The sequence below is a fragment of the Flavobacterium difficile genome (assembly GCF_011392115.1).
GTDB lineage: Bacteria > Bacteroidota > Bacteroidia > Flavobacteriales > Flavobacteriaceae > Flavobacterium > Flavobacterium difficile.
This window is the reverse complement of the sequence record NZ_JAAJBT010000002.1, coordinates 1-57,671: the sequence shown is the minus strand read 5'-3', so window position 1 is coordinate 57,671 and position 57,671 is coordinate 1. Positions and strand designations below refer to the sequence as shown.

Annotated in this window: 53 protein-coding genes (1 of these 53 running past the window's edge); 12 read left to right on the top strand and 41 right to left on the bottom strand. The window is 31.9% G+C overall.

The window, feature by feature from the left end:
- The 21 genes from G4D72_RS03130 to G4D72_RS03030 all read right to left on the bottom strand — a co-directional run.
- Positions 1 to 500, bottom strand: partial view of a polysaccharide biosynthesis protein gene (locus G4D72_RS03130; protein WP_166076155.1) — the beginning only. 544 nt of this gene lie to the left of the window's left edge; the window shows 500 of its 1,044 coding nt (coding positions 1–500); it begins with the start codon at positions 498 to 500; its stop codon lies beyond the left edge, outside the window.
- Positions 490 to 1,614, bottom strand: a complete 1,125-nt coding sequence (locus tag G4D72_RS03125; protein ID WP_166076154.1) for a glycosyltransferase — start codon at positions 1,612 to 1,614, stop codon at positions 490 to 492. The genes G4D72_RS03130 and G4D72_RS03125 overlap by 11 nt, the downstream gene beginning before the upstream one ends.
- On the bottom strand, positions 1,611 to 2,873 hold the full coding sequence (locus tag G4D72_RS03120) for a hypothetical protein (protein WP_166076152.1): 1,263 nt from the start codon (positions 2,871 to 2,873) through the stop codon (positions 1,611 to 1,613). Before G4D72_RS03120 ends, G4D72_RS03125 begins: the two co-directional genes overlap by 4 nt.
- Positions 2,870 to 3,931 (bottom strand): glycosyltransferase, encoded by a 1,062-nt coding sequence (locus G4D72_RS03115; protein WP_166076151.1) that lies wholly within the window; start codon positions 3,929 to 3,931, stop codon positions 2,870 to 2,872. Before G4D72_RS03115 ends, G4D72_RS03120 begins: the two co-directional genes overlap by 4 nt.
- A complete protein-coding gene (locus G4D72_RS03110; RefSeq protein ID WP_166076150.1) occupies positions 3,924 to 5,099 on the bottom strand; it encodes a glycosyltransferase family 4 protein in 1,176 nt (391 codons plus the stop codon). The genes G4D72_RS03115 and G4D72_RS03110 overlap by 8 nt, the downstream gene beginning before the upstream one ends.
- On the bottom strand, positions 5,096 to 5,599 hold the full coding sequence (locus G4D72_RS03105; RefSeq protein WP_166076149.1) for an LbetaH domain-containing protein: 504 nt from the start codon (positions 5,597 to 5,599) through the stop codon (positions 5,096 to 5,098). The genes G4D72_RS03110 and G4D72_RS03105 overlap by 4 nt, the downstream gene beginning before the upstream one ends.
- Before the next feature lie 18 nt (positions 5,600 to 5,617).
- Positions 5,618 to 6,310 (bottom strand): class I SAM-dependent methyltransferase, encoded by a 693-nt coding sequence (locus G4D72_RS03100; RefSeq protein WP_166076148.1) that lies wholly within the window; start codon positions 6,308 to 6,310, stop codon positions 5,618 to 5,620.
- 9 nt (positions 6,311 to 6,319) lie between these two features.
- Complete coding sequence (locus tag G4D72_RS03095) at positions 6,320 to 7,348, bottom strand: glycosyltransferase family 2 protein (RefSeq protein ID WP_166076147.1); 1,029 nt, start codon at positions 7,346 to 7,348, stop codon at positions 6,320 to 6,322.
- Positions 7,345 to 8,571: an oligosaccharide flippase family protein gene (locus G4D72_RS03090; RefSeq protein WP_166076146.1), complete on the bottom strand. Its 1,227-nt coding sequence runs from the start codon at positions 8,569 to 8,571 to the stop codon at positions 7,345 to 7,347. The genes G4D72_RS03095 and G4D72_RS03090 overlap by 4 nt, the downstream gene beginning before the upstream one ends.
- 2 nt (positions 8,572 to 8,573) lie before the next feature.
- Positions 8,574 to 8,972 carry a polysaccharide biosynthesis C-terminal domain-containing protein gene (locus G4D72_RS03085; RefSeq protein WP_166076145.1) on the bottom strand — a complete coding sequence of 133 codons (399 nt, stop codon included), beginning with the start codon at positions 8,970 to 8,972 and terminating at the stop codon, positions 8,574 to 8,576.
- On the bottom strand, positions 8,959 to 9,867 hold the full coding sequence (locus tag G4D72_RS03080; protein WP_166076144.1) for an NAD-dependent epimerase/dehydratase family protein: 909 nt from the start codon (positions 9,865 to 9,867) through the stop codon (positions 8,959 to 8,961). The genes G4D72_RS03085 and G4D72_RS03080 overlap by 14 nt, the downstream gene beginning before the upstream one ends.
- Before the next feature lie 19 nt (positions 9,868 to 9,886).
- Positions 9,887 to 10,981 (bottom strand): CDP-glucose 4,6-dehydratase, encoded by a 1,095-nt coding sequence (rfbG, locus tag G4D72_RS03075; RefSeq protein ID WP_166076143.1) that lies wholly within the window; start codon positions 10,979 to 10,981, stop codon positions 9,887 to 9,889.
- Complete coding sequence (gene rfbF / locus G4D72_RS03070) at positions 10,966 to 11,736, bottom strand: glucose-1-phosphate cytidylyltransferase (RefSeq protein WP_166076142.1); 771 nt, start codon at positions 11,734 to 11,736, stop codon at positions 10,966 to 10,968. Before rfbF ends, rfbG begins: the two co-directional genes overlap by 16 nt.
- Before the next feature lie 10 nt (positions 11,737 to 11,746).
- A complete protein-coding gene (locus tag G4D72_RS03065; RefSeq protein ID WP_166076141.1) occupies positions 11,747 to 13,057 on the bottom strand; it encodes a nucleotide sugar dehydrogenase in 1,311 nt (436 codons plus the stop codon).
- Positions 13,057 to 13,431: a four helix bundle protein gene (locus G4D72_RS03060; protein ID WP_207784848.1), complete on the bottom strand. Its 375-nt coding sequence runs from the start codon at positions 13,429 to 13,431 to the stop codon at positions 13,057 to 13,059. Before G4D72_RS03060 ends, G4D72_RS03065 begins: the two co-directional genes overlap by 1 nt.
- Positions 13,432 to 13,760: 329 nt before the next feature.
- Positions 13,761 to 15,149 carry a UDP-glucose 6-dehydrogenase gene (locus G4D72_RS03055; protein WP_166076140.1) on the bottom strand — a complete coding sequence of 463 codons (1,389 nt, stop codon included), beginning with the start codon at positions 15,147 to 15,149 and terminating at the stop codon, positions 13,761 to 13,763.
- Positions 15,142 to 16,143 (bottom strand): SDR family oxidoreductase, encoded by a 1,002-nt coding sequence (locus tag G4D72_RS03050; RefSeq protein WP_166076139.1) that lies wholly within the window; start codon positions 16,141 to 16,143, stop codon positions 15,142 to 15,144. The genes G4D72_RS03055 and G4D72_RS03050 overlap by 8 nt, the downstream gene beginning before the upstream one ends.
- Positions 16,144 to 16,146: 3 nt before the next feature.
- The gene (locus tag G4D72_RS03045) at positions 16,147 to 18,624 is read right to left on the bottom strand and encodes an exopolysaccharide transport family protein (RefSeq protein WP_166076138.1); all 2,478 of its coding nucleotides are present in this window, start codon (positions 18,622 to 18,624) and stop codon (positions 16,147 to 16,149) included.
- Positions 18,625 to 18,633: 9 nt separating this feature from the next.
- Positions 18,634 to 19,431, bottom strand: a complete 798-nt coding sequence (locus G4D72_RS03040) for a polysaccharide biosynthesis/export family protein (protein WP_166076137.1) — start codon at positions 19,429 to 19,431, stop codon at positions 18,634 to 18,636.
- A gap of 52 nt (positions 19,432 to 19,483) precedes the next feature.
- Positions 19,484 to 20,104 (bottom strand): recombination mediator RecR, encoded by a 621-nt coding sequence (recR, locus tag G4D72_RS03035; protein ID WP_166076136.1) that lies wholly within the window; start codon positions 20,102 to 20,104, stop codon positions 19,484 to 19,486.
- 71 nt (positions 20,105 to 20,175) lie between these two features.
- Complete coding sequence (locus tag G4D72_RS03030) at positions 20,176 to 20,667, bottom strand: hypothetical protein (RefSeq protein WP_166076135.1); 492 nt, start codon at positions 20,665 to 20,667, stop codon at positions 20,176 to 20,178.
- An 80-nt stretch (positions 20,668 to 20,747) separates the two neighbouring features.
- On the opposite strand from G4D72_RS03030, the gene G4D72_RS03025 reads away from it, so the two are divergent.
- Complete coding sequence (locus G4D72_RS03025; RefSeq protein ID WP_166076134.1) at positions 20,748 to 22,247, top strand: sodium:solute symporter; 1,500 nt, start codon at positions 20,748 to 20,750, stop codon at positions 22,245 to 22,247.
- Positions 22,248 to 22,303: 56 nt separating this feature from the next.
- On the opposite strand, the gene G4D72_RS03020 is transcribed toward G4D72_RS03025, so the two are convergent.
- Positions 22,304 to 22,660, bottom strand: coding sequence for a CoA-binding protein (locus tag G4D72_RS03020; protein ID WP_166076133.1), 357 nt, complete (start codon positions 22,658 to 22,660; stop codon positions 22,304 to 22,306).
- 198 nt (positions 22,661 to 22,858) lie between these two features.
- Between G4D72_RS03020 and G4D72_RS03015 the strand changes: the two genes are divergently transcribed.
- Positions 22,859 to 23,500, top strand: a complete 642-nt coding sequence (locus G4D72_RS03015; RefSeq protein WP_166076132.1) for a MarC family NAAT transporter — start codon at positions 22,859 to 22,861, stop codon at positions 23,498 to 23,500.
- A gap of 90 nt (positions 23,501 to 23,590) precedes the next feature.
- Positions 23,591 to 25,030 (top strand): SDR family oxidoreductase, encoded by a 1,440-nt coding sequence (locus G4D72_RS03010; protein ID WP_166076131.1) that lies wholly within the window; start codon positions 23,591 to 23,593, stop codon positions 25,028 to 25,030.
- Between the two features lie 52 nt (positions 25,031 to 25,082).
- On the opposite strand, the gene ctlX is transcribed toward G4D72_RS03010, so the two are convergent.
- Complete coding sequence (ctlX, locus tag G4D72_RS03005) at positions 25,083 to 26,021, bottom strand: citrulline utilization hydrolase CtlX (protein WP_166076130.1); 939 nt, start codon at positions 26,019 to 26,021, stop codon at positions 25,083 to 25,085.
- Positions 26,022 to 26,057: 36 nt separating this feature from the next.
- Entirely contained in the window at positions 26,058 to 27,011 is a 954-nt protein-coding gene (locus G4D72_RS03000) for an arginase (protein ID WP_166076129.1), read from the bottom strand.
- Positions 27,012 to 27,192: 181 nt separating this feature from the next.
- Between G4D72_RS03000 and G4D72_RS02995 the strand changes: the two genes are divergently transcribed.
- Positions 27,193 to 27,564: a hypothetical protein gene (locus G4D72_RS02995; RefSeq protein ID WP_166076128.1), complete on the top strand. Its 372-nt coding sequence runs from the start codon at positions 27,193 to 27,195 to the stop codon at positions 27,562 to 27,564.
- Positions 27,565 to 27,665: 101 nt separating this feature from the next.
- Here the strand turns inward: G4D72_RS02995 and G4D72_RS02990 are convergent, their stop codons facing one another.
- From G4D72_RS02990 to porU, 10 genes are all read right to left on the bottom strand, one after another.
- Positions 27,666 to 28,724 carry a mannose-1-phosphate guanylyltransferase gene (locus G4D72_RS02990; protein WP_166076127.1) on the bottom strand — a complete coding sequence of 353 codons (1,059 nt, stop codon included), beginning with the start codon at positions 28,722 to 28,724 and terminating at the stop codon, positions 27,666 to 27,668.
- A 16-nt stretch (positions 28,725 to 28,740) separates the two neighbouring features.
- The gene (locus G4D72_RS02985; RefSeq protein ID WP_166076126.1) at positions 28,741 to 29,343 is read right to left on the bottom strand and encodes a SprT-like domain-containing protein; all 603 of its coding nucleotides are present in this window, start codon (positions 29,341 to 29,343) and stop codon (positions 28,741 to 28,743) included.
- A 43-nt stretch (positions 29,344 to 29,386) separates the two neighbouring features.
- Entirely contained in the window at positions 29,387 to 30,070 is a 684-nt protein-coding gene (locus G4D72_RS02980; protein ID WP_166076125.1) for an SDR family NAD(P)-dependent oxidoreductase, read from the bottom strand.
- Positions 30,060 to 31,052 carry a M20/M25/M40 family metallo-hydrolase gene (locus G4D72_RS02975; protein ID WP_166076124.1) on the bottom strand — a complete coding sequence of 331 codons (993 nt, stop codon included), beginning with the start codon at positions 31,050 to 31,052 and terminating at the stop codon, positions 30,060 to 30,062. Before G4D72_RS02975 ends, G4D72_RS02980 begins: the two co-directional genes overlap by 11 nt.
- Positions 31,053 to 31,055: 3 nt before the next feature.
- Positions 31,056 to 32,309: an NAD(P)/FAD-dependent oxidoreductase gene (locus G4D72_RS02970; protein WP_166076123.1), complete on the bottom strand. Its 1,254-nt coding sequence runs from the start codon at positions 32,307 to 32,309 to the stop codon at positions 31,056 to 31,058.
- A 104-nt stretch (positions 32,310 to 32,413) separates the two neighbouring features.
- The gene (locus G4D72_RS02965) at positions 32,414 to 34,033 is read right to left on the bottom strand and encodes a pyruvate dehydrogenase complex dihydrolipoamide acetyltransferase (RefSeq protein ID WP_166076122.1); all 1,620 of its coding nucleotides are present in this window, start codon (positions 34,031 to 34,033) and stop codon (positions 32,414 to 32,416) included.
- A 3-nt stretch (positions 34,034 to 34,036) separates the two neighbouring features.
- A complete protein-coding gene (pdhA, locus tag G4D72_RS02960; protein ID WP_166076120.1) occupies positions 34,037 to 35,038 on the bottom strand; it encodes a pyruvate dehydrogenase (acetyl-transferring) E1 component subunit alpha in 1,002 nt (333 codons plus the stop codon).
- A 133-nt stretch (positions 35,039 to 35,171) separates the two neighbouring features.
- On the bottom strand, positions 35,172 to 35,654 hold the full coding sequence (gene cdd / locus G4D72_RS02955) for a cytidine deaminase (RefSeq protein ID WP_166076119.1): 483 nt from the start codon (positions 35,652 to 35,654) through the stop codon (positions 35,172 to 35,174).
- 88 nt (positions 35,655 to 35,742) lie between these two features.
- Entirely contained in the window at positions 35,743 to 36,939 is a 1,197-nt protein-coding gene (gene porV / locus G4D72_RS02950) for a type IX secretion system outer membrane channel protein PorV (protein ID WP_166076118.1), read from the bottom strand.
- A gap of 92 nt (positions 36,940 to 37,031) precedes the next feature.
- A complete protein-coding gene (porU, locus tag G4D72_RS02945; RefSeq protein WP_166076117.1) occupies positions 37,032 to 40,901 on the bottom strand; it encodes a type IX secretion system sortase PorU in 3,870 nt (1,289 codons plus the stop codon).
- 192 nt (positions 40,902 to 41,093) lie between these two features.
- Here porU and gldJ point away from each other — a divergent pair, with 192 nt between their 5' ends.
- Positions 41,094 to 42,824, top strand: a complete 1,731-nt coding sequence (gene gldJ, locus G4D72_RS02940) for a gliding motility lipoprotein GldJ (protein ID WP_166076116.1) — start codon at positions 41,094 to 41,096, stop codon at positions 42,822 to 42,824.
- A 62-nt stretch (positions 42,825 to 42,886) separates the two neighbouring features.
- The gene (locus G4D72_RS02935) at positions 42,887 to 44,170 is read left to right on the top strand and encodes a UDP-N-acetylmuramoyl-tripeptide--D-alanyl-D-alanine ligase (protein ID WP_166076115.1); all 1,284 of its coding nucleotides are present in this window, start codon (positions 42,887 to 42,889) and stop codon (positions 44,168 to 44,170) included.
- Positions 44,171 to 44,218: 48 nt separating this feature from the next.
- Here the strand turns inward: G4D72_RS02935 and G4D72_RS02930 are convergent, their stop codons facing one another.
- Positions 44,219 to 45,358: an acyl-CoA dehydrogenase gene (locus G4D72_RS02930; RefSeq protein WP_166076114.1), complete on the bottom strand. Its 1,140-nt coding sequence runs from the start codon at positions 45,356 to 45,358 to the stop codon at positions 44,219 to 44,221.
- Positions 45,359 to 45,454: 96 nt separating this feature from the next.
- On the opposite strand from G4D72_RS02930, the gene G4D72_RS02925 reads away from it, so the two are divergent.
- Entirely contained in the window at positions 45,455 to 46,519 is a 1,065-nt protein-coding gene (locus G4D72_RS02925; RefSeq protein WP_166076113.1) for an anhydro-N-acetylmuramic acid kinase, read from the top strand.
- Positions 46,520 to 46,690: 171 nt separating this feature from the next.
- Here G4D72_RS02925 and G4D72_RS02920 read toward each other — a convergent pair whose 3' ends face one another.
- Both G4D72_RS02920 and G4D72_RS02915 read right to left on the bottom strand, forming a co-directional pair.
- Positions 46,691 to 47,527: an alpha/beta hydrolase gene (locus tag G4D72_RS02920; protein WP_166076112.1), complete on the bottom strand. Its 837-nt coding sequence runs from the start codon at positions 47,525 to 47,527 to the stop codon at positions 46,691 to 46,693.
- A 50-nt stretch (positions 47,528 to 47,577) separates the two neighbouring features.
- Positions 47,578 to 48,171 (bottom strand): TetR/AcrR family transcriptional regulator, encoded by a 594-nt coding sequence (locus G4D72_RS02915; RefSeq protein WP_166076111.1) that lies wholly within the window; start codon positions 48,169 to 48,171, stop codon positions 47,578 to 47,580.
- Between the two features lie 105 nt (positions 48,172 to 48,276).
- On the opposite strand from G4D72_RS02915, the gene G4D72_RS02910 reads away from it, so the two are divergent.
- The 3 genes from G4D72_RS02910 (at position 48,277) to pepT (ending at position 51,933) form a co-directional block, all read left to right on the top strand.
- A complete protein-coding gene (locus G4D72_RS02910; RefSeq protein WP_166076110.1) occupies positions 48,277 to 49,503 on the top strand; it encodes a Glu/Leu/Phe/Val dehydrogenase dimerization domain-containing protein in 1,227 nt (408 codons plus the stop codon).
- A gap of 108 nt (positions 49,504 to 49,611) precedes the next feature.
- The gene (locus G4D72_RS02905; protein WP_235922439.1) at positions 49,612 to 50,604 is read left to right on the top strand and encodes an energy transducer TonB; all 993 of its coding nucleotides are present in this window, start codon (positions 49,612 to 49,614) and stop codon (positions 50,602 to 50,604) included.
- 81 nt (positions 50,605 to 50,685) lie between these two features.
- Complete coding sequence (gene pepT / locus G4D72_RS02900; protein ID WP_166076109.1) at positions 50,686 to 51,933, top strand: peptidase T; 1,248 nt, start codon at positions 50,686 to 50,688, stop codon at positions 51,931 to 51,933.
- 115 nt (positions 51,934 to 52,048) lie between these two features.
- Here the strand turns inward: pepT and yajC are convergent, their stop codons facing one another.
- The 4 genes from yajC to G4D72_RS02880 form a co-directional block, all read right to left on the bottom strand.
- Positions 52,049 to 52,321, bottom strand: a complete 273-nt coding sequence (yajC, locus tag G4D72_RS02895; protein ID WP_166076108.1) for a preprotein translocase subunit YajC — start codon at positions 52,319 to 52,321, stop codon at positions 52,049 to 52,051.
- 25 nt (positions 52,322 to 52,346) lie between these two features.
- Positions 52,347 to 52,802, bottom strand: coding sequence for a DUF1573 domain-containing protein (locus tag G4D72_RS02890; protein WP_166076107.1), 456 nt, complete (start codon positions 52,800 to 52,802; stop codon positions 52,347 to 52,349).
- Positions 52,803 to 52,811: 9 nt separating this feature from the next.
- Positions 52,812 to 53,753 carry a transcription antitermination factor NusB gene (nusB, locus tag G4D72_RS02885; protein ID WP_235922438.1) on the bottom strand — a complete coding sequence of 314 codons (942 nt, stop codon included), beginning with the start codon at positions 53,751 to 53,753 and terminating at the stop codon, positions 52,812 to 52,814.
- Positions 53,754 to 53,829: 76 nt separating this feature from the next.
- A complete protein-coding gene (locus G4D72_RS02880; protein WP_166076106.1) occupies positions 53,830 to 54,936 on the bottom strand; it encodes a Glu/Leu/Phe/Val family dehydrogenase in 1,107 nt (368 codons plus the stop codon).
- Between the two features lie 176 nt (positions 54,937 to 55,112).
- Here G4D72_RS02880 and G4D72_RS02875 point away from each other — a divergent pair, with 176 nt between their 5' ends.
- Positions 55,113 to 56,876: an ABC transporter ATP-binding protein gene (locus G4D72_RS02875; protein WP_166076105.1), complete on the top strand. Its 1,764-nt coding sequence runs from the start codon at positions 55,113 to 55,115 to the stop codon at positions 56,874 to 56,876.
- Positions 56,877 to 56,947: 71 nt separating this feature from the next.
- On the top strand, positions 56,948 to 57,337 hold the full coding sequence (locus G4D72_RS02870) for a PUR family DNA/RNA-binding protein (protein ID WP_166076104.1): 390 nt from the start codon (positions 56,948 to 56,950) through the stop codon (positions 57,335 to 57,337).
- Positions 57,338 to 57,671: the final 334 nt, after the last annotated feature.

Here is a 57,671-nt window from a genome sequence, read left to right as displayed (position 1 = left end):
CCGTATCTAGTACCACAAAAAATTGTTTTAGTATCGTCTAAATTACGAGATTTGGCAACCATCACTTTCTCCATCATTGCTTTCGACATTCCCATTGCGTTGATAGGATAAGCGGCTTTGTCTGTACTTAGTACCACTACTTTTTTTACTTCGTACTTTTCTGCGATGGTCAATACATTATCTGTTCCAATGATATTGGTTTTTACGGCTTCCATGGGAAAAAATTCACAAGAAGGCACTTGCTTTAAAGCGGCTGCGTGGAAAATATAATCAACACCTTTTATTGCTGCGTCTATACTTTGTGCGTCACGAACATCGCCCAGATAAAATTTTACTTTATTGTTATTGACTTTTTTTCTTAAATCGTCTTGTTTTTTTTCATCACGACTTAAAATTCGAATTTCCTTAAAATGATCGGTAAGTAAAAACTGACTCAATACCGCGTTTCCGAAAGAACCCGTTCCACCAGTTATTAATAATATTTTGTCTTTAATTTTCATCTTTTGATGTGATTATTTGTAAATATTTTTGCGCTCTAACTTTAGCCGTATCAAAGCTTTTAAGTTGTAATAAGCCATTTTCAATAAGTTGTTTTTGCAGCGTTAAACTTGAAGCTAAATCTACAATTTTATTAGCAATATCTTCTGCATCAATTGCGTCAAAATAAGACGCGGCTTTTCCACAAATTCCTGTTGCAAATGATAAGTTGGATGTCAAAATTGGTTTTTGCATAAACATAGCTTCACAATACGATGCGGAAAAGCATTCTAACAAAGTGGGTAAAAATAAGAAATCACATTGAGAATATAGGTTTGGACATTGTTTAATTGACACTTTACCTAAAAATTCTATATTTTGATTTAAAGAATCAGATTCTGAAATTCCAAATTCGTTTCTATCAATCGTAAGAAAAAACTTGAATTGAAATTCTGGAAAATTTTCTTTTAAAACAGGAATTACTTTTTTAATTATTCCTAAATTCTTATGTGGATAATTGGCAGAAATAGTCAGTAATTTAATAGTATCTTCAGCTTCATTTAGGACTACTTTTTTATCCCAAAGTGATTCATTTTCAAAAATTTGATTGTAATAATTTGTAACGGTGTGTACTTTCTGAGTCACTTTTTCTTGAAGAATTTTAGTAACATCAGTACTTTCTGTTATTAAACCTTCGTTATTATTTCTAAAATCGAACATATGGAAAAACTCCTTAGCTTTCAACTTAACTTTTTGAAAGAGTGAAAGTTGTTTAAAATAAGGAGAATTTTTATAAATATAATCTGGTTTTGCAAATCCGCAAATGTGTTTCGCTTTTGGTTGCCAATATGTAGGTCCAAAAACAGAAAAAACCACTTCAGGATTATATTTATCTTCAAGATCAGACAGGAATTTATCAGTACCAAAAATAGCTTTGTAGGCAGAAGGCTTTATAGAATAATGAAAAAACTTAAAGTTATCTGGAAATTCGGTTTGATCGATTTGGTACTTTAAAAAATCGGACAAAACTACAATAAATTGGTGTTCCACATTAGTTTTAATTTCATATAAAAACGAATGTGCTACCTGCAAACCACCACCAACTTTTAAGTTGGAACAATTAATTAAAATAATCATTTCACAGGAATTGTTTTTTTAATAAAATATAAAAGCATAATAGGCAAATAGTTCGTAATTGGAAACATTATGAAAGATATCATACCGTCTCGCCATATTTGAAACAAAACCATATTGTACAAAAGTAACAATAAAAAACCAGGATGTTTATAATTCACGTTTTGGTAAACATGGAACAAATAACTATAAAATCGAGCCAAAAGAAAAGGAATGAAAAACACCCCTAAGTACCTAAAATTAGCATACGATTCTCCACTTAACATTGAAATTTGTCCCAATTCTCCAAACTCTCTACCTGAAATTGAAATATCAAATTGCCATTGATTTAATCTTGGTTTACTTGCCCATATTTTTTTTGGCACCCAAAAAAACAAAATAGGTTGATAGGTTCCGCCATAAAAAATAATGTCTTTTACATCAATGGCACCTACCATAGCTGCACTTTGTTCAACAAATGATAAATCGCCCGATTCCCCCGAAACCACTTCTTCATAAGAATCTGAAAGTACTTCTGTTAAACGGATCGTTTCACCTTCTTGATAAGATTTACCGATTTCTTTCAAAGGAAAACTTAATAAAAGTAATACAAATCCCAATACTACAAATTTAAGAGGCGGATACTTTAATTGCTGTATTTTTAAATACAACAACAAAACAAAAACAAAAGGTAAAATAACTCGAAATCGCAACGTTCCTTGCAAAGAATACGCCACAACCATTATGAAAAAGAAAACTACATAATACCAAACAAAACCTTTTTCATACAGTAAAATAACCGCAGAAACTATTCCTAAACTACCTAAAATTAGAGGAATTGTATCATACACAATTTCTTCACTTGATAAACCAGGTACAAATGAAAAAAAGACAAATCCAAATATTCCCAAAGGAACTAATAACAACAAATAACTTTTTAATAAAATAGATTTCTTTTCTTTAAGTTCCTGAAATTTTTGAGTAAAACGTTGTCCTTTTTTTTGAAACTTTTTTGTGAAAAGATGAAATCCAGCAAAAAAACCAAGTAAAGAAATATCAGCTAAAAAAATCGCTTTCTCAATTTCTTCAACAGTTACAAAATTACTATACCATTGATTTGAAATAATTTTAGCATCAAAGAAAAAGATTTGAACACACTTGAACGTAACGAAAAAAACATGAAAAAGAAGGAAAATAACAGATGGATTGAGCAAATCAAATTTTTTATTTAAAAATAGATAAGCAAATAGAGAGACCACTAAAATTAAATCAAAATAAATCATCGTTTTTCAATTAATTGCATCAAACTAGTTCCCCACATTTCTGGAGTTATTTTCTTTGACAGTTGATAACTTATTTCACCCATTTTTTTAATTTCTTCATTTGATTTAGCATGCATCGCAAGCATGGCTTCTTTCAATTCTTTTTCAGAATTTGGCGCAATCACAAAACCGTTAGCTGTTGGCGTAACAAAGGTACTAGCTGCACCACAAACAGATGTTGTAACTATAGGCAATCCGGCCGCTGCAGCTTCATGAAGCACCACACCCCATGGTTCATACAAACTTGGCAAACAAAAATACTGTATCTCATCTAATAAAGTTACTATTTCTTTTTGACTCATAAAAGGATAATATGTGATACCAGGATAACTCAAATTCAATTTTTGTTGCAAACTTCCACTTCCTACAACAACTAATGGGGTTGTAATTTGTTGCGAACTATACAATTCGCGATGAACTTTTAATAATAAAGCAATCCCTTTAACAGATTCTAATCGAGCAATAAATAAAATCTTCTTATACACTCTTTTAGTTTTAGTTTGTAAATAGGCTGCCTCAAACAACGATACATCAGCTGTATATTGTGGAAAAATTATCTTTTCTTTTTGATACCCCAAAAGCCTACAAAAACGATATTGCAAACTACCAGGAACTTGCATATGAGTAAAATAACGTTTATAAAGATAAAAGGAAAAAAATATTGATATATAATTTTTTAAACTTCCCAAAAACTGATTATCAGAATTACCAACTACTATACATTTTTTTTTCTTGGCATATGCAGCTAAGGTCAAATAACTTTTATCCATTCTACCAGAAACTAAAATAAGTTGTGGTTGCAATAAATCATATAAAGCCAATAAGTCTTTTTCCGAAAAATCACTTTGCCTATAATACGTAATAGCTTCATGTTTTGGATGTTGATAAGCTGTAATTTTTTTAGATTCATCCCAACAAACTACATGCAATCGGTATGCCGGATATGTAGCAGCAAATGTTTCAAAAGCCACTACATTGTAAGGCATTACTTCGGCATATAAAACTAGTAAATTATTCATAAGCCATCAATTTTTGTAGAAATTGTTGTTGAAAAGCCTGCCAAGTATAGTGTTGGGCTATTTGATGGGATTGCTTCCCCATTTCCAACCTAAGTGAAGGATGGTGATACATGAATTTTAACTGATCCACTATAGCCGTAATGTCGCGTATAGGAACAACTACCCCTTCAGAAGGAGAGGAAATTAAATCAGGTAAAGACGTATTATCGGTAGCAATAACAGGCAAACCAGTAGCCATTGCTTCTAAAATAACCTGTCCGAATCCTTCACAAATAGAAGGTAAAATAAAAACATCGGACTGATGGTATCCAGTTAAAAGTTCTTCAAAACTGGCAGCAATATGTATTGTACAATGCGCTAATTGAAAACTTTCTACCAAATTTACATCTAAAATACCCCTACCAAAAATATCTAAATGAATGGGGTAATTTTCATTTTGCAATTGTTTTATAGCAGCCAACAAATAATAAATTCCTTTGCGTTGGTTAATACTTCCAACAAATATGACACGTAAATGATCTTCTTTAAAAACACGTGGTTGATACTCAAATTTTGAGAGAGTAACACCATAAGGGACCACATGTACCGGAGCAAGAACTCGATCAAAATCTAAGGTTTTTTTGGTAAATGAACTGGCACAAAAAATCAAATCTGCCCGATGCGCCTCTTCTTTTAATTGTTCTAAATGTGGTGAATGTTGTAATTCATGTTCTTGTGCGAGCGAAAATTTTGCTTCTGGAAGAGCCTCTATCTCCTCTTGATACAACTTCTGAATGTATGTAGGATGAGGATGCAATTGAAATAAAATTTTCTTCAATGCTGGATTAAGCCTATCAAAAGCAGGAAGTGCATAGTAACTGTAAGCTATAAGTGCCGTTTGATACTTATTTGCAACACTGGCTCCTTTAACAGACAAAGCATTATCTTTATATATCTGGAACGACTGTTTCTGAAAAATCTTATACAAAACCAACCAAAACACGGCCAACCAAGACGTTTTTATATGAGTAAGTGGAATACTATTCTGTTTTTTTAGAAGAAACCTAAAAATATAATCATCTGTCACCAAAAACTGTAACTTATTTGCTGTAAATAAGGCTTCAGCCACTTTATAGCCATCACGATTACCCGAATGAAGCACCACATATTTCTGATTCACCTTTGTCATTGTAGTAAATTTCTTATCGTTTTGGCTGGAACACCTCCAACTAAAAAATGCGCAGGTACATCTTTCACAACTACGGCACCTGCTGCTACTACGGCATGATCGCCCACAATTTTTCCTGCGGCAACAACTGCTTGTGCTCCTATCCAGACATGATGACCAATAATTGCATTTTTCTGAACCAATGGTGTATAAAAATGAGGATGAGTTGACTTTTGATCCAATGGATGTTCATCTAATCCTATGCAAACATTGGGTGCTAAGGAACAATAATCACCCAATACAGCATGATGAATATTTAGATTATGACCATAAGTATATTTCCCGATAACTGCTTGATCTGAAATACTTGTAGTGCCTGTAAATACACACCCTTTTTGTATTTTAGCTCGCATAGAAACAGAACAAGATAAAGTAATTCTAACACCTTTACTATTCCAATAGCAATAGGAAACCAGTCGAGTTAGAAAAGACAAACAATCGGATAAAATACTTTTACACAAAAAAAACATGTTGTAAAATTAAGTGGTTAACACCAATAACGAATACCCACCCAATAATTTTACAGTAAAGTCTGGAAAAATGGGATATAAAATATTTCTTGGGATATTAGCCAATTTGGTTTTAAGCTGTCGATTTGGTAGTTCATTAGCACCATTCGTATAACAAAAGTCGAGTACTTTATATCCAGAACCTTCTAAAGTAGACAAAGCTGTTTCTTTACAAAAATAATGCAGATGTCCAATCTCATAGCGTCCCGGTGCCATTTTATTTCTAAACAAAGCACTCACATGCATGTCAAGTGGAATATGAAATACTTTATAAGTAGCCTTAGTTTTACATTGCTCCAAAAAGCCCAAGTAATCCGGCACATGTTCAAAAACATCAACCATTAAAAGAACGTCATGAAAGGTGTTAGAACGGGTAAAATCCTCCAAATGAAAAGTAACATTTTCTTTGTGTTTCTTTTGAGCTTGTTGAATAGCATCTTCAGCAATATCAAAACCTTTATATTGTTTGGTACTATCATTATATGTCGCATCCAGATGATACAAAATTTCACCAAACCCACATCCCACCTCAACCATTGTTTGGAAAGAAATGTTGTTTTTTTGTAGTAGAGAATAAATTTGACTTGCCTTCCATGGTGAATCTTCTACATGCCACGTTTTAGTAAGCGCTAAATATTCGGAATTGCTATCGTTATAATTCATAAGTTTTATTTAAGGATAAATGTATTCAAGAGGTACATATTGTTCAATTTCTTTACAATTTTGTTTTTCTCTCCAAACACGCATGGGTAAATATAATATAATAAACCACCAATACCAAAACGGAAGGTAAGGAAGTAATTTTAAACCTGAAATCCATCCAGATTTTAAAACAGTAACAGCTAAAATTCCAGTAGCAGTGGTAGCGCACTTCAAAAAAATAAAAGCCTTATTTTTTAAACTTTTAGGCAAGCCTAAGTAAGACAAATAATTGGGCCAAAAAAGTCTGTTATCCTGAAAAGTACGAAAAGTTTTTCTGGCATCTACTGCTACTTGGGCACCATGAATACGAGTTAGTGTCATGGCTTCAGAAATTTCTATATAAGCATAATCTCGTACTAACTTCATCCATAAAAAAATATCAAAATGAATATATTGAGCATCAAATTGACCTATTTGTAAGAAAATGTCTTTCCGAACAACAGCAGTCGTTAAAGCTGGAAAATAAGTAGTTACTCCTTCAAATAGTGAGGTAGCAGTAATGGCTTTAGGATGAATCTGATAAGTAGTCTTTTCTAGGACGATGCTTTTGTAAAACACATCATAAGGATGAATGGTAACTCCATTGATCGCATTAAAAGGTGCTTTTACCATTTGATTCGAAAAGAGCCAGGCAGGTTGATGACTAATTAAAGCTACATCATGATCCGTTGGCAAATTTGAAATAATCCGAACTACCTCAGTCACGCAACCTTTTAACATGATATCATCATGACAAAAAAAATGTATCCATTTGGAACTACAATAAGAAACGGAGCGGTTCACATTAGCCACTTGTCCTACATGATCTGGACAAGTAATAATTTTAAGCCTTGAATCCGATTGATATTCGCTAACAATCGCTACAGTATTATCTGTGGAAGCATTATCTACAACAACTAATTCGAAAGCTAAACTATCTTGTTGTAAAATACTTTCTATGGCTTCTCTAATAAAATTGGCACCATTAAAAACAGGCAAAGCAATAGACAGTAGGGTCATTTATTTTGATTTAGGTAACGCAAATATAAAACATATAAGAAACTAAATTGAAAAAAATATGAAATTGATATAGCCACACAAGCACCCGTAAGTTGAAACGCAACGGTTAAAGGATAAATTAAAAACACTAAAATGACTAACCCAAAAATTTCAGCATAACTGGAAAACAAAGGCTTTCCAAAGCCTTGAACAAGGGCAGCCATTACGGTTTTTAAATTCAAAAAGAAATACCCAACCAACAAAATCAAAGCAATAGGAATCGCAGCTAAAAAGGCATCACCAAATAACATAGGAAGCGCAAAAGGAGTGCAAAACAAGGCAAAAACTGTTGTGAGTCCATTCAACATAAAAAATTGCAACAGTACCTTTGAAGCTAACGTTTTTTTATCAAAGTGCGATTTTAATGAGGCAACTTTAGGCAAAAAAACCGTTTTATAAGCCGTGGGAATTATGGAAGTAAAACTAGCTAAACTATTGGCTACAACATAAATACCTAAGTCCGCTGAAAGCAACAAACTAGAAATTAAAATTTGATCCATTTTTATATTGAGGCCCTGAGACAAATCGCCAACCCAAACCTTAAAACCATAATTATAGATGATTTTAATTGTCTTTTTATGAATGGATAGACTAAAACCTGTTGAAAAGTGAATCGTATAAATTTTTAAAAACAGTAAAAACTGAAGTAAAGTTATGCCTATCTGGATCCAAATAATTGTTTCAACCGTTAAAATATGGAAGAAAAAAAGGAATAAAATTCCAATAAAATAAACTACTGGAAAAAAAAGTCGAGTAATATTAAAAACTTTAAATTTCGATTTTGCTTGTAATAAAGAAGCAACCAATTGATTAAAAATAGAAAAAGGTAATGTAACCAACAATAGTAAGCTATACCACTTTAAATGCAGACTTAAAGCATGTAGTGTGACAAAAATTAAAAGACTCCCCACTAAAATACTTACAATAGAATTTAGCGCTGTTACATACAAAAATGTACCATTAATGTGCTTTAGGTTTCTATTTTCTTTAGAAAAAAAATAAATAACAGATTGATACGTTCCAAAAGAGCCTAAATACAATAATAACGAAGGCCAAAGTAAAATAGCAGCAATTTCTCCACGCTGTGCTGGTCCTAAAACCCGACTAATTAATATTGACCCAATTAATCCAAAAAATAGAACTAAAACGGAAAAAACGATATTTGAAAACAGTATTTTTTTCAAAATTAAAAAGGATAAACAAGCGTATCAGTTGGGTTGTATAAAATATCTGAATAAGCCAAAAGAATAAACTCAGAAGCTGAATTATTTTTAAAATTATGAGCAATATTATTGGGCACAAAAATAGTTTGCGGTTGATTTTCGTTTAACTCCAAAGAAATATATTCTTTAGTTTCAATATCTATTAACTCTAAAACACAACTGCCTTTTAATAAAGTAAACCACTCCTTGGCTATTGGATGATAATGTCCGCCTTTCGACTGATTAGGTTGTGCAACCGTAACATAAAACTCACCTAAAGTAGGAGACAAATGGTTTTCTGTTCCTGTAATCACTTTTAAAAACCAACCTCGATGATCTTCAATTCTATTTCTAGATATAATTTCAATTTTATTTTGTAACATCTGTTATATAAGTTTTAATTCCATCTTGTAAAGAAAGTGTAGCATTCCAATTAAAAACACGCGATGTTTCCGTTGCATCTATTGCTAAAAAAGACATCATAGTATCCTCTCTTTGAATTAATGAAACTGCAGCGTTAGGCACAAAGTGTAACGTTTCGAAAACGGTATCAATAATATGTTTAATACTGAAAGCTTCTTTCGTACTTACGTTAAAAATCCCATTAGGGTTGGAAGTCGACTGAGTAATCTTTGCTAATAAATGCACCACATCGTCAACATGTAGGTATTGTCTTATTTGCGAACCAGATGTCACTTGAATAGGAGTTGCATTCTGAATAGCATCTACTAAATAAGGTACCAATCTCGCTTTATTCTCTCCCGGACCATAAATAGTAGGTAAAATAAAATGCAACCAATTAATTCGGTGAATATTACCATGAATGTATCTAGTAAGAAGACGTTTAGAATTACAATAATGATTTGGAACCTGACCATCAGCATGAATTAGCTCCTTAACAGATGCATAGTGTTGCGCAGTGGTATACCCCATTTCAAAATAAGAACCAAAAGTGATAAATTGCCCTTTGAAATCAATTGTTTCTAAATACTGTGAAATGGCAATAGGCTCATAAACATTAACAGAATAAAGTAAAGAGTTGGCTGTTGTGACGTTAGCTTGTACACCTGCAGCAGAAAAATAAAAAACAAAATCACAGGATGCTAGAACTGCTAAATCGAGTGGATAATCGGGTAACGAATAGTTATAAAACGCATGTGTTTCGTGAGTAGGTTTACTGCCAAACAACACGAACTCATAGTCTGAATAAGGAGCAAAAAAAGCAACATATTTTTGAGCTAAAAAAGAAGTACATCCTAAAATTGCAATTTTTTTCATGGGGCAAATGATATAAAAATTAATTAAAAAAACGGTCGATATCTTGCGCTATTAATTGATAAGCATTTGTAGAATGATAATGATTTTTATACCAATGAACAGTAAGAGCTATGGCCTCCGCTGCAGAAAATTTTGGCTCCCAATTTAAATGTGCCTTTACTTTAGAAATATCCAACTGCAACAAATTGGCTTCATGCGGCTGCTGAGTCAATTCAGGTACCACATAACTTCCACTTCCATAAACTGCAATGGCTTGTTTCACCACTTCAATAACGGTTAAATTATCAGCTACAGAAGGCCCAAAATTATACGATGTTCCAAATTTTATGGGATCATTTTTTAAATGAATGGCTAAATTCAAATAACCAAACAAAGGCTCTAACACATGCTGCCAAGGGCGAATAGAATTCGGATTTCTAACACAAATTTCTACATCATTTTGTAATGAATACATGATATCTGGGAGCAACCTATCTGTAGACCAATCGCCACCACCAATCACATTACCCGCTCGCACACTAGCAAGCCCCTTTTGGTGTGTAGAAAAATCTTGAACATTAAAATAAGACTTTCTATAAGAATCAATAACTAATTCACAAGCCGCTTTACTAGCACTATATGGATCGTATCCTCCTAAGGGATCGTTCTCGGTATAGGCATACATTTCTTCTTTATTGTGGTATACTTTATCAGTGGTAATGCAAATAATTTGACAAGCATTCTCTAACTTTCTTGCTGCATTTAAAACATTAGCCGTTCCAATTACGTTCACCTGAAAAGTTTCTAAAGGAATTTCATAACTCAATCTTACTAACGGTTGAGCTGCTAAATGAAAAATAAAATCGGGTTGAAAAGCTAAAATCTCACGTTCTAAAGAATCGTAATTTAAAATTGTATCGATACAACTTTCAAAAGTTATTTCTTGTGCTATTTCCTCAAAAATTTTTTTATTATTTTCTGGTGCTAAGGCATATCCTTTGGTTAGGGCGCCTAATTTATCTAACAAAACCAATAGCCAAGTTCCTTTAAAACCAGTGTGCCCGGTTACAAAGACTTTTTTCCCCTGAAAATTAGACGTGTAATAAGCTAATGATGAAGTTACCAAATTTTCCATGGGGCAAGGTCATTTTTCCACATTTCTTCCAATTCCATTTTATCGCGTAACATGTCCATCGGTTTCCAAAAATCGGTATGTTTAAAAGAAAACAATTCACCATCTTGTGCCAATTGCTCCAAAGGTTGCTTTTCAAAAATGGTAGCATCATTTTCTAAATAATCGAAAATTTTAGCTTCACATACAAAAAAACCACCATTGATCCACACACCGTCGCCTTTTGGTTTTTCTGTAAAACTTACAACTTCATTGTTATCACCTATTTGTAACGACCCAAATCTCCCTTCTGGTTGAACTGCAGTCATAGTAATAGCACCTTTATGCGATTGATGAAAATCAAGTAAATCTTTAATATTTACATTAGATAAACCATCTCCATATGTTAAAAAGAAAGGATCTTCTCCTAAATAATCTCGTACACGTTTTATTCTTCCACCAGTCATACTTTCTAATCCAGTATCTACTAATGTAATTTTCCAATGTTCCGCTTTATTTTTGTGATAGGAAATTGTATTTTTTTCAAGATCAATAGTCATATCGCTCAAATGTGCATAATAATTGGCAAAATATTCTTTAATCATATATCCTTTGTATCCGCAAAGAATGATAAACTCATTAAAGCCATGTGCACTATAAATTTTCATGATATGCCATAAAATAGGCATTCCACCAATTTCAACCATAGGTTTAGGTTTTAAACTGGTCTCCTCAGACAATCGAGAACCAAAACCCCCTGCTAATATTACTACTTTCATAATCAAACAATTATAATCTTCCGTCAACTTCTGTGTTAAGAAATCCTTTAACATCATAAACAACATTATTGTTTTTTGTTAAAGATTTGATATCTAAATCATGAAATACGGAATGAGAAACACCTAAAATTAGCGCATCAAATTGAGTTACTGGAAGCGTTTTAGTAGTTACTATACCATATTCATGAAGCACTTCTTCTGGTTTTGCCCATGGATCATAAATGGTAATATTTATGCCATATTCTTTCAAAGCATGAACAATATCTACGATTTTAGTATTTCTTACATCTGGACAATTTTCTTTAAAAGTGATTCCTAAAAGCAATACTTCTGCTTTATGCAAAACGATTTCTTTTTTAATCATTAACTTCACTACTTCTGAAGCTACATATTCACCCATACTGTCATTCATTCGGCGACCAGCCAAAATAATTTCTGGATGATAACCAGCTTCTATAGCTTTTTGAGCCAAGTAGTACGGGTCAACTCCAATGCAATGTCCGCCTACTAAACCTGGTTTAAAAGGAAGAAAATTCCATTTAGTACCAGCGGCTTCTAATACATCTTGCGTATTGATATCTAAAATATTAAATATTTTTGCTAATTCATTTACGAAGGCAATATTGATATCGCGTTGTGAGTTTTCTATAACTTTAGCAGCTTCCGCCACTTTTATTGTTGGGGCTAAATGCGTGCCTGCCGTGATGACACTATTGTATAAGGCATCGACTTTTACGCCTATTTCTGGAGTAGAACCTGCGGTAACTTTTAATATTTTATCTACAGTATGTTCTTTATCACCTGGATTAATTCTTTCAGGAGAATATCCTGCAAAGAAATCGATATTAAATTTTAATCCTGATAATTTTTCTAAAACGGGAACACATTCGTCTTCTGTAACACCCGGATAAACAGTAGATTCATAAATAACAATATCGCCTTTTTTTAAAACTTTTGCAACGGTCTCACTTGCTTTATAAAGTGGTGTTAAATCAGGTTTGTTGTGTTTATCTACTGGCGTTGGAACGGTAACGATGTAATAATTACAATCCGCAATATCCTCCAACTTATTAGAACAATGCAAATAATTGGTTATAAGTGTTGAGTTATGAGTTTTTAAAACCGATTTCAACAAATCTTCTTCCACTTCTAAAGTCAAATCGATTCCGTTGTTTAATTCGGTAATTCTTTGCTCATTAATATCGAAACCTATCACAGGATACTTAGTAGCAAATAATCTTGCTAATGGAAGTCCTACATAACCTAATCCAAGGATAGCAATGCGAATTGGTGATTGGGTGATTTGGTGATTTGGCGACATTAAATACTCCATTTTTCAGGTTCAACAATCATATTTACTAACATTCCTAATACCATATCGTATTGTTTATAAATCTCATTATAGAATTCATTATCAATATATTCACATTCTAATGCAAAATCTAACCAAACTTGAGTTTCGGCAGCTTCTGCTTCACAATCAGATAATTTAGACACAAAGTTCTTTGGATATCTTCTTTTTCTAAATGCTTCTGCTAAATTAGCACAAACAGAACGAGAACTTCTTCGAACTTGATCTGTCAATGAATATTTTTCTTCAACAGGAAAACTTTTCGAAACTTTATAAATTTTCATACTTAGCTCAAAAGCCAATTGATAAACTCTTAAATCTTTATGCGTACTAATTTTTGCCATTCTTTTATCAATTTTTCAATCTCAAAATCTCTTTTTCAAAACGTCCATGTCCCAAAGTCTCCCCATCTCAAAGTCTCCCTTTCCCAAAGTCTCACCTTCTCAAAGTCTCACCTTCTCAAAATCTCCACTTCTCAAAGTCTCACCTTCCCAAAGTCTCACCTTCCCAAAGTCTCACCTTCCCAAAGTCTCACCTTCCCAAAGTCTCCCCATCTCAAAGTCTCACCTTCCCAAAGTCTCACCTTCTCAAAGTCTCACCTTCTCAAAGCCTCACCTTCCTAAAGTCTCCCCATCTCAAAGTCTCCTCTTCTCAAAGTCTCCACTTCCCAAATCTAACTCCCAATTGCTTGATAAATAAATCCGATTTTTTCTAATTCCGTTTTGTTTAATAAATTTCTACCATCAAAAACGAATGCCGGTTTTAGCATATTGTCGTATATTTTTTGCCAATCGTACGTTTTAAATTCATCCCATTCTGTTAAAATGGCGATAGCATGAGCATTATTACAAGCATCATAACCATTTTTTTCAATAGAAATGTATTTTTTATTATCTGCTTCCGTACGAGTTTCTAGATAATTTAAATCGAAAAGAATTTGATCTGCTTCCACTTTCGGATCGAAAACGGCAATATTTGCTTGTTCACTAATTAAATCATTAGCAACATAAATGGCTGCAGATTCTCTGGTATCGTTGGTATCTTTTTTGAAAGCCCACCCTAAGAAAGCAATTTTTTTACCAGAAACAGTATTATACAAAGTACTGATAATATTTTTAGAGAAACGACTTTTTTGATGATCGTTCATGATGATAACTTGTTCCCAATAATCGGCAACCTCATTTAATCCATAAGATTTTGCAATGTAAACCAAATTCAAAATGTCTTTTTGGAAACAAGAACCTCCAAAACCTACAGATGATTTTAAGAATTTAGAACCTATTCTAGTGTCTAAACCTATAGCTTTAGCTACCTCATTTACATCAGCACCCGTTTTTTCACACAATTCACTCATGGCATTAATTGATGAAACACGCTGCGCTAAAAAGGCATTAGCCGTTAACTTTGATAATTCAGACGACCAAACATTCGTGGTTAAAATATTTTCCCTGTTCACCCAATTGGCATATACCTCAACTAATTTACTTATGGCAACTTGCCCTTCTGGAGTAGTATCACCACCAATAAGTACTCTGTCTGGAGCAAATAAATCTTCAATAGCTGTTCCTTCTGCTAAAAATTCTGGGTTAGATAAAATTTGAAAATTAACTCCATTTCCAGTATGATCTAAAATATCTTTAATTGCCTGAGCAGTTCTTACAGGTAAGGTTGATTTTTCAATAACGATTTTATCATTTTTGGCTACTCTTGCAATTTGTCTGGCACATAATTCGATATATTTCAAATCTGCTGCCATTCCTTTTCCAACTCCATATGTTTTTGTTGGAGTGTTTACTGAGATAAAAATTGCGTCTGCTTCATCAATAGCCTGATCAACTTCAGTGGAAAAAAATAAATTTCTTCCACGAGCTTCACCAACTACGGCATCTAAACCAGGTTCATAAATAGGAAGCAAACTTAAATCTTCATGGTTCCAAGCGTTAATTCTATCCTGATTTAAATCGACAACAGTAACTTTAATATGTGGACATTTCTGTGCGATTACTGCCATTGTTGGTCCACCAACATAACCTGCGCCTATGCAGCAAATATTTTTAATCATTTTGTTTTATTTTTAAATGGTTCCAATACCAATCGATAGATTCTTTCAATCCTTCTTTAATAGCATATTTTGGATTATAGCCTAATAAATCTTTAGCTTTATCTATACTTGCTAATGAATGAGGAATATCTCCTCCTCTATTTGGTCCGTAAATACAAGGAATATTGGCTATCTCAGCATCATATGGTTTTAGAAACTCTTTTATATATTTTATTAATTCGTTCAAAGTGGTTCTTTCTCCAAAAGCGGTGTTATAAACTTGGTTAATGGCCTCCGGATTTTGAGCCTGCAAAGCTAATTCATTCATTTGAATTACATTGTCTATATAGGTAAAATCTCTTGAAAAATTACCATCACCATTAATTACTGGACTTTCGTGATTTATAAACAAAGAAATAAACTTCGGAATAACAGCTGCATAAGCACCATTTGGTGTTTGATAGCGTCCGAAAACATTAAAATATCTCAAACCAATAGTTTCTATTCCGTACGTTTTACTGAAAACATCAGCATATAATTCGTTTACATATTTAGTAATGGCATAAGGAGATAAAGGTTTACCAATAATATCTTCTACTTTTGGCAAAGCTTCAGAGTCACCATAAGTGGAAGAGCTTGCTGCGTAAACAAATCGTTTTACGTTAGCTTCTTTTGCCGCTTGCAACATGTTTAAAAAACCAGAAACGTTAACATCATTTGTTGTTATTGGATCATTAATAGAACGAGGCACACTTCCCAAAGCAGCATGATGCAACACATAATCTGCTTTTTCAACTGCTTTTTTACAGGTCTCAAAATCTCTAATATCGCCTTCTATTAGTGTAAAATTAGAATTATTTAAAAACTTTTGGATATTGCCTTTAAATCCAGTAGAAAAATTATCTAAACAAATTACATAATTATTATTTTGTAAAAAATAGTCGCACAAATTAGAACCGATAAAACCTGCTCCACCCGTAATGACAATTTTTTTATTTTGAATAGTATAATTCACTAATTAATTATTTTTCTTATTAAATAAATTCAGTTTGTCTAATATTTTTTCTTTTAAAGTTTTAGGTTTCCTATCTTCTTCATAATAAGTACCATAACCATAGCCATAAGCACCATAACCGTAACCATAACCATAGCCGTAACCATATTTAGCTTTATTTTGGAACCCGTTAAAAATGATACTTACATTTTTAAGTTCGCCTCGCAAGTGTTTTTCATTCACAACAGAAAGCATACCACGTTTTGTAAAAGCTTGTCTTACTACATATAATGTTGCGTCAGCAAAGTGAGATAATTCTAAAGCATCAGAAACCAAACCAACAGGAGGCGTATCTAAAATAATATATTCGTATTTTGTTTTTAATTCGGCAATTAATTCCGACATAGCATCACTCATTAATAATTCAGATGGATTGGGTGGAATTGGCCCTGAAGTTATTAAATCTAAATTTGGAATATGCGATTTGTGAATAATTTCATTAGCAGTTTTTTGACCTACTAAATAGTTCACAACTCCTAAATTATTATCTACTTTAAAATCACCAAAAATTTTAGGCTTTCTTAAATCTAAACCAACAATTACTGTTTTTTTATCACTCATAGCAAAAACAGTAGCCAAATTTATAGAACAAAATGATTTTCCCTCACCTGATATAGAAGAAGTAAGCATTAATATTTTAGTGCCTTCTAGATTCTGTTTTTTGGATAAAAACTGTAAAGATGAACGAACAGCTCTGAAAGATTCGGCTAATGGCGATTTAGGTTTCTCAAAAACTGATAAATTGTTTTCAGAATTTTTCTTCCCAATAACTCCAATTATAGGAATTTTGGTTAACTGTAAAATTTCTTGTGTTGTATTTATGTTAGTATCAGATAATGCAATGATTAAAACGTACAAGAAAGGTAAAAAGAAACCTACTATTATGGCTAAAACGTAATTTATAGATCGTTTTGGACCTCTAAAACCACCTCCAACATCTTTGGCAGAATCTATAAATTCTATGTCGGAAACACTAGCTGCTTTTACAATGTCTGCTTCACTTCTTTTTTCAAGAAAAGTACTGTAAATTTTTTCTTTTAAGTCGTATTTTCTCGAAATATTGATATAATCTTGTTCTTTATCTGGCAGTGCAGTTATTGAACCTTCGGCTTCTTTTATTCGCGAATTGATACTTCTTAAATCTATGGATAAAACATTTTTAGAACTTTCAATATTATTTAAAAGTACTTTTTTTAGTGATTCCATTTGAGAATCTAATTCATTGTATAATTTAGGATTTTTAACAGTAAATGTCTTTTCGGCTCTTTCAATAGACATTTGAATTAATTTTGAAACACTAGCAATTACATTAGGATCGTCTATTCCTGCAACAGCTGGAGCAGGAAGTTTAGAATAATCTGTATTTTTCTCTAAATAACTTTTAAGAAAATTGTAATAAGAAAGTTTTCTTTTGATGTTATCTTGCTCTAAATCGAGATTAGAAATTTCTTCAGATAGTTTAGTACCTCCGGCTTCTAATTCATATACATTTGTGGTTTTTCTGAATTTTTTTAAATCCGATTCTGTATTTTTTAGTTGTCCTTCAATTTCATTTAAAGTACTGTCGATAAATCGTATTGTATTGACAGCAAAAAGATTTTTACTATCTAATTCATTTTCTCTTAAAATGGTTACGGTTGAATTTAAATATTCTACCAAACGAGCTTTATTAGAACCTTGCATGTCTAAAACAATCACAGAAAGAGCTTTAGGATCTGTATTTACGCCAATACCTTTATAAGCGGCTACAGTTGAATTAAAATCATCAAACTGTACATAAATTTCTTCGTTAAGAGTTAAAGGTTTTGAGGAATCTAAAGTAACTTGCCCGTTAAAAAACGGTAAATTTATTTCTTTATTGAACTTAAACCTACTAGTAAATTTTTTACCTGTTACTTTTATAGTGCTTGAAGAGTAATCGGCATAATGATATAACATTACCTCTTTCGCTTCCCCAAAATCTACTTCAAAATCAAATTCTGTATTAGAAACTGGTTTAATTTTAATAAGCATATTTGCCAATTGCCCTCTTTGCTTATTTATTGCAACTTTATAAGGAATTGAACCGTACGCATCAGAATAAAAATAATCGCCTTTTCTTAAGTATTTGATATAATATTGAAGCTTGTCTACAACTTTTTCGTTGTGCGATCTAGATCGTAAAGTGGTAATTACCGTTTGAACTTTATCGGAAGTGCCGCCCCAATTAAAAGTCAAACTAGTGTTGTTGGAAAACATAGGGTTACTATCATCTTTTACAACAATTGAGGCATCCATACCATAAACGCTTTCTTTACGAATATTTACATGATAAGCCCAATATATAGTAATTGACATAGAGAGTAAGAAAATTTTCCAATGCCCAAGTAACTTAACTAAAAAGCCTTTAACATCAAAACTTGCTCCTTCACCTAACAACTTAATATCTTTTGTATCAAACATTTGAGGAAATTATAAATTCTTAATTAATAAGTAGGTTGTTGTTAAAACACCAAAAAGAGAAAGTGTTGTTGTTAAAGTTTGTAAGCCATTTAAACCTAACCCTGTACTTTTTTGTTTCAAGGGTTTGATATAAATATAATCGTTGGGCTTTAAATAAAAATAAGGGGAATTAATTACATTTGCATCAGTTAAATCTAAAGTACCCGATTGGTATCCTGTTGGGATTTTTCGCATTACTACCACTTCTTTTTTGTTACCCGTAATTGGAATGTCGCCAGAATTAGCAATCGCCTCCAAAATATTCAATTTATCTTGAAAAACGGTATTGGTTCCTGTGGTTGCAATTTCTCCGTTTATCGTGTATTTAATTCCAGCTAATTTAACGGTTACAAATAAATTTGAAGCAGCGGTAAAATATTCTTCTAACAATTTTTTTTCTAATAACTTACTCACTTCATCAACGGTTTGCCCTTGAACGTTTAAAAGTCCAATCACCGGAATTCTGATATTTCCATAACCATCTACCTGATATCCACTAAAATACAACTGATCTTGAGTAACAGTACCAGTAGTTTTAGATTCTGTTTTGTTAAATATTTCAACATCTTTCGGATTTGAAGCCTTTATTTCAATAGCTACAATATCATCAACTTGTAATCTGTAAGGCTTATAAGCATCCGCATTTATTTCAATATCTGCAACTTTATCTTTATTTTTTTCTAAATAAAGCGTATCCTTGAACGGAATACATGAAGCTAACAATTGAAATATAAAGAATATTTTTATGTTTTTTATAAAAAATTTCATAAGTTCATTTTAGATTTTACAAATATACTTTTTCCAAATTAATTTAAAAGAATTACATCGATTTAATTGAGGATTCAAAAGGAATTCTATGCAACAAACTTCTTCCAAGTGTAACTTCATCAGCATATTCCAATTCATCACCAACAGAAATGCCTCGCGCAATTGTAGAAACGTTGATATTAAACGCTTTAATTTGCTTAAAAATATAAAAATTAGTAGTATCACCTTCCATTGTAGAACTGAGTGCAAAAATAATTTCAGAAACTTTTTGTTCTTGTACTTTTTCAACCAAAGAAGTAATGTTTAATTGGCTTGGAGAAATGCCTTCTATTGGAGAAATTTTCCCACCCAAAACATGATAAATTCCTTTATACATTCTTGTATTTTCGATGGCCATTACATCTCTAACATCTTCTACTACACAAACTATGGAATGGTCACGAGTTGGATTATTACAAATTTCGCAAATTGTATGATCTGAAATATTATGACAATTTTGACAATAAATTATTTCATTTCGCATTTTAGTTAAAGCTTCCGTTAATAATATCGTTTGTTCGGAAGGTTGTTTTAACAAATGAAGCACTAAACGCATGGCAGTACGCTTACCAATTCCTGGCAGCATTGCTACTTCATTAACCGCATTTTCTAATAATTTTGATGAGAATTCCATTATGCAAATATATTAAAAAGAAAAAACCTATTTACATTTATAAATAGGCTTCTAAAAGATTTTAGGCTGTATTATTCTATAATTTTTGCAGAAATAATTGCCCTTTTTGCTTCTTTACCAAACTTTTCTTTTACAGCAGGCTCATACATTGATGTGATAACAATACATTCATTTTCTCCTGAATGTTTCACTAAAACTTCCATGAAAATTTCTGTACCATTTTCAACTGTTATATTTCCTGTATAGAAAAATATTTTTTTACCCGCATGATCAAATTCTCCGGTTTTTAAATTTTTGATTCCTTCTGGCGCTTCTTTTTTCATTTCAGCAATTAAATCTGAATATTTTTTCGGCACTACCATTCCAATCAAAGCTGCTTTAGGTGTATTAGAAAAATATGCGTTGCCTTCACTCTCTGGATAAACCGACTTGTTAAAATCCATTTCAATTAATACTTCTGGCGCATTTTCAAAATCTTCTACAATTTCTTCTTGACCAAAAGAAAAGGAAACCGATAATAGAGTTAGAAAATAAAATAACTTTTTCGTAAGTAGGTTTTTCATCTCAATAAATTTAATTTTTCCAAATGTAAACAAATATGCTTTGAATTTACATTATTCTGTTATTTTTGTAAAAAAAACTTATGCAACCAAGTACTATATTAATTTTTTTTCTTTCCTATTTTATCGTTTTGTTCGGAATTTCTTATTTCATGAACAAAAAATCAGGAAGTAGTAACGATACTTTTTTTAAAGCCAATAGTAAATCACCATGGTATTTAGTTGCTTTTGGAATGATTGGTACCGCACTTTCGGGTGTAACTTTTATTTCTGTTCCTGGAGCAGTTGAAGCGAATCAATTTGCTTATTTTCAATTCATTTTAGGAAACGCTATAGGTTTTATAATTGTGGCAACTGTTTTATTACCATTATATTACAAACTGAATCTGACTTCAATTTACACCTATATCGAACAACGTTTAGGATATTTCAGCTACAAAACGGCTTCGTTTATTTTTTTATTAAGTAGAACAATTGGTTCTGCATTCCGTTTATATTTGGTAGTTTTAGTATTGCAACGTTTCGTTTTTAATGAATTTAAAATCCCATTTGCAATTACTGTTTTAATCAGTTTAGCACTAATTTTCGCTTACACTTATAAAGGCGGATTAAAAACCATAATTATTACCGATACTTTACAAACGGTATTTTTAGTGGCTTCTGTTTTCTTTACCATTTATTTTGTTTGCCAAAGTTTAGATTTTGGATTATCTGAAGCTATTGCAGAAATAAATACTTCAAAATATTCGAAAATTTTCTTTTTTGAAGATTTTATAGGTTCTGGTCAACATTTTATAAAACAAATTTTAGGTGGAATTTTTGTAACCATCGCTATGGTTGGTTTAGATCAAGATTTGATGCAGAAAAACTTAAGCTGTAAAAACATCAAAGAAGCACAAAAAAACATGTTTACTTTTACAGGGATTTTTGTAGTTATCAATTTATTTTTCTTAAGTGTGGGTGCACTTTTATATTTGTATGCTGCTAAAAATAACATTGCTGTTCCAACTTTAAATGGTGATGTAAGAACCGATTTATTATTTCCAGAAATTGCGTTCAATCATTTCGCCTTAGTTCCGGCAGTTGTGTTTTTGTTAGGATTAACAGCTGCTACTTTTGCCACAACCGATTCGGCTTTAACAGCATTAACGACTTCCTTTTGCATTGATTTTTTAGGCATGGAGAAAAAAGAAGAAACAAAAGACACTGTAAAAACAAGACATTTGGTTCATATCGGATTTTCTTTAGCAATTTTTATTGTGATTCTGATATTTAATTCGTTAACCAATCAATCGGTTGTGAAACTAATTTTTAAAGTCGCATCGTATACTTACGGACCGCTTTTAGGTTTATTTGCTTTCGGAATTTTAATTAAAAATCGTTCCGTAAAAGACAAATTGGTGCCTTTTATTTGTTTACTATCACCAGCCATTACTTATTTAATCAGTGTGAATTCTGGAATTGATCCTAAAGCGCCAAAACTAATTCCATACGCATTCGCAGAAGAATTAATTATCGTAAATGGATTGATAACGTTTATGGGATTGTATGTAATTAGTAAAACAACAAAAGTAAAAAGCTAAATATTGAACTTAAAAAATACTATTTTTACTTTTTACTTTTTACTTTTTACTTTCGATTAATACTGATTTGTAGCTAACAAAACCAAAGTACAAGCCACTTCAAACTCAACATTATTCTGTTTCAATATTTCGTAAAATTCAGGATTTTCGGTTCCTGGATTAAAAATTACACGTCTAGGTTGTAAAGAAATAATATAGTCGTAATATTCTTGTTGGTTTTTCGGATTTAGATATAATGTAACCGTATCAACTCTGTTGAAAGGTATTTTTGTGGTTTCAATTTTCACATCTAAGGCCATTCCTTCTTTTGTACCAATAGCTACAACTTGATGACTTTTATCGATTAGACTATGAATCGCTTTATATGCATATCGTTCTTTGTTTGTGGTTGCGCCTAATACTAGAGTTTTCATGTTTATTTTATTTTTAGTTTTGATAATTTTAGTCACGAATTATTAAACTCATCGAAAACAACCTTCATAGTATTCGAAAATTCGAGGCAAAAATCTGTTTTATTTTTATCTAAATTACTAAATGTTTTTTAATTTACATTTAAATAATTCTATTTTAAATTCTATCTTTGGATAACAAGATATATTTGCAAAAAAACTATGGACATTTTTATTTATTTATTTGCCGCTTTATTTTCCGTTTTAAATCCGATTGGAACTGTTCCTATTTTTGTGGGATTAACTCAAGGCTACACTTCAGCGGAACGTTCAAAAACTTCGCTTATTACTTCAATCAACGTTTGCATTATCTTGTTAATTTCTTTTTTTGTTGGTCAATATGTTTTAGAATTTTTCGGTATAACAATTACCGCTTTACGTATTGCTGGAGGAATTATTATTGCTAGTTCCGGTTTTTCTTTATTGAATGGAAATTTTAGTAAGAATAAAGGAATCAATAAAAAAGTACAAAAAGAAGTAGAAACGCGACAGCATATCGCATTGACACCTTTAGCAATGCCCATGTTAGCTGGTCCAGGTTCTATTTCGTTATTAATTGCCTATTATCAAGAATTAAGTGAATCAGGTAACAAAATTACCAGTTCAGAAATTTTATTTTCTTGTGTTGCCATTTTGGCTGTTGCTGCTCTGATTTATTTGGTATTAAGAAGCGCACATTATTTAGCCAAAATATTAGGTTCTTCTGGAATTGTGGCCATTTCAAGAATCATTGGGTTTTTAACAATTGCAATCGGAATTCAATATATCATTAGTGCTACTTTAAGTATCATCAGAGGAATTTAATACTGAATTTCAATTCATTAACCGATTAACTTTAACTTTTGTTTGTTTTAAAACTAGCTGTTTTTTTGTATCTTCATATAAAAATTTCTCATGAAGATATTACTAACTGGAGCAAACGGCTATGTAGCCAGACGTTTATTACCTGAGCTTTTACAATTAGGTTATGATGTGGTGTGCGCAGTTAGAGACAAAAACCGATTAGGACTAGACGACGAAACGTTGCAAAAAATATCTATTTGGGAAGTTGATTTCACGAAACCTTATGAAGCCACAGCCGTTCTAAAAGATGTTGATATTGCTTATTACATGATTCATTCTATGTCGACCTCCATTGGCGACTTTGATGAATTAGAAAAAACTTCTGCTAAAATTTTTAATAAATATGTTGCAGATTCTCCTATTAAACAAGTTATTTATTTAAGTGGAATTGTTAATAATAATTCGTTATCCAAACATTTACAATCGCGTTTAAATGTAGAACATATCCTGTTTTCTGGAAGTTATAATTTAACCGTTTTACGAGCTGGAATCATTGTAGGATCTGGAAGTTCTTCTTTTGAAATCATTCGAGACTTATGTGAAAAACTTCCGATAATGATCGCTCCAAAATGGGTTTTAACTCGAACGCATCCCATTGCAATTAGAGATGTTTTACGTTATTTAACTGGTGTGATAAACAATTCGAAAACCTATAACAAATCTTTTGATATTGCCGGGCCAAACATTTTAACGTACAAACAATTAATGGAACAATATGCGGAAGTTAGAAACTTAAAACTAAAAGTGTATAATTTCCCTTTGATGACTCCTAGATTGTCCTCGTATTGGTTATTTTTCGTCACCTCAACTTCTTACTATTTAGCAGTAAATTTAATCAATAGTTTGAAAGTCGAAGTGATTGCAAAAGATTCAGAAATTAAAAAAATTATTCCGTTTGAGGGCACAACTTATAGAGAAGCCATACAATTAGCTTTTGATAAAATCGAACAAAATTCTGTGCTTTCAAGTTGGAAAGATAGTTTAACTAGTAGCCGATTGAATCAGCCGCTTTCCAATTACATTCAAATTCCGAAATACGGGTGTTTTAAAGACAAAAAGAGAATAAAAATTTCAGATGCTACACAAACTTTAGAGAATATTTGGTCTATTGGAGGCAATCGCGGTTGGTATTATGCCACTTGGATATGGAACATTCGCGGCATTTTAGACAAAGCGTTTGGAGGAATTGGGATTAGAAGAGGAAGAACACATCCCACGCATTTAGATAATGGTGATGCCTTAGATTTTTGGCGTGTTTTATTGGCAGATAAAGCAAATAAACGTTTATTATTATTTGCAGAAATGAAAGTTCCCGGTGAAGCTTGGCTAGAATTTAGAATTGACAAAACCAATACGTTACATCAAACTGCTACGTTTAGACCACATGGTATTTGGGGAAGATTGTATTGGTATGCCATGTTACCTTTTCACTTTTTTATTTTCGATGGCATGATAAAAAATATTTCCAAATTTAAAACGAATCAAAAATAAAAAAATCCCGATTTCAATTAGAAGTCGGGATTTTTTTAATCTATATTTTATATTATTCTACTTTCGGTAAGAAAACTTCAGCCATCATACAACGCGCGCTTCCACCTCCACAAGCTTCGATAATGTCTAAACTTACTTGTAAAATTTCACAGTGTTTTTCAATTTTATCAATCTGTGCTTTGGTTAAACTTTGATAAGCCGAATTGCTCATCACTAAATAACGTTTGTCATCTTTCCCACGAACTTGTAACATATTTCCAGCGAAATTATTCACTTGCTCTTCTGTGATTAAGATAATTTCTTTTCCATCCGCTTTTAAGTTTTCTAAAACCATTTTGCGTTCTTTCTTATCATCGATACAATCTGCACAAATTACGGCGAATGTTTCTGCGATGCACATCATAACATTGGTGTGATAAATCGCTTTTCTCTCTCCATCAACCGTTTGAAACGCTTCGAAGATAATTGGCGACATGTCAAAATCTTCGCAAAACTCAATCATTAATTCTTCATCCGATCTTGGAGAAAGTGCACAATAGGCTTTATTGAATTCTCTATCTAAAATTAAACTTCCTGTGCCTTCTAAATAAATAGTATCTTCTTCAGCAGAAGTATAATCCATAATTTCAGTGATTTCGAAACCTTTGTCTTCTAAAACATCTAAAATATCTTCTCTTCTTTCTAATCTTCTGTTTTCAGCAAACATGGGATATAAAGCTACATCACCCGTTTCATGAAATGAAATCCAATTGTTAGGAAAAATACTATCTGGCGTATCTGGTTCTTTTTTATCTTGAATTACAATTACATTTACACCAACATGTTTTAGTTTTTCTACGAAAGCATCAAATTCTTGAACTGCTTTGAAATTTATGGTTTCTGGTGTTACATCATCTAAAACTTTTTGGTAATAGTTGTTCACAGCCGTTTCTTCATTTCTACGAAACGCCACAGGACGAATCATTAATATGGTGTTTGTGGTTTGTCTCATAAGTATAATTAGGATTTATGATTTGAATTTCAAAAATTATTTTGTTAAAGCATCTACTACCGACTCTACTAAAGAAAGGGTAACTTCTGCCATCGTATTTACTTTTTCATCTAAACACGGATTAACTTCTACAAATTCCATACAAACGGTTTTTTTGTTTTTCGCTAACAAAGTTAAAATAGCTTGTGCCTCTTCAGGTTTTAAACCGTTTTTAACAGGTGTACCCGTTCCATGAGAGGTTAATTCTGGATCCATTGAATCTACATCGAAAGAAACATAAATAAGATCGCAAGCACTCAACTTAGTTTCTATTTCATTAATAATAGTGGTCACACCTTTCGAACGCACCTCATCAACTGGATAGTTTTTAATTTGAAGTCGTTCCATAATTTTATTTTCTTGCTCTTCAGTATCTCTAACTGCAATATACACAACATCTTCTGGCAAGGCTTTAGGACTAATTCCGCCTACTTCTTTTAGTTTATTCCAATACGTTATGGTTTCTTCTGACAAATCATTCACTTTACATGATATATTGTCTTCATTTAAAACAGTAGCTAAAGGCATACCGTGTAAATTCCCAGATGGAGTTGTATAAGGTGTATGAATGTCTGCGTGAGCATCAATCCAAACGATGCCTATTCTTTGATTCGGGTAAGCTGTTTTAATTCCAGCAATAGTTCCACCAGCAGAACCATGATCAGCCGCAAGTAACAATGGAAATTTTTGTTGTAATAATGCTGTTGAAACTTTTTGATTTAAATCGGTATAAACATCTAATAAACCATCAATACGTTTGGCATATTGGAATCTGGTAGTTTGATCTAAAAGATGATTTACTTCAACTATATTTTCTATTGGATACTTTGCAAAAAAAGTTTTATTATTTTTCCTGGCTGCTGTAAAAACAGCAATCGGACCTAATGATGCACCTCTCGTTCCAGCTGTGATTTCGGAATTATTAATTAAAAATACTATATCTCGACTCATAATTTTTTTAGTTGATAGATTACAAATATAGAAAAATGAAAACGATTGCGAAACTTTGAAAGTTGCTTTTACATTAATTCTTCCATTGTTAGCAAATTATTAATTTTAGGCTCCAAAAAATTTTATGTTGCATATTGATTACTAATCTTTTATCTTTGAGAAAACTAAAAATTTAATTATCATGGGATTATCAAATTTTTTTAGCTCTTTATTTGGAAAAGCTAAACAAACAGCAGAAAGTGCAAGTGAAAATATTTCAGAATTTGCAGACCAAGCGATGGACAAAGCCACAGAAGTTGTAGCGGATGTAAAAGAAAAAGTAGAAGAAGTTGCAGAAACAGCTTCTGCGAAATTAGAAGAAATGGGTGTGCCGGAACAAGTTTCACAATTTGTGGATACTGCAAAAGACAAACTTTCTGAAGCTACCGATTGGGCAGAAGAAAAAGCTACTGTAGCCAAAGAAAAAATTACTGAAATTGTAGATACAGTAGAGGCTAAAGTGGAAGATGTTACTGGTGATAAAACGGAAGAAACTCCTTCTGCAGAAGCTTAGTATAAAAAATAAATAAAATTATAAATCCCAAATTCCAATTTTAATGAAAGGAATTTGGGATTTTTTATTGAGATTCAGAACTCGATTTTGAAAAAAGATTATTATAAATTTAATTTTCCTACAATTTTCTTAATATCTTGTTCTTTTGCTTTTGGATAAATAAACAATACATCTTGTTTGTCTACTATGATATAATCTTTCAAACCGTCAATTACGACTAGCTTTTTACCTTCGGTTCGGATGATGTTATTTGTGGCATTCTCTAAAAACACATTAGCATTAACGATAGCATTATTCGATTCGTCTTTATCTAATTTATCGTATAAGGAACCCCAAGTTCCTAAATCGTTCCAATCAAAAGTAGCTGACAATACGAAAACATTTTGAGCTTTTTCTAAAATCGCATAATCAATGGAAATGTTTTCAGCTAATGGATAATTTTCAGCAATAAAAGCTTTTTCTTCAGTGGTGTTATAAGCGTCAAATCCCTTTAAAAAGTGGGCGTACATTTCTGGTTGAAAACGTTCAAAAGCAGCTACAATAGATTTTACACTCCAAATAAATATTCCGGCATTCCACAAGAAATTTCTACTTTGAATGAATTTTTGAGCCGTTTTATAATCTGGTTTTTCTCTGAATTGTGCTACTTTTTTTATTAATCTAGAATCTAATTTATCGTACTCAATATATCCATAACCTGTATTAGGGAAAGTTGGCAAAATCCCTAAAGTCATCAAAGTATCTTGTGTTTCACAATAATTGAAAGATTGTTTTAAATTCGCAGCAAATTGCATTTCGTCTTCAATCCAATGGTCACTTGGTGCAACTAAAATTAAAGCATCTGGATTTTGTTTTTTAATTTTTAAAGAAGCATATAAAATACAAGGCGCCGTATTTCGCATGGCTGGTTCTAAAATCACTTGCTCCTGAGTTACAGAAGGCAATTGTTCTAAAACAATATCGTTATAACTCTCATTGGTAAGAATTAAAATATTTTCTTTTGGAATAATTTGCGACAAACGACTAAACGTTTTCTGAATTAGCGTTTCGCCAGTTCCTAACATATCATGAAATTGCTTTGGATACTCAGCGGTACTTACTGGCCAAAACCTAGATCCTACTCCACCTGCCATTAATATGGCGTAATAATTTTTATTCATTTTATTTTGAATTTCTTTAATTTGAAATTACTTCTACTTCTGCATTAGGTTGAAACAAGAACATGCGACCTGTACTCATTTCTAAACATTCGTATCGTTTGACACGCAAGGCTATTTTTTTAAAAACCTTTCCATTTTTAATTCGAAAAACACTTCCGAAAGGAATTTCAAAGATATAATTATTCTCTGTATTTCTTTCATCAAATTGTTTTAATGCTAAAGATAAAGTCGCATCCGTATCAGAACTCGCTTTCGGATTTCTAAAATGCCTTGCCATTAAAGGTAAAATTTGATGTGGAAAAATTTCAGGGCGAATAAACGGAATCATTAAATGTTGAAAGGTAATTTTCCATTCGGTTCCGTGTGGTAAAATGTTTCTACCATATTTTTCAAAAGCTACCAAATGTGCAATTTCATGAACTAATGTCATTAAAAATCGGTATTTATTCAAATTGGCATTGACTGTAATTTGATGAAACCCGTCTGGATGTCTTCGATAATCGCCATGACGCGTTTGTCGCTCATTTACAATCTTCAAATGTACGTGATTGGCTTTTATCAGTTCGAAAACAGCTTCAACTGCGTGTTCTGGCAAATATTTTTGTAAAACTTCTGACATTAATTTATGATTTCCAGTTGTCAAATTTTATCGTACATTTCAATTATGGCGTTGTAGAACTCACTTGCAATACTTTTCCGTTGTAATACTTATTCCCAGTTAAAGCGAAGTTATAAATATAATCGGCCATTTCTTTAGCTGAAAGTGGTGCTTCGTAACCAGGAAAAGCTTCTTGTAACATTTCAGTATTTACAGAACCTAAGGCTAAAACATTGAAAGCGATTCCGTTTTCTTTGTATTCTTCAGCCAATAATTCTGATAAGGTAATGACTGCGCCTTTGCTTGAACTGTAAGCAGAAAGTCCGGCAAATTTCATACTGCCTTGAATGCCGCCCATTGAACTTATGGTTACGACATGACTTCCTTTTTCCATAAATGGAATACAGATTTTGGTTAATTCGGCTACAGCAAAAACATTTACTTTATAGATATTTTGAAATTCTTGTGTGGTAATTTCTGTAAAATTCTTATGCAATAAAGCGCCCGCATTGTGAAGTAGCACATCTACTTTCTTCCAAGTTTTCTCCACAAAATCTCCTACTTGTTGCAATTGATTTTCATCTGAAATATCTATTGGCAAACAGGTAATATTTTCGTGATCGATTAAAGTTTGAGGTGTTTTTCTTGAAATTGCTAAAACATTATAACCAGCATTAGCAAACTGCAAAGCCATTTCGTAACCAATTCCGCGAGAAGTTCCTGTAATTATTATATTTTTATTTTTCATTTAATTTGATTTCTTTAGTCGGTGCATTCATCATTTTTTCTAAAACAGGAATCGTTTTATTTACAACAGTTGTAATATGTGCGGTGTTCATCAATTCAAATTCGTCATCTGGTTGGTGGTAAAACTGAAAATTTTCAAAATCGAAAGTCGAAACCGTTTGAGCAGGCACATTAAATTCGTCATAAAAAGGAAAATTATCAGATGCTCTAAACAACATGTATTTTGTTTCTGCTGGAATATATCCTACCAATTTATCTCCCGAATATTCATTCATTTTGGCAGCCATATTACTTTTTCCAAAACCAGTGATATACATTAGCATATCTCTATTTTGCATCGGCACACCCACCATTTCGTAATTGAACATAAAATACAAATTCATATTTTGTTGTTTCAATTTAGCGGCTAAATGTTTAGAACCCAACAAACCTTTTTCTTCAGCTGAAAAGAACACAAATAATAAACTTCTTTTGTTAGATTTAGCTTGAGCAAAATATTTAGCAACTTCGGTTACTGATGTTGTACCTGCTGCGTTGTCATTAGCACCATTTCCAATATCATCACCATTTACAGCTGCGATTTTACCAATATGATCGTAATGCGCTCCTATAATTACAAATTCATTTTTTAAAACAGGATCTGTACCTTCTATATAACCCACAATATTGTAAGATGTTTTTTCATAGTTCGAAAGTGTATCGCGGTACGATTTAAAATACGGTTTGATCCCGTTTTCTTTTAAAATATTTTCCAAATAAACAGCTGCTTTTTCAATGCCTTTACTTCCAGAATTTCTTCCTTCTAATTCATCAGAAGTTAAATATTTTAGCGTTTTGGAAACATTTTCTTCTTTAGCAAAGGCGGTTACCTCTTTAGTACTATTTTTTGGTGCTTCTTCAATTATTTCTGGAGTAGGCAACATTTTTGATGGACCACAAGCGATTGCCAAAAGGCCCAATTGGAAAAGAACTATTTTTTTCATGTTTTAATTATTTGTGAATTGTTGGTGAATAACTTCTGCTGTAACACGCCCTGTTTTCATGGCTGCGTTGATGGAACCATTTAGTAAATGATCACCACAGATAAATAGCGTATCATTAATTTGAATTTGTGAAGTTATCACTTCATCGGAAACCTGCTCTTGATTAGGCAAAGCATACGGAATTCGGTAGGTTTGCAAGTGATTCCATTTGTCTACTTGTTGACCAAACCATTGTTTCAATTCCGCTTTCATATTTTCTGATAAAATGGCATCGTCTTCTGAAGGAATTCCGTTGTACGAAACAGAAAGTAAAACTTTTCCTTTTGGCGCATAATGTTCTGAAACGTTAGACATGACAGTAATATTATTGACCCATTTTTTAGTTGTTGAGGCATTTAAAATCACAACTGCTTGCTGAGTTGGTGCTTCTTCCGCTTCAAAATAAACATTGGTAACTTGTTGAAAATTTTGTTTTTCTTTCGGTATATAAGAACTTGCAAAAGCAGTAGCTTCTGTAGCTATAATGACTTTTTCAATTGGTAAAATAGTTCCATTTTCAAAATGTATTGAATTATTCTCGATGGCAACAACTTTATGATGATAGTGAATCGTATCTTCAGGAAGCATTTCGACTAACTGTTTTGGAATTTCTTCCATACCCAATTCCGGTATAGCAGCATCACCTTCCGAAAACATTTTTAAGACAAAATCGAACATATTGCTAGACGTTTTCAATTCGTTTTCTAAAAATATTCCTGAGAAAAAAGGTTGATAAAAGCGTGATATCATGGTGTCACTAAAACCATATTCTTTTAATTTTAAACGGGTTTCCGTTTGAGGCTGCTTAAACAAAGAAGGAAGTGATAGTTTAACTAATTTATTTTTTAGCAAAAAAGTATTTATTTTATCTTTTATGGAACCTGCTGGTGCTAAAAGGGTTGAAAACAAAGAAGAAGGTCTACGGAATGGATCGGCAATATCAAACTGTCCCCCATCATATAAAACCTTTGCACCAGGCAAAAATCTTTTCAGCTTTAATTTTTTATAATCTAACAAGGCTTTAGCTTCTGGATATTCGGTTAACAAAACTTGAAAACCTCTGTCTAAGCGAAAACCATTAACAAGATCTGTTTTGATTCGACCACCAGCGCGATCTGTTGCTTCGAAAATTTGTACGGGATAGCCTTTTTTATGTAAATAAACAGCCGCAGTTAATCCTGAAATACCGGCTCCTATGATAGTAATAGTTGGTTTCATTGTTACTTATAATTCTAACGTTAAAAATACTAATTAAACGTACATAAACCAAAAATCCCGTCAGGTATTTACGAGACGGGATTTTTATATAATTAAATTAAAAATTAAGCTAACATAGTAACTGGATTTTCAATAAATTGTTTTAAAGTTTGTAAAAACTGAGCTCCTGTTGCACCATCAATCGTTCTATGATCGCAAGCTAGAGAAAGCATCATGGTGTTACCCACTACAATTTGTCCGTCTTTAACTACTGGTTTTTCAACAATAGCTCCAACAGATAAGATAGCAGAATTTGGTTGATTGATAATCGAATTAAACTCTGTGATTCCGAACATACCTAAGTTAGAAATGGTGAAAGTACTACCTTCCATTTCCGTTGGTAATAATTTTTTAGATTTTGCTCTTCCTGCTAAATCACGAACTCCAGCGCCAATTTGAGACAAACTCATTTGGTCTGTAAAGTTTAAAACTGGTACTACTAATCCGTCTTCAACGGCAACAGCTACACCAATATTCACGTGGTGATTGATAAGAATTGCATCTTCTCTCCATTGTGAATTAATTTTTGGATGTTTTTTCAAAGCCATAGCTGAGGCTTTAATCACCATATCATTAAAGGAAACTTTAGTATCTGGAACAGTATTAATTACGGCTCTAGATTTCATAGCTTCATCCATAGCCACCTCAATTACTAAATTGTAATGTGGTGCTGTAAATAGAGATTCTGCTAAACGTTTCGCTATAATTTTTCGCATTTGCGAATTTTTGATTTCTTCTGTAAATTTTTCTCCGTTTGGAACAAAAACTTTTGCTGGAGCAGCAGCCTCTACAGAGGTTTCAGCTACGGTTTGAACTGGAGCACTTACTGTTGAAGGAATAAAGTTTTCTACATCAGATTTTGTAATTCTACCGTTCTCACCCGAACCTTTTACTTGAGCTAAATTGATTCCTTTCTCCGAAGCAATTTTTTTAGCTAAAGGCGAGGCAAAAATTCTCTCATTAGGGTTAGAAGCTGCAATTGGAGTGCTTGAAGTTACTTCAGTTTGCGCTTCAGCTTTAACTTCTTCTACTTTTGGAGCTTCAACATTACCACCAACTGTGTAATTAGCAGCAATTCCAGAAACATCTGTTCCTGCTGGTCCTAAAATAGCTAATATAGTATCTACTGGAGCTGTTCCACCTTCTTCAACACCAATATATAATAAAGTACCTGCATTGAAAGATTCGAATTCCATTGTAGCTTTATCGGTTTCAATTTCAGCTAAAATGTCTCCTTCTTTTACAGTATCTCCAACTTTTTTTAACCAAGTAGCTACTGTTCCTGTTGTCATCGTATCTGACAAACGCGGCATAGTTACCACTTTAACTCCTGCTGGAATTTCAGTTTTAGCTGGAGCAGTTACTGGAGCATCAGCTTTTACTTCTGCAACTGGAGTTTCTTCAACTTTTGGAGCATCTCCAGATAATAAAGCTGAAATATCTTCACCTGCTTTTCCAACAATAGCTAATAATGAATCTACTGGAGCTGATTCACCTTCTTGTATTCCGATATGTAACAACACACCATCGTAAAAAGATTCAAATTCCATTGTAGCTTTATCGGTTTCGATTTCTGCTAAAATTTCACCTGTTTTAATGGTGTCACCCACTTTTTTCAACCAGGTTGCTACAGTTCCTTCCGTCATCGTGTCGCTTAAGCGCGGCATTGTGATTTTTTCTGCCATAATTTATAGTCTGTGAGGAATAAATGGATAATTTTCTTGTTCATACACAACATCGTATAATTGTTGCGCTTCTGGGAATGGAGATTCTTCAGCGAATTTTTCACACTCTGCCACTAAATCATTAACCCTTTGATCGATTGCTTCGATTTCTGCATCTGTAGCGTAATTTTTTTCTTTAATCACATCTAAAACCTGCGTAATTGGATCGATTTTTCTATATTCTTCTACTTCTTCTTTAGTTCTGTAATGTTGCGCATCCGACATAGAATGCCCTCTGTATCTGTAGGTTTTCATTTCTAAGAAAGTTGGGCCATCACCTCTGCGAGCTCTTTCTATCGCTTCATGCATTGCCTCTGCTACTTTAACTGGGTTCATAGCGTCTACCGGTCCGCAAGGCATTTCGTAACCTAAACCTAATTTCCAAATATCTGTATGGTTGGCTGTTCTTTCCACAGAAGTTCCCATCGCATAGCCATTGTTTTCACAAATAAATACAACAGGTAATTTCCATAACATCGCCATATTGAAAGCTTCATGCAATGAACCTTGACGAGCAGCACCATCACCAAAATAAGTTAGAGTAACTCCGCCTGTTTCGAAATATTTATCAGCAAAAGCCATACCTGCACCAACAGGAATTTGTGCACCAACGATACCATGACCTCCATAAAAACCTTGTTCTTTTGCGAAAATATGCATTGAACCACCCATACCTTTTGAAGTACCAGTTACTTTACCAAGTAATTCAGCCATAACTGCTTTTGGATCTACACCCATACCAATTGGTTGTACGTGATTTCTGTAAGCGGTAATCATTTTATCTTTTCCGCCTAACTCCATAGCATGTAATGCACCTGCCAAAACAGCTTCTTGTCCATTATATAAATGAAGAAATCCTCTTACTTTTTGTTGTATATATAACGCAGCTAATTTGTCTTCAAACTTTCTCCAAAACTGCATGTCTTCATACCATTTTAGATATACTTCTTTTGTAATTGGTTTCATTATAATTGATTTGTTTGTTTAATTTTATTTTTTACGAACCACAAAAATACTACAACGTATTTTATTCTAAAAATTAATTGAGGCTTAAATTTAGAAATTAATGGATTTAATTTATTTTTTATTAACGAAATCGTTATAAATTACTTTTATCAAACATAAAAGGCAATAAATTTTTTAATGAATCTGATTTATAAACCGCTCCTTTTGCTCCCATAAAATAAATTTCAATAGGTAAATCTTGTTTGATTTCATATTCTGCGATAGACTGACGACAAGATCCGCAAGGTGGAATTGGATTTTCAGAATCTCTATCTGAAGGTGTTGCAGAAATAAACAATTTCACAATTTTTTGATTAGGATAATTCGCACCCGCATAAAAAATCGCAACACGCTCTGCACACAATCCAGATGGGTAAGCTGCATTTTCCTGATTTGAACCTTGTAAAACAACACCATTATCTAAAACTACTGCCGCTCCGACTTGAAATTTTGAATAGGGCGCGTAGGCTTTCTTTCTGATTTCAATGGCCTGATTCATATATTCTTTTTCTGAAAAAGACAATTCATCAAAAGACTCAAAAACTGATAATTTAGTTGCTATTTGTATTTCCTTCATATTGATATGAGCTATTATTTATTTTTTTAGGAAAAAAAATCCAAATTCAAAAAAATTGAATTTGGATTTTTTATGATTATTTAAACTATTAATTGTCATCGTATTCGTCACCGAAATTAAAAGTCAGAGAAAAACGTAAAGTGTTCTCTAACGGATTTCTTACCTTAGATGCTGAAAACAAGTAAGACACATCAATATTAACTATATTGTACTTAAAACCTGCGCCTAAAGTTAAATACTTTCTAGCTCCTTTTTCTACACTTTCATTAAAATAACCTGTTCTAAGCGCAAAGGAATCTTGATACCAATATTCTGCACCTAAAGCCCAGGTAAACTCTTTTAATTCTTCCGAAAAACCATCAGGTGCATCTCCAAAAGATTGAAAAATACCACTTGTCCAGCTGATATTTCTATAATCTTGATTGTTTATAGCATTTTGTTCAGATTGCGTTACATCTTCAGGATCTGTAAAATCGCCATCACCGTTTGTGTCTATAGGAGAACCAGCAATTTGTGGAGTAGGCACTAATAATTTAGTAACTTCTCCAATTACGCTAACTTTATTGTAATCGTCAAAAATAAAATCGAAAGCACCACCTAAACGCATGTTAGCCGGAATAAAGTTTTCATTTAATTGATCGTTATCGTATGAGATTTTTGGTCCTAGGTTTTGAAAATTGAAACCTGCTCTCCATTTCCCATTGAAACTATCATAGGCTTCTTCTTCGGATTGATAAATACCTGAAATATCAACTGCAAATGTAGAAGCGGGTCTTGAATCTGTATTTGCATCTGGAATTTTCAAATTAGAACGAATGTATCTACCAGCAATTCCCATCGCAAAATCTGGACTTAACTTCAATGAATAAGAACCATCAATCGCTAATTCATTCGGACTTACAGTTCTTCCAGGATCATCGAAAGAATTTCTTAATTCGATATCTCCTAAACCGAAATAACGTAAACTTCCCGCAAAAGCCATACGGTCGTTAAACCTATTAAAATAAGTTATTTGACCTAAAGAAATGTCGTTTGCAATACTTGTTAAATATGGCGTATAACTCATAGAAAATCCTTGTTGCTGTTTTGAAAAAGCATATTTAGAAGGATTATACTGTTGCGAATACGCATCAGTAGAAGTTGCTACACCCATATCTGCCAAACCAGCTGAACGAGCATCTGCAGCAATTAATAAAAAGGGAACTCCAGTAGTAATTACTCTATCTTGTGCTTTAGTAAATTGAGCAACTAAAAGGATTGGTAATAATTTAATTAGATTTTTCATCTGTTTGATTTGGTTAATACTATTTGTTTCAGATGTAATTTTATTTCAATAATTATATTTTTTTTATGCAAGCCAACAAATATACATTTTTTTTATAGGATTACAAGTTTTTCTATTTTTTCTGTTTTCTTGCCTGTTACAGACGATTTAACAGTTAACTTATAAACATAAACGCCCTTACCAATTTTATCTCCAAAGTCGTCTTTTCCATCCCATTTAATATCTCTTGAAGTAAAACCCTCATTTACAACGGTTTGATTTATTGTTTTCACTATCTTACCTGTAATTGTAAGAATTTGCACTTGAACATCTAAAGGCTCAAAAGGACGATTGTGATTGAACCAAAACTCTGTATAACTTACAAATGGATTGGGATAATTTAATACATTTTTGAGCTCTAAATCCCCATCACCAATAACCACAAACTGAATTTCACCAGTAATTAAATTATTATAAACATCCCATGCTTTAAATAAAATGGTATGTAAACCAGGTGCTAAATCTCTAAAAGGATAGGTAACTTTTCCTTTTTTATAATTATCAGTCTCTGTTTCATAATAATCATTTAAAATAAATGGATTATTTTCATTTCCATCTAGTATCGCTACAATATCATGTCCGATTCCACTGGCTGTATTAATCCCATTTTCATCTTCTAAAAACGCCAAGAAAATTGGCGACTCATTTGTAATACCTCCACTAACAAAATTAGTATCATTCATATACAACTTAAGCTTTGGAGGCGTTGTATCGGCTGGTGCTGCAACATTTACACCACCAACTCTTATTTGATTGTTGTAACCCGTTTGGTCTTCTAAAATTGGATTATTTCTTTTAGCATAAAAACTTACTCGAGCATTTCCAACTGGAATTTGGATATCTTGCGGCACCACAAAACTAAATTCAAATTTACCATCAATTACAGATGCGTTTCCTCTGTAAATAACTTCTCCTAGAGTCGAGAAATTTAATTTTGGTTGATTGTATGGCGGAAGTGAAGTGTTGTCGTTATCTAGAGTTAACCTATTTAAATTCTTATCATATACTTGAACTGCTAAATCACCAGTATAATTAGAAATTAAAACATCATTTTCATCTAAAACCTCACCCGATAAAGTAGCTAGTGATAAGGCTTGTAAACTAAGAGTTGTTGTATTTATATCTTCTCCATTAACTTTTGTAAGTACTACTTTAGGTCTTGGAATAGCTAATTTTAAAGCAGGATCACCAATGTAAAAAACCACCCTTTTATTAGAACTTCCAACAGCTATTTTAGATCTCCTTAAACTTTCAGCGATAGTCAAATAAGAATTATTTTCCATCGTAAACAAATTATCATAAACCTGCTCATTTAAAACAATTCCTAAATTCTGACCGATTTGTCTAGTTGTTGCCAGCAAAGCAATTGCTCCTCCTTCTTTATTCCAATACATAAATTCGCCACCAGTAGGACGATTTGGGTCATCAAATCGGGTAAATTCACAAGTAATAGTAATAAATAATGGGTATTTATTTTTATTATTTAAAGCTTGAGCATCTGCTTTTTCAAAAATTCTTTCTACAGCAAAACTTTCTTCATTACCATGCCCGTAATAATTAACAACCAAAGCACCCAATTCAATGGCATCGATAAACGCTTTCTTAGCTTGAGGATATCTGGGCCCACCAGCACTAACTTGTTGCGGGTAAGCGTCTATGTAAACTTTGTTGGTGTTAAAAAAAGGATTTGCTGCCGCTACCTGATCCGCTAAATTATTCAAGTCTCTTTGCAAAAACCAGTCACTAGGAATGAATGGGTTGGGATCGTCTGAATAATATACTAGATTGTTTCTCCATCTTTTATAGGATTGTTCTTGATGGTATTCATAAACTTTATTCACCATTTCTGCAGCTTGAACATTTGAATTTACAAGCATTCTTCCTACCGCTAAATCCATCAAATCCGCAGTTGATTGCATATCACCTTCATTAGCATCCATCAATGTAAAAAAATCATCAGACATGAAGGAAGAAAACAATGAAAGATTACTATTATTATTTGGGCTTAAAGATTGTGCAACCGAAAAACCATGAAAAATTGGCACTACATTAGAATTGTTAATAATTCTACTTTTAAAATCATAAGAGGCGTCACCAAAAAGGTTCAAATACTTAACTCTATTTGATATACTAGAGGCATTATCATAAACATATTTTACAAAATTTCTAATTGCAGCAACATCTTGTTTACCACCACCAAATTCGTTGTAAATAGTTGGTAATGTAACAACTTTAACTCTCATTCCAGAATTGTTTCTATGAAAATTTGCTAAACTCTCTGCTTGAGATGTAAGATATGAAGGAGTAACAATTAAATAATCAATATCCTCAAAAACACCTTGACTGTTTTTGAAAATGGTCCCTTTTAGATTTTGATTTGCTACTACAACGTCAGAATCCGATAAAGGGCTATACAAATCCGAATAATCTACTGCAATAAACTTTTTTTGACCACCTAATGGCAATTTAAAAATTATTGAGCTAGATGAATTATCAATTTTAGTGACATTATAAATATCAGAAACATCCCATACAGATTTTACATTAGAAGCATTAGAAATTGTAAACTGACCAACACCGATATTATTTTGAACCAAACTATTTGAAAAAAGAAATTGTTTGCCATACCCTTTTAATTCTGCAGGATATTTTAAAACAATATAATCTAAATATCCTTTTGAAGATGGCACACCATTATCATTAAATTCTACATTAATTGAAACTGAATTATTTGTTGGCGTAAAATTCGTATTCAAAATATTTTCATAACCTAGAGATGAACCAGATGCTGCAAGAATAGGAACAGTGGCAATTTCTACATTATTTGCTTTTACTTTAAAAGAAGTCGAAACAAAAGAAAGAGCTGCAAAATTAGCTGAAATTGAAACCTGAGTGTTTGAAACATAATTTGGTAAAGTGAAATCGAAATTTTGACTTTCTTCTACATCAAAAGATTCACCAAACCATCTTCTTCCTATTTTTCCTGGGTTAACTAAATCTACTTCATGAAATTGATACCCATCGTAGTTAGATAAAATTAAATTTGGAGTTGAAGAAGGCTCCACAAATGGCTGTATGCGTTTACTTACTCCAGATGATGACGTTACATAATAATAAGACCTATCTGAAAACTGATTGACATGTGTTAAACTTTCTGAATTCCATGTATCAACACCCTCAGCGTAAAATAAAATAAAATCACTGTCATTAAAAACACCATCTTCTTCTCCTATGAATTGTACAGCATTTTCTTCTAAGTCAAAAGGATAAGGAATATTGTTTAATAAAGGCAACATTCGACCACCATTTCCATAAATTTTAATATTCCTCGGATCGACAGAAACATTGACTCCAATACTTTGTAAAAAAGTCTTACTTAATTTGTAAACTCCAGATTTTTCGACATAAAATTTATGCCATGAACCAGAAGCAAGAACAGAATTCTGAATAGCATTTACTGAGTTATTGTTTGCTTGTTTATTTGAATTTGAAACTACATAATTAACGGTAAACGACTTAACTCTTTTATAATTAAGACCATCTTTGAGTATTGGATTAAAACTGAAAGAAAGTACAGACTGCTCTCTAGCAAAAGATGAAAAAGAAATAAAGTCTAATTTAGAGGCTAATTTTGAAACATTCAGAACCCCTAAATCAGAAACATTTATACTTTCATATGAAACATTAATCAGAGAAGCATTTTGATCTGTAACTATACCCTCAACATTGAAAGCATTGACATATTTGACAGTTTTATTAGCAGGATCAAAATCAAAATTTTGAGAATCAAAATGAGGTAAATTATACTTGATATCACCAATAATTAGGGATGAATTATCTTTCCAATTGATGGTAAAGACTTTAGAATTTTGAGCAAAAGTCAAAATTGGAACTACAAATAATATTATAAAAAAGTTTTTCATAGAATTAAGTAACGCAAAATAAAAAAAAATATTGCTATTTATAAATAAATATGTGAATTTATACAATATTTAACATCTCTGAACGTTATTATAATATCGAGTTAAGTTAATGTTTAATTTTTTTTTATTTTTTTGTTGCATATTAATGGTTTATTACTATCTTGCGGCACTTAAATTATTACCTACAAAAGTATGAAAGTTACTAAAATTATGACTTTAAAATTGTTATTAGCGTTGACTATAGCAATAGGTTTTACCAGCTGTAGCAAAAAGGGAAGCACTAAAGGTGGCTCTACTGCAACTGGATGGCAAATCAACGACAAAAAAGGTGGTTTCCAGTATAACACAAAATTCAAAAAACAAGAAACTCCTCCGGGAATGACTTCTATTGAAGGTGGTGCTTTTACAATGGGAAAAGTTGAAGATGATGTAATGCACGACTGGAATAACAGTCCTACTAAGCAGCACGTTCAATCTTTCTTCATGGATGAAACTGAGGTAACAAATATGATGTACGCTGAATATTTATTCTGGGTAAAATCAGTTTATCCTCCAACAGAAGAAAATTACAAGCATATATACAATGGAGCAATTCCTGATACTTTAGTTTGGAGAAATCGTTTAGGTTACAACGAAACGATGACAAATAACTATTTAAGACACCCAGCTTATGCTAATTACCCAGTAGTCGGAGTGAACTGGATTCAAGCAACAGAGTTTTGCGAATGGAGAACAAATCGTGTAAATGAAAATATTCTTGAAAAAGAAGGATATCTTAAAAAAGGAAACAAAATTAGTGCTGATGTAACTGCTGAATCAAATTTTGATACTGAATCTTACATCAACTCACCATCAAAAACTTTTGCTGGAAATGAGGAAATTGTACTAAAAAAACCAATGGGTCAAAAATCTAGTGGAAGAAGACCAGCAAAAGGAGCAAAAGCAGATGGCGGTAGTACTGAAGCTAAAAATGTTTATGCACAAAGAAGTTCAGGTATAATTTTACCAGAGTATAGATTACCAACAGAAGCAGAATGGGAATATGCGGCTCTAGCTTTAGTAGGAAATAGAGAATATAATATTTACAAAGGACAAAAGAAATATCCTTGGAAAGGACAATACACTCGTTCTGGTAAAAGACAAATGAGAGGTGACCAATTAGCCAACTTTAAACAAGGCAAAGGTGATTATGGTGGAATTGCAGGATGGTCTGATGATGGTGCTGATATTACAAACTATGTAAAAGCATATCCTCCAAATGATTTCGGTTTATATGATATGGCTGGAAACGTAGCAGAATGGGTTCAAGATGTTTACAGACCTATTATTGATGATGAAGGAAATGATTTCAACTATTTCAGAGGTAACGTTTACACAAAAAATAAAATTGGTGAAGATGGAACTGTTGAATTAGTAACTGTTGACAACATTCAATACGATACATTACCTAATGGTAAATTGATGGCAAGAAATTTCCCAGGATCTATTGCACAAGTACCAGTTGATGATAACGAAACCTATTTAAGACAAAATTTCGACAAATCTGATAACAGAAATTACAGAGATGGAGACAGACAATCTACTAGATACTTTGATTTCGGATCTTCTGAAGAAGAGAAAGAAAAAGCAAATGATCCTAACAAAAGAATGTACAAGTCACCATTACACAAAATTTCTGTAGACAGTGCTGGAAACCAAATCAAGCAATTTGATAAAGCAGACAACAGAACTACATTAGTGGATGATAATGTTAGAGTTTACAAAGGTGGTTCATGGAGAGATAGAGCTTACTGGTTAGACCCAGCTTCTAGAAGATATTTCCCACAAGATATGGCAACAGACTACATTGGATTCAGATGTGCAATGTCTAAAGTTGGACCAAAATCCAATAAGAAAACTCCTAGAGGAAACGTAAGAGGATAATAATTCTTAAAATATTTTAAAAAAGCCCTTTAATTTTAAAGGGCTTTTTTTATTTTAGCACTATGGAAAGAAAAGAAATTTACAACTATTTTTTGCAATCAAGTGGAATTGCAACAGACAATAGAAAAATTCAAAAAGACAACTTATTTGTAGCTCTTAAAGGCGACAATTTTAATGGAAATAAATTTGCGTTAAGTGCCATAGAAAATGGCGCTAAATTTGCCATAATCGATGAAGCTGAATACAAAATAGATGACCGATTTATTTTAGTTGACAACTCATTAACGGCTTTACAAGATTTAGCAAACTTCCATAGAAATCAATTAAATATTACCATAATTGGATTAACAGGTAGCAACGGAAAGACTACCACAAAAGAATTAATTTACGCTGTACTATCCCAAAAATTTAATACCAAAGCTACAATTGGCAATTTGAACAATCATATTGGTGTTCCTCTAACTTTACTTTCATTTGACACTTCAACAGAAATGGGTATCGTAGAAATGGGTGCCAACCATCAAAAAGAAATTGAAATGCTTTGCGAAATTTGTCAGCCAGATTATGGCTACATTACTAACTTTGGAAAAGCACATTTAGAAGGATTTGGCGGAACTGAAGGTGTCATTAAAGGAAAAAGTGAATTATATCAGTTTCTTTCTTCTAACAACAAAACTGTATTTGTAAACACGGATGATTCCATTCAAAACGAAAAAACTGAAAACTTAAAACGAATCACATTTGGTTACAATGCGCCTAATAATTTTGTAAATATAACAAACATAGAAACTAATCCTATGGTAAAGATTGAATTTGAAGACACTACAATTCAATCGCATTTAATCGGATTATACAATGCAAATAACATAAATGCAGCCGTTACAATTGGAAAACATTTTGGGGTTTCGAATGAGAAAATAAAATTCGGATTGGAAAACTATATTCCTAATAACAATCGTTCTCAGCTATTAGAAAAAAACTCAAATAAAATTATATTGGATGCTTACAATGCCAATCCGAGTAGCATGAATGCAGCTCTAACTAACTTTTTTCAATTAGAAGAACAAAACAAAGTTGCTATTTTAGGCGACATGTTCGAGTTAGGTAACGAGAGTTCAGAAGAACACAATAAACTTGTTGCATTTTGTTTCCATCATGAAGACATCAAATTTCACTTTATTGGTAAAGATTTCTTTGCACATAAAAACGCAAACACCAACATGACTTTTCATGAAACTTTTGAGTCTTTTCAATCTGCATTTCCAAATCAAATAAGCGAAAACAGCTTCTTACTAATAAAGGGCTCACGTGGAATGAGTCTAGAGAGAACCTTAGATTTATTATAAAAAAAGGCAACCATTTAGGTTGCCTTTTTTTTATTTCTATTTCGAAAACTACGAAACTAAACCTCTTGAAATTACAATTCTTTGAATTTCAGATGTTCCTTCATAAATTTGAGTAATTTTAGAATCACGCATCATTCTTTCTACATGATATTCGCTTACATAACCATTACCTCCGTGAATTTGAACCGCTTCATTTGCTACTTCTAAGGCAATTTCAGAAGCATATAATTTAGCCATCGCTCCTGAATGTGCAATATCTTCACCTAAATCTTTTTCAGCAGCTGCTTTATGAATTAACAATCTCGCAGCCGTAATTTTAACATGCATATCAGCTAATTTGAAAGCAATAGCTTGATGTTGGAAAATAGGTTTTTTAAACGCTACACGCTCTTGAGAATATTTTAAAGCTAATTCATAAGCACCTTGAGCTATTCCTAAAGCCTGAGAAGCAATTCCAATTCTTCCTCCATTTAATGTTGACATAGCAAAAGCAAATCCGAAACCATCTTCACCAATTCTATTTTCTTTTGGAACTTTTACATCATTAAATAATAAAGTATGTGTATCAGAACCTCTAATTCCCATTTTCTTTTCTTTTGGACCTACTTCAAAACCAGGCATACCTTTTTCTACAATCAGTACATTTATTCCTTTATGACCTTTTGATGCATCTGTTTGTGCAATAACTAAATATGTAGACGCTGTGCCTCCATTAGTAATCCAGTTTTTCGTACCATTCAAAACATAATGATCACCCATATCTATTGCAGTAGTTCTTTGTGAAGTAGCATCAGAACCTGCTTCTGGCTCAGACAAACAAAAAGCACCAATAACTTCACCTTTTGCCAATGGTGTTAAGTATTTAATTTTTTGTTCTTCAGTACCATACTTTTCTAAACCGGCACAAACCAATGAGTTATTTACAGACATAATTACTGCCGCAGAAGCATCAATTTTAGCAATTTCTTCCATGGCTAAAACATATGAAATACTATCTAAACCAGCACCACCATATTTTGGATCAACCATCATACCCATAAAACCAAGTTCGCCCATTTTCTTAACTTGCTCTGTTGGAAAGATTGAATGTTCATCTCTTTCTATAACTCCCGGTAACAATTCTGTAACAGCAAAATCTTTAGCTGCTTGTTGAATCATCAATTGCTCTTCGTTTAATTTAAAATCCATTATTTTACTATAAGTTAATTGAATATCTCTTAAAAATTTCGCTCAAATGTAGTTATTTAATATGAAATTTTCAATAAGAAATTGTATTTTTAACCCATGTTTAAGCAGAACTATAACGTTATCGGTGTAATGTCGGGGACTTCATTAGATGGAGTTGATTTGGCACATATAAAATTTGAAATAAATCAACACAAATGGTCGTATGAAATTTACGAATGCACTACCATTTCTTATACCCCTGAACTTATTTCGAAACTAAAAAATAGCATTAATTTCAACGAAAATGAACTTTCAGATTTAAATATTGAATATACCAATATTTTAGGAAACATAATTGCTGACTTTATTACAAAAAATAAGATTAACAACCTTGATGCTGTTTGTTCGCATGGACATACAATTTTACATCAGCCAGAAAAGGGCTACACACTTCAAATAGGAAACTTACCGCAAATTGCGTCCATTGTTAAACAAAAAGTGGTTTGTAATTTTCGTGTTCAAGATGTGAAATATGGCGGTCAAGGCGCTCCTCTAGTTCCAATTGGTGATAGAATTTTATTTCCAGAATATGATTACTGTCTTAATTTAGGTGGATTTTCAAATATTTCTTTCGAAATGAACCAACAAAGAATTGCTTTTGACATTTCTCCAGTTAATACCGTTTTAAATTTTTATGCGAATACTTTCGGATTAGAATATGATGATAAAGGCAAGATTTCTGAAACTGGACATTTAAATTCTGAATTGTTTGAACAATTAAATCAATTAGAATTTTACCACAAATCCTTTCCAAAATCACTTGGTTTTGAATTTGTAAAAGAAACTGTTTTACCAATTTTAGAAAGTTATACAATTGCAACAGAAGATAAAATGAGAACGTTTACTGAACACATAGCGTTTCAAATCGGAAAAATTCTAAAATTAAAATCTGGAAAATTGTTAATTTCTGGTGGTGGTGTGTACAACAATTTTCTAATTGAAAGAATGAAAGCTCATTTGCCAACAATTGAAATTATCATTCCAAACGAAAAAACAATCCGATTTAAGGAGGCTTTAATTTTTGCCTTACTTGGTGTGTTAAAATTACGAAACGAAACTAATGTTTTAGCGAGTGTAACTGGTGCTAAACAGGATCATAGTTCTGGTGAAATTTATCAATAGTATTTTGTTGCCACGAATTCTTAACGAAATGTCTAAAAAAATCATTCCATAGAAGATAATTAAAATTAATTCGAAATTTATAATTTTTAACCATCCACCAAGTGGTGCCAAAAAAGTTAACAAACTAATTTATCAAATGCATAATTAGATTGAACATTAAACTAACACATTTTAGTTTTTAATAAAATCAGTAACTTTTTTTATTAATTCTTTGCTTTTTAAATCGTGTCCTAAACCTTCTGTTAAAATTAATTCGCTATTTTTCCAATGCTTATTTAGCCGAATAGAATAATTATAATTCGTAGCCAAATCATTTTTATCGTGTACGATTAGCGCTGGAATAGTAATACTTTCAGCAAATCTAGCACTTGAAAAATAACTAGGAGTTTTTCCTAATTGTGCATGAAATTCATCAATAATTAATTGCAGAGATTTTGTTGTTAAGCCTAATGTTTGTTTATAAAAATCGAAAAAATCAGAGGCTTCTCCTGGCGCTCCCATTATGACCACCTTTTCAAGATTATGAGTTTTGTAATGATCTAGAAAATAGGTTGTGGCAAATCCACCAATAGAATGACTAATGATAAATGAAATTTCTGAATTCATTTTTAAAAAAGCGTCAATTACTTTCGCATACAAAACCACATGAATAGATTTACCAGAAGACAAACCGTGAGCTGGGGCATCTAAGGCATAAACGGTAAAATCATTTTTAAGTAAATGTTCAATATAGTTTTTCCAACGAAAGGAATGACTTGACCAACCATGAATAAGCAATATTTTTTTAGAACCACTACCCCATTTATATGTTTGAATTTGAAATCCTTCTAAATCTAAAACTTCCGACATTCCCTTTTGCAAAAATTCTAATTGATGTGGTTTTACTTTTCGTGCAAACGGATTACAAAAAAGTAAAAATCCATCCTTTTTTAGCTTTTTTGGGTATACAAATGACAATAAATTGAAATAAAATCCCAATAATTTTTGCATTATTATCTTAAAATTCATCATAATTTTATTTTAAAGATACCAATTGGTATCAAATTAGTTAAATTTTTTTACAGTAATATATCGGAAACAATCCAATTTTTTAAATGATTGACCACAATCTCAATATCTGAGTTAGAATTTTCTAATTTACTCATCATCACGCCACCTTCAAGGGTAGAAATCAATACGGTAGCCACAAGTTTTTCGTTTACTAAAGCACCTACTTGTTTGTGCGTTTTTCCATTGATTATAATTTTCTCAACTGAATCACGAAAAACAGATAAAGCTTGTTGTGCTTTTTGCTTCAATTCTAGGTTTGTATCGTCTACTTCAACAGCAACATTTAACAGAGGACAACCACCAATAATTAGTGGATTTGTAATGTAACTTTGAAACAAATTCAACACACAAAAAAGCTTGTCTCTTGTGTTATTTTCAGCCTTAATTTTCTCATTTAAAGCTACGAAAATAGCTTGCATCATTTTTTGAAAAGCTTCAATTTCAAGACTTTCTTTATTCTCAAAATGTCTGTAAATCGCACCTTTTGTAAAACCTGTAGCTTCAGTAATATCGCTTAACGACGTAGATTTATATCCTTTTGTATTAAAAAGGTTTGTGGCTTCCTTAAGCACTTTTGCTTTTGTTATTTCTGATGCTCGCATACGCAAAGATACCAATCGGTATCAAATTAACAAAAAAAAAGTAAAATTTCTTTTTTGATTGGGTGAAAAAACTAAATTTGCATATCAAAATTAACAACCTAAAATATGAAAGACTTACTTCATAAATTCGAAAATAAAGAACCTGAAATTGTATTCAACTGGAAAGACCCAGAAACAGAAGCAGAAGGCTGGACAGTAATTAATTCATTACGTGGTGGTGCTGCTGGTGGAGGAACACGTATGAGAATTGGTTTAGACCAGAACGAAGTACTTTCATTAGCGAAAACTATGGAAGTCAAATTTTCAGTATCTGGTCCGGCTATTGGTGGAGCAAAATCTGGAATTAATTTTGACCCAGCAGATCCTCGCAAAAAAGGTGTTTTAGAACGTTGGTACAAAGCTGTTTCTCCATTATTAAAAAACTATTATGGAACGGGTGGAGATTTAAATGTAGATGAAATTCACGAAGTAATTCCAATGACTGAAGATTGTGGTGTTTGGCATCCGCAAGAAGGGGTTTTTAACGGACACTTCAAACCTACTGAAGCAGATAAAATTAACAGAATTGGGCAATTGCGTCAGGGTGTAATTAAAGTGATTGAAAACGGAGAATTTACTCCAGATTTATCAAAAAAATATACTGTAGCCGATATGATTACAGGTTATGGTGTTGCCGAAGCGGTGAAACATTTCTACGGAATTTACGGTGGAAGCGTTATCGGTAAAAAAGCCATAGTTCAAGGTTTTGGAAATGTAGGTTCAGCGGCAGCCTTTTATTTAGCAAAAATGGGTGCTAAAGTAGTTGGAATTATCGACAGAGATGGCGGTGTAATTAATGAAAATGGTTTCACATTTGAAGAAGTTACAGAATTATTCAGAAATAAAGATGGTAATAAATTAGTTTCTGACCAAATGATTCCTTTCGCAGAAATTAATGATAAAATCTGGAAAATTGGAGCTCAAATTTTTGCGCCATGTGCGGCTTCAAGAATTGTTTCTAAAGATAATGTAGAAAACATGATTGCGAATGGCTTAGAAGTTATTTCATGCGGCGCGAATGTTCCTTTTGCTGATAAGGAAATTTTCTACGGGCCAATAATGGAAGAAACAGACAACAAAGTAAGTTTAATTCCAGATTTCATTTCAAACTGTGGAATGGCGAGAGTTTTTGCCTATTTCATGGAGAAAAAAGTACAAATGACAGACGAAGCTATCTTTAATGACGCTTCTGAAATAATTGGAAATGCGATTCAAAAAACATTTGACGCTAATTCAAGTAAAACAAATATCAGTGCAAGAGCTTATGAAATTGCCTTGAAACAATTGGTATAAACACACCACAATACCTTTATAAAACTACGTTGGAATAATTTTTGACGTAGTTTTTTTGTTTAAACAATTTTTAGTACTTTTATTCGTTATTATACATAATCTGATTGAATGAGAAAATCTATAAAAATATTAAAATACATCAATGATCACGGTTCAATGTTGCTACTTATATTTGCGATATTGGCTGTAGTTTTATATGTTTTGATTCAATATTTAAAAAAACAAAATTTTTCTGATTCTAGAAAATCCCTAATAATTACCATCTATTCATTTAGCAGTATTTTAATTTTATTGTTTTTTCTTCGCTTTTGGCCTCCTTATGGTAAAACTGAAATGTTAATAGCTCAAGGCGGTGGCGGTGGCGGCGTTTCGCTTAATTATGGTGATACTGATTTTGGCAAAGGCGATGATTATTTGAATGAAACGTTAGAAGTTAATATGAAAAACATTGCTTCAGAGCCAGAAGAAGCAACGCCAGAAGAAATTTTAACTCAAGATAATGTTGGTGCAGAAGTGACAACTCCACCAAAAGTAAAAAACAAACCAAAGGACAAAAAACCGACCGAGAAACCTGTTGAATCAGTAAAAACTCCCGTTAAAAAAAACAATAGTACGGTAAGTAATATGCTAAAAGGAAAAAACAAAGGTGGTGACGGAAACAGCGCTACATCAGGAAATCAAGGTTCTGCAAATGGAAATACCAACTCAAATGGATACTATGGCGGTGGTGGTTCTGGAGGTGGAAACGGTGGTGGAAACGGATCTGGAAACGGAACAGGGTCTGGATCTGGAAGTGGTTCAGGGTCTGGTGGTGGAAACGGCAGTGGAAATGGAAAAGGTACAAATTATTCTTTATCTGGAAGACGTGTAGCGTACATTCCACCAACATCAAATGATTGTAATCAAGCAGGTAGAGTAGTCATTGAAGTTACTGTAAATAAATCTGGAAAAACCATATCAGCTTCAAACGCAAAAGGTTCAACAGCAGATGCTTGTTTAATTGCATTAGCAAAAAAATATGCCTTACAAACTACCTGGCAACCAAGTGAATCAGCAGCCGATAGACAAACTGGTAATATTACTTATAATTTTTCATATTAAAATATCGTAAATCTTACTTCAAACTTCGTAAATCTAACTTCGTACTTTTTACTATATTTGCAGCTCTTAAAACACTAAAAGATGCAACATATAATTGATCGTTTTATTGGATATGTAACTGTTGATACAGAATCGGATCCAGAATCTAATACTACTCCAAGTACAGCTAAACAATGGGATTTAGCTAATAAATTAGCAGAAGAATTAAAACATATAGGTTTGTCAGATGTTTCAATTGATGATAAATCCTATGTAATGGCAACTTTACCAAGTAATTTAGATTACGAAGTACCTACTATCGGTTTTGTATCTCATTTTGATACGACTCCAGATTTCACAGGAAAAGATGTTAAACCACAAATTATTAAAAATTATGATGGTGGTGATATCGTATTAAATGCAGAGAAAAACATCATTCTTTCACCTTCTTATTTTAAAGATTTGTTGTTATATAAAGGACAAACTTTAATCACCACAGACGGAACAACCTTGTTGGGAGCTGATGACAAAGCAGGAATTACAGAAATTATGACTGCAATGGAGTATTTAGTTCAAAATCCACAAATTAAACACGGAACATTAAAAGTTTGTTTTACTCCAGATGAAGAAATTGGCCGTGGAGCAGATCATTTTGATGTAGAAAAATTCGGTGCAGATTGGGCTTATACTATGGATGGAAGTCAAATTGGAGAATTAGAATACGAAAACTTTAATGCTGCAGGTGTAAAAATTACATTCAAAGGTAAAAGCGTTCATCCTGGGTATGCTAAAGGAAAAATGATAAATTCGATGCTATTAGCTAATAAATTTATTACTAAATTACCAAAAGACGAAACTCCAGAAACAACTAAAAATTACGAAGGATTTTATCACGTTACAAATATTCAAGGAAGCATTGAAGAAACTTTAGTGCAATTAATTATTAGAGATCATAACCGTAAGAAGTTTGAAAAACGCAAAGAGTATGTAGAAGAAGTTGTGGCGAAAATTAACAAAAAATATCAAAAACAATTTGGTGAAGCCATTGCTGTTTTAGAAATAAAAGATCAATACTATAATATGCGCGAAAAGGTAGAACCAGTAATGCATATTGTAAAATTAGCCGAACAAGCCATGAAAGAATTAAACATCAAGCCTTTAATTAAGCCAATTCGTGGTGGAACTGATGGTTCTCGTTTATCATTTATGGGATTACCTTGTCCGAATATTTTTGCTGGCGGACATAACTTTCATGGAAAATATGAATATGTTCCTGTAGAAAGTATGCAAAAAGCAATTGAAGTGATTGTGAAGATTGCAGAATTAAATGCAATTCAGAATAAAAAGTAAATCCCAACTTAAAAATTCCAAATCTCAAAATTGGATATTCCATAAAATAAAATCCCAAATTCTTCTGTTTTACAGTTTGGAATTTGGGATTTATTTTTTTTGAAATGTAAAAATATTATTTTTTTTCGTTTAATTTCAAACTCATTTCTGCTGAAATAGCGCTTTTTTCAATTTTCAATTTTCCAGACATAGTTTCCATTACGATTGTAGTTTCGGCAATTTCAGAAACTTTACCGTGAATACCGGCAATTGTAATAATTTTATCACCTGCTTTCAAATTAGTTAAAAAAGTTTTTTCTAATTTTAATTTCTTATTTTTTGGCAAAATAATTAGGAAATAAAACACTCCTATCATTAATACCAATTGTACAATTAACATTGGATCCATTTCTTAGTTTTTAAAGATTCGTTTATTAGTTTTTTTGTGATTTATCACTAGATCTTATACTTGCTTTAATTTTAAAATTCTCAACAACTTTTGCAGTATTACAAGTAACCATAACTGTTTTAGTTACTTCACCAGATTTTCCATTAGAATCGAATTTTACTTTTATTGGAGCAGATTCTCCTGGTTCGATGGCTTCTTTTGTAACTTCAGGAACAGTACACCCACAAGAACCATGAGCATCTACAATATATAAATCGTTTTCACCAATATTTTTAATTGAAACTGTAGTTTCAACAATTTCGCCTTGTGAAATTTGACCAAAATTATGAATTTCTCTATCAAATTCAATTTTAGTTTTTGGCACTTTGGCATTTTCTTGTAAACTTCTTACAACTGAAGATTCTGAATCATTAGACTCTTTTTTACAAGAAAAAGTTACTACTAAAGAGGTAACTAAAATAACGTTAACTATTTTTTTCATATTACTAATTTATAATAATCCTCTACCAGATTTTTTTAATTTTTCTGAAGCTTTAAAATCTTTTACCAAATTATCTAAGATTCCGTTTATAAATATACTGCTTTTTGGTGTAGAATACTCTTTAGAAATTTCCAAATATTCATTTAAAGTTACTTTCACTGGAATTGATGGAAATTTCAATAATTCACAAATGGCCATTTTAAGAATAATCGTATCTAATTCTGCGATTCTATCTTTATCCCAATTTGGTGTTTTATTTTCAAATTCTTTGGCAAATTCTACTTCGTTTAAAACTGTTTTTCTGAATAAATTTCTAACAAATTCTTTATCGTCTAAATCTTTAAAAACTTGAGGTAATTCTATTGTATCTTCGAAACTTTTAATCGCCTTAATTTGTTTAGAAAGTAAAGTATTAATAACCGGAATATCATCTACCCAAGTTATTTTATAATCTTCCAAATAGTCATATAATTTTTCGTTGGGAGCGATAATTTCATTAAAAACATCATACATGAAGAAAATGTCTTTTTTAAATTCTGTCGTTTCAACAGCCATATATCTTTTGTATAAATCAGAAGTTTTTATAGCTTCTAATAAAAAGATAATACAATCGTCGTTACGCTTCCAATTATCGATTTTTCTTTCTTCTAACTTATCATAAAAAGCAGTGTGATTGGCTAGAATTTTGAAAAAGCTGTTATTTACAAATTTATAATTTGGATTTTGTTCTTCTTTGGTAGCCAAATGTTTTTTTGAAGCTAATTCTAAATAGGTTCTTTCTTTCAATTGTAACTCATCGAAAATGGAAAGCATTAGTAAATACAAATCCTGAGAATTATCAATACTTTGTAATAAAAATCTTTCTTCTTTATCTAATGAATCAGATTCATGTTGATGCATGGCATAGATGGTTTGCATCACTTTTACTCTAAAATGTCTTCTGTTAAGCATGGCTAAGAACTTTAAAAAATTATCCCGATGATAAAAAAATCATCGGGACAAATTTACAATATTTTATTTTAAAGAATTATTTGTTTTCTAATTCTTTTTTTCGGTCATCAATTCTTTTCTGAGCGATATTTAAAGCCGCTTGATGTGTTGTAATATTTTGAACATCTGATAAATTGAAAATATCCATTGCTGTGTTATAAATATTTTCTGTTTTTTCCATTACTTGCGCAGCTGTTAAATTTGCTAATTCAGAATATACATTAATTACACCACCAGCATTGATTAAGAAATCTGGAGCATACAAAATACCCTTTTCTTTTAATAATTTACCGTGAATTACTTCATTGGCTAATTGATTATTAGCTGCTCCAGCAATTACTTTTGCTTGAATTTTGCTGATAGTATCATCATTAATAGTAGCTCCTAAAGCACATGGCGCATAAATATCAACATCTAAACTATATAAATCGTTTCCAGTAAAAATTTTTGCACCGTATTTCGAACCAACTTCATGTAATCTATTTTCATTAATATCAGAAATAGTTACCATCGCACCTTCATTCGTTAAATGTTGTACTAAAACTTCACCAACATGGCCTATTCCTTGAACTAAAACTCTTTTACCAGCTAAAGTATCTACACCAAATTTATGTTTGGCAGCCGCTTTCATTCCCATAAAAACACCATACGCAGTAATTGGAGAAGGATTTCCAGAACCACCTTTACTTTCAGAGATTCCAGTTACATATTTAGTTACTTCTCTTACGGTATCCATGTCTTTTGTTTCCATACCGACATCTTCAGCAGTAATATATTTTCCTGATAAAGAATCTACATACTGACCAAATTTTCGCATTAATTCAGGAGTTTTTTCTGTTTTAGCATCACCAATAATAACAGCTTTACCACCACCTAAATTTAAACCTGAAATAGAAGATTTAAAAGACATCCCGCGAGATAATCTTAATACATCGTTTAAAGCTTCCCATTCGTTAGAATACTTCCACATTCTAGTTCCACCAAGTGCCGGACCAAGAACTGTATTATGAATTCCAATTATTGCTTTTAAACCTGTATCTTTGTCATTACAAAAAACAACTTGTTCGTGTCCATCAAAAGAAATTTGACCAAAAACAGGATCTACTTTATGTAGTTCATTTGAATTTATTACATCTGTTGTCATGAGTGTGTTTGATTTTTTATCAATAATAAGATACAAATTTATATATAAATTATAAATAATTCTTGTTTTTTATTTTATTTTTACGAATACAATAATTTAAAATGATGCAATATTAATTTGAAAACACTTAAAAAAACAAAGAAAAAACATAAAAACTTTTAATTATATCACTTTAAATGAAAGAATTACGATATTTAAATAAATATTTCGCAAAATACAAATACCGATTTTTATTTGGAATAATTATTACAATAGTAGCACAAATTTTTGCATTATATACTCCAGAATTAGTTGGAAAATCAATTTCTTCTATTGAAACTTTTCTAAAATCAGGAAATAAAGACACTTCTCTCTTAAAAAAAGAATTGCTTGAAAATATTGCTCTAATTTTTGTTTTTACATTGATTGCAGGATTATTAACCTTTTTTATGCGCCAGGCACTTATTGTTATGTCTCGTTATGTAGAATTTGATTTAAAGAATGAAATCTTTAATCATTATCAAAATCTATCTCAAAACTTCTATAAAAAAAATAGAACTGGCGATTTAATGAATCGCATAAGCGAAGATGTGGGAAAAGTAAGAATGTATGTTGGCCCTGCCGTTATGTACACTATAAATACTGTAATTAGATTTGCAGCTATTATTATCAGTATGTCGGCAATTAATGTAAAACTGACTATTTATTCGCTATTGCCTTTACCAATTTTATCCTACAGCATTTTTATTTTAAGTAAAAAAATTAATAAAAAAAGTACCGAATATCAGCAAAATTTATCCACACTTTCTTCATTTACTCAAGAATTCTTTTCGGGAATACGTATTATTAAAGCATACGCATTAGAAAATGACAGAAACAATTATTTTACGAAACTTTCGCAAATTAGTAAAAAGAAAAACTTATCATTAGCAAAAACACAAGCTTTATTTGGACCATTGATGGTTTTATTAATTGGTTTAAGTTATTTAATTGTGATATATGTAGGCGGACAAATGTATGTAAAAGGTGAAATAAAAGATATCGGTATAATTGCCAAATTTCTTTTATATATTGGAATGTTAGTGTGGCCAGTTGCCTCTTTTGGTTGGGTTTCCTCATTAGTTCAGGAAGCAGAAGCTTCTCAAAAAAGAATCAATGAATTTTTATTGGAAGAACCTGAAATTCAAAATACAGGAAATATTAAAACAGATATAGAAGGAAAAATTACTTTCAAAAATGTAAGCTATACCTATGAAGACACAAATATTCAAGCCTTAAAAAACATTAATTTTACAATTGAAAAAGGAGAAACTATAGCTATAATGGGAAAAACAGGCTCTGGTAAATCTACTATTTTGTCATTATTATGTCGTATACATGATGTAAAAGAAAAATCAGAAATAAAAATTGATAATTACAACATAACTTCTTACGATTTATTTCACCTAAGAAACAGTATGAGTATTGTACCACAAGATCCTTTTTTGTTTTCAGATTCAATTAAAAACAATATTAAATTTGGTAAAGAAAACGCTACAGATGAAGAAATAATATCAGCAGCGAAAATGGCCGTTGTAGATAGTAATATTCAATCCTTTCACAACAAATACGATACCATACTTGGAGAAAGAGGAATCACTCTTTCAGGTGGACAAAAACAAAGAGTTTCAATTGCTCGTGCCATTATTAAAGAAGCTCCTATTTTAATTTTAGATGATTGTTTAAGTGCAGTTGATACAGAAACAGAAGAAAAAATAATAAATAATTTCAAAACATTATTTAATAAAAAAACTACAATTATAGTTACACATCGCGCTTCAGCAGCTAAAAATGCAAATAAAATTATTGTATTAGATTCAGGTGAAATAGTCCAACAAGGCACTCATAATCAATTAGTCACACAAGAAGGATTTTACAAAGATTTGTATTTAAAACAACTTTCTGAAAAAGAAAATGCTTAAAAAATTGTTTACTATTATTTTTTTTTAGATTTTTGAAACACTAAACCAAACTAATAATTGAACGAAGGATTATGATTGACAAAGAATTATTAGAAAAAGACATTTTTTCTAAAGTATTAAGAGCTGGAAGAAGAACATACTTCTTCGATGTAAGAGCAACAAAAGCTGATGACTACTACATTACCATCACTGAAAGTAAAAAATTTACAGAAGAAGATGGATCGTATCATTTCAAAAAGCATAAAATTTATCTTTACAAAGAAGATTTTGCCGCTTTCAATGAAATTTTAAGTGAAATGACAGAATATGTAATTAATCATAAAGGTGAAGAAGTAATTTCTGAAAGACATCAAAAAGACTTCAAAAAAGAATCCGACTATTCTGACTCAACACAACAAGAAGAAGAAATTACTTCAACATCTACAAATAGTTATACAGATATTAATTTCGACGATATATAACAAAAGAGCACTTTCATTTGGAAGTGCTTTTTTTTATTCCACTTATCATATTTAATTTAAGTCAATTAGATAACACACATTTCTTTTTTAGAGCGTTCCCTCGTTAGAGAAGTATTCATTATACCACACGTTAATTTTACAACGAGGTCGTATGTTACGTTCTATCTTTTATTTTGTTGAAGGCGTTTGGTGTTTAGATAGGTAAATTAGGACAACAACAAAAAAAAGGATGCCACTTCACCCACTAACGCGAAGGATTTCAGAAGGAGTTTACTGCAATAAACTCATAAAGAATCTGATTCAAGTTCAGATTAAAAAAAATGTCCCGTTGGGA

Coding starts and splice junctions, on each gene's coding strand:
- G4D72_RS02920 (WP_166076112.1), bottom strand. CDS start 47,527: ATGAATTTTAAGATAATAATGCAAAAATTATTGGGATTTTATTTCAAT.
- G4D72_RS03065 (WP_166076141.1), bottom strand. CDS start 13,057: ATGTCGCCAAATCACCAAATCACCCAATCACCAATTCGCATTGCTATC.
- G4D72_RS02870 (WP_166076104.1), top strand. CDS start 56,948: ATGATTGACAAAGAATTATTAGAAAAAGACATTTTTTCTAAAGTATTA.
- pdhA (WP_166076120.1), bottom strand. CDS start 35,038: ATGAAACCAATTACAAAAGAAGTATATCTAAAATGGTATGAAGACATG.
- G4D72_RS02990 (WP_166076127.1), bottom strand. CDS start 28,724: ATGAATAAAAATTATTACGCCATATTAATGGCAGGTGGAGTAGGATCT.
- G4D72_RS03015 (WP_166076132.1), top strand. CDS start 22,859: ATGGACATTTTTATTTATTTATTTGCCGCTTTATTTTCCGTTTTAAAT.
- G4D72_RS02985 (WP_166076126.1), bottom strand. CDS start 29,343: ATGTCAGAAGTTTTACAAAAATATTTGCCAGAACACGCAGTTGAAGCT.
- G4D72_RS03095 (WP_166076147.1), bottom strand. CDS start 7,348: ATGACCCTACTGTCTATTGCTTTGCCTGTTTTTAATGGTGCCAATTTT.
- G4D72_RS02925 (WP_166076113.1), top strand. CDS start 45,455: ATGTTTAAGCAGAACTATAACGTTATCGGTGTAATGTCGGGGACTTCA.
- G4D72_RS03010 (WP_166076131.1), top strand. CDS start 23,591: ATGAAGATATTACTAACTGGAGCAAACGGCTATGTAGCCAGACGTTTA.
- G4D72_RS03120 (WP_166076152.1), bottom strand. CDS start 2,873: ATGATTTATTTTGATTTAATTTTAGTGGTCTCTCTATTTGCTTATCTA.
- rfbG (WP_166076143.1), bottom strand. CDS start 10,981: ATGGAAAATTTGGTAACTTCATCATTAGCTTATTACACGTCTAATTTT.
- G4D72_RS02905 (WP_235922439.1), top strand. CDS start 49,612: ATGAGAAAATCTATAAAAATATTAAAATACATCAATGATCACGGTTCA.
- G4D72_RS02965 (WP_166076122.1), bottom strand. CDS start 34,033: ATGGCAGAAAAAATCACAATGCCGCGCTTAAGCGACACGATGACGGAA.
- G4D72_RS02935 (WP_166076115.1), top strand. CDS start 42,887: ATGGAAAGAAAAGAAATTTACAACTATTTTTTGCAATCAAGTGGAATT.
- G4D72_RS02890 (WP_166076107.1), bottom strand. CDS start 52,802: ATGAAAAAAATAGTTAACGTTATTTTAGTTACCTCTTTAGTAGTAACT.
- G4D72_RS03025 (WP_166076134.1), top strand. CDS start 20,748: ATGCAACCAAGTACTATATTAATTTTTTTTCTTTCCTATTTTATCGTT.
- pepT (WP_166076109.1), top strand. CDS start 50,686: ATGCAACATATAATTGATCGTTTTATTGGATATGTAACTGTTGATACA.
- G4D72_RS03055 (WP_166076140.1), bottom strand. CDS start 15,149: ATGATTAAAAATATTTGCTGCATAGGCGCAGGTTATGTTGGTGGACCA.
- porU (WP_166076117.1), bottom strand. CDS start 40,901: ATGAAAAACTTTTTTATAATATTATTTGTAGTTCCAATTTTGACTTTT.
- rfbF (WP_166076142.1), bottom strand. CDS start 11,736: ATGAAAGTAGTAATATTAGCAGGGGGTTTTGGTTCTCGATTGTCTGAG.
- G4D72_RS02910 (WP_166076110.1), top strand. CDS start 48,277: ATGAAAGACTTACTTCATAAATTCGAAAATAAAGAACCTGAAATTGTA.
- G4D72_RS03085 (WP_166076145.1), bottom strand. CDS start 8,972: ATGTTACAAAATAAAATTGAAATTATATCTAGAAATAGAATTGAAGAT.
- G4D72_RS03125 (WP_166076154.1), bottom strand. CDS start 1,614: ATGATTATTTTAATTAATTGTTCCAACTTAAAAGTTGGTGGTGGTTTG.
- cdd (WP_166076119.1), bottom strand. CDS start 35,654: ATGAAGGAAATACAAATAGCAACTAAATTATCAGTTTTTGAGTCTTTT.
- yajC (WP_166076108.1), bottom strand. CDS start 52,321: ATGGATCCAATGTTAATTGTACAATTGGTATTAATGATAGGAGTGTTT.
- G4D72_RS02980 (WP_166076125.1), bottom strand. CDS start 30,070: ATGAAAAATAAAAATATAATAATTACAGGAACTTCTCGCGGAATTGGT.
- G4D72_RS02875 (WP_166076105.1), top strand. CDS start 55,113: ATGAAAGAATTACGATATTTAAATAAATATTTCGCAAAATACAAATAC.
- gldJ (WP_166076116.1), top strand. CDS start 41,094: ATGAAAGTTACTAAAATTATGACTTTAAAATTGTTATTAGCGTTGACT.
- G4D72_RS03030 (WP_166076135.1), bottom strand. CDS start 20,667: ATGAAAAACCTACTTACGAAAAAGTTATTTTATTTTCTAACTCTATTA.
- G4D72_RS03080 (WP_166076144.1), bottom strand. CDS start 9,867: ATGAAAAAAATTGCAATTTTAGGATGTACTTCTTTTTTAGCTCAAAAA.
- G4D72_RS03060 (WP_207784848.1), bottom strand. CDS start 13,431: ATGGCAAAAATTAGTACGCATAAAGATTTAAGAGTTTATCAATTGGCT.
- G4D72_RS03100 (WP_166076148.1), bottom strand. CDS start 6,310: ATGAATTATAACGATAGCAATTCCGAATATTTAGCGCTTACTAAAACG.
- G4D72_RS02975 (WP_166076124.1), bottom strand. CDS start 31,052: ATGAAAAAAATAGTTCTTTTCCAATTGGGCCTTTTGGCAATCGCTTGT.
- porV (WP_166076118.1), bottom strand. CDS start 36,939: ATGAAAAATCTAATTAAATTATTACCAATCCTTTTAGTTGCTCAATTT.
- nusB (WP_235922438.1), bottom strand. CDS start 53,753: ATGCTTAACAGAAGACATTTTAGAGTAAAAGTGATGCAAACCATCTAT.
- G4D72_RS02995 (WP_166076128.1), top strand. CDS start 27,193: ATGGGATTATCAAATTTTTTTAGCTCTTTATTTGGAAAAGCTAAACAA.
- G4D72_RS02915 (WP_166076111.1), bottom strand. CDS start 48,171: ATGCGAGCATCAGAAATAACAAAAGCAAAAGTGCTTAAGGAAGCCACA.
- recR (WP_166076136.1), bottom strand. CDS start 20,104: ATGGAATTCTCATCAAAATTATTAGAAAATGCGGTTAATGAAGTAGCA.
- G4D72_RS03000 (WP_166076129.1), bottom strand. CDS start 27,011: ATGAGTCGAGATATAGTATTTTTAATTAATAATTCCGAAATCACAGCT.
- G4D72_RS03040 (WP_166076137.1), bottom strand. CDS start 19,431: ATGAAATTTTTTATAAAAAACATAAAAATATTCTTTATATTTCAATTG.
- ctlX (WP_166076130.1), bottom strand. CDS start 26,021: ATGAGACAAACCACAAACACCATATTAATGATTCGTCCTGTGGCGTTT.
- G4D72_RS03110 (WP_166076150.1), bottom strand. CDS start 5,099: ATGACAAAGGTGAATCAGAAATATGTGGTGCTTCATTCGGGTAATCGT.
- G4D72_RS03115 (WP_166076151.1), bottom strand. CDS start 3,931: ATGAATAATTTACTAGTTTTATATGCCGAAGTAATGCCTTACAATGTA.
- G4D72_RS03020 (WP_166076133.1), bottom strand. CDS start 22,660: ATGAAAACTCTAGTATTAGGCGCAACCACAAACAAAGAACGATATGCA.
- G4D72_RS03045 (WP_166076138.1), bottom strand. CDS start 18,624: ATGTTTGATACAAAAGATATTAAGTTGTTAGGTGAAGGAGCAAGTTTT.
- G4D72_RS02970 (WP_166076123.1), bottom strand. CDS start 32,309: ATGAAACCAACTATTACTATCATAGGAGCCGGTATTTCAGGATTAACT.
- G4D72_RS02930 (WP_166076114.1), bottom strand. CDS start 45,358: ATGGATTTTAAATTAAACGAAGAGCAATTGATGATTCAACAAGCAGCT.
- G4D72_RS02880 (WP_166076106.1), bottom strand. CDS start 54,936: ATGACAACAGATGTAATAAATTCAAATGAACTACATAAAGTAGATCCT.